38 protein-coding genes, 5 tRNA genes and 1 CRISPR repeat array are annotated in these 53,800 nt (G+C 51.6%); of the genes, 17 read left to right on the plus strand and 26 right to left on the minus strand.

The features are described 5' to 3' along the window. Nucleotides 1–11: 11 nt before the first annotated feature. Nucleotides 12–97 (plus strand) — tRNA-Tyr (locus tag HA050_RS17040). 201 nt (nt 98–298) lie between these two features. On the opposite strand, the gene HA050_RS17045 is transcribed toward HA050_RS17040, so the two are convergent. Further along, nucleotides 299–1,099 (minus strand): energy transducer TonB, encoded by an 801-nt coding sequence (locus HA050_RS17045; RefSeq protein WP_166828795.1) that lies wholly within the window; start codon nt 1,097–1,099, stop codon nt 299–301. Between the two features lie 169 nt (nt 1,100–1,268). On the opposite strand from HA050_RS17045, the gene HA050_RS17050 reads away from it, so the two are divergent. Beyond that, nucleotides 1,269–2,543: a ferredoxin reductase family protein gene (locus HA050_RS17050; RefSeq protein WP_166828798.1), complete on the plus strand. Its 1,275-nt coding sequence runs from the start codon at nt 1,269–1,271 to the stop codon at nt 2,541–2,543. Between the two features lie 253 nt (nt 2,544–2,796). On the opposite strand, the gene HA050_RS17055 is transcribed toward HA050_RS17050, so the two are convergent. From HA050_RS17055 to HA050_RS17095, 9 genes are all read right to left on the minus strand, one after another. After that, nucleotides 2,797–3,117 carry a DUF1294 domain-containing protein gene (locus HA050_RS17055; protein ID WP_166828801.1) on the minus strand — a complete coding sequence of 107 codons (321 nt, stop codon included), beginning with the start codon at nt 3,115–3,117 and terminating at the stop codon, nt 2,797–2,799. A 144-nt stretch (nt 3,118–3,261) separates the two neighbouring features. Then, nucleotides 3,262–6,169: direct repeats of the CRISPR family, unit length 28 nt; unit sequence TTTCTGAGCTGCCTGTGCGGCAGTGAAC. A 129-nt stretch (nt 6,170–6,298) separates the two neighbouring features. Continuing rightward, nucleotides 6,299–6,853: a type I-F CRISPR-associated endoribonuclease Cas6/Csy4 gene (gene cas6f / locus HA050_RS17060; RefSeq protein WP_166828804.1), complete on the minus strand. Its 555-nt coding sequence runs from the start codon at nt 6,851–6,853 to the stop codon at nt 6,299–6,301. 9 nt (nt 6,854–6,862) lie between these two features. Next, complete coding sequence (csy3, locus tag HA050_RS17065) at nt 6,863–7,876, minus strand: type I-F CRISPR-associated protein Csy3 (RefSeq protein WP_166828807.1); 1,014 nt, start codon at nt 7,874–7,876, stop codon at nt 6,863–6,865. A 12-nt stretch (nt 7,877–7,888) separates the two neighbouring features. After that, complete coding sequence (csy2, locus tag HA050_RS17070) at nt 7,889–8,854, minus strand: type I-F CRISPR-associated protein Csy2 (RefSeq protein ID WP_166828810.1); 966 nt, start codon at nt 8,852–8,854, stop codon at nt 7,889–7,891. Next, a complete protein-coding gene (csy1, locus tag HA050_RS17075) occupies nt 8,854–10,164 on the minus strand; it encodes a type I-F CRISPR-associated protein Csy1 (protein ID WP_205836483.1) in 1,311 nt (436 codons plus the stop codon). Before csy1 ends, csy2 begins: the two co-directional genes overlap by 1 nt. Before the next feature lie 94 nt (nt 10,165–10,258). Then, nucleotides 10,259–13,531 carry a type I-F CRISPR-associated helicase Cas3f gene (cas3f, locus tag HA050_RS17080; protein WP_166828818.1) on the minus strand — a complete coding sequence of 1,091 codons (3,273 nt, stop codon included), beginning with the start codon at nt 13,529–13,531 and terminating at the stop codon, nt 10,259–10,261. Then, the gene (gene cas1f / locus HA050_RS17085) at nt 13,528–14,505 is read right to left on the minus strand and encodes a type I-F CRISPR-associated endonuclease Cas1f (RefSeq protein WP_166828821.1); all 978 of its coding nucleotides are present in this window, start codon (nt 14,503–14,505) and stop codon (nt 13,528–13,530) included. The genes cas3f and cas1f overlap by 4 nt, the downstream gene beginning before the upstream one ends. Nucleotides 14,506–14,698: 193 nt before the next feature. After that, nucleotides 14,699–18,664 carry a Pls/PosA family non-ribosomal peptide synthetase gene (locus HA050_RS17090; RefSeq protein WP_166828824.1) on the minus strand — a complete coding sequence of 1,322 codons (3,966 nt, stop codon included), beginning with the start codon at nt 18,662–18,664 and terminating at the stop codon, nt 14,699–14,701. A gap of 145 nt (nt 18,665–18,809) precedes the next feature. Beyond that, nucleotides 18,810–19,475: a DNA alkylation repair protein gene (locus tag HA050_RS17095; RefSeq protein WP_166828827.1), complete on the minus strand. Its 666-nt coding sequence runs from the start codon at nt 19,473–19,475 to the stop codon at nt 18,810–18,812. A 326-nt stretch (nt 19,476–19,801) separates the two neighbouring features. Between HA050_RS17095 and recB the strand changes: the two genes are divergently transcribed. The 3 genes from recB (at nt 19,802) to recD (ending at nt 26,395) form a co-directional block, all read left to right on the plus strand. Continuing rightward, nucleotides 19,802–23,446 carry an exodeoxyribonuclease V subunit beta gene (gene recB / locus HA050_RS17100; RefSeq protein ID WP_166828830.1) on the plus strand — a complete coding sequence of 1,215 codons (3,645 nt, stop codon included), beginning with the start codon at nt 19,802–19,804 and terminating at the stop codon, nt 23,444–23,446. 420 nt (nt 23,447–23,866) lie between these two features. After that, nucleotides 23,867–24,568, plus strand: a complete 702-nt coding sequence (locus HA050_RS17105; protein ID WP_240929128.1) for a 3'-5' exonuclease — start codon at nt 23,867–23,869, stop codon at nt 24,566–24,568. Nucleotides 24,569–24,712: 144 nt separating this feature from the next. Further along, on the plus strand, nt 24,713–26,395 hold the full coding sequence (recD, locus tag HA050_RS17110) for an exodeoxyribonuclease V subunit alpha (RefSeq protein ID WP_166828832.1): 1,683 nt from the start codon (nt 24,713–24,715) through the stop codon (nt 26,393–26,395). Between the two features lie 133 nt (nt 26,396–26,528). On the opposite strand, the gene HA050_RS17115 is transcribed toward recD, so the two are convergent. From HA050_RS17115 to HA050_RS17130, 4 genes are all read right to left on the minus strand, one after another. Further along, a complete protein-coding gene (locus HA050_RS17115) occupies nt 26,529–27,290 on the minus strand; it encodes a class II glutamine amidotransferase (RefSeq protein ID WP_166828835.1) in 762 nt (253 codons plus the stop codon). A gap of 72 nt (nt 27,291–27,362) precedes the next feature. Then, nucleotides 27,363–28,148: an enoyl-ACP reductase FabI gene (locus HA050_RS17120; protein ID WP_115226124.1), complete on the minus strand. Its 786-nt coding sequence runs from the start codon at nt 28,146–28,148 to the stop codon at nt 27,363–27,365. Between the two features lie 150 nt (nt 28,149–28,298). Then, complete coding sequence (ygfZ, locus tag HA050_RS17125) at nt 28,299–29,282, minus strand: CAF17-like 4Fe-4S cluster assembly/insertion protein YgfZ (protein ID WP_166828838.1); 984 nt, start codon at nt 29,280–29,282, stop codon at nt 28,299–28,301. A gap of 206 nt (nt 29,283–29,488) precedes the next feature. Beyond that, the gene (locus HA050_RS17130; RefSeq protein ID WP_166828841.1) at nt 29,489–30,748 is read right to left on the minus strand and encodes an AsmA family protein; all 1,260 of its coding nucleotides are present in this window, start codon (nt 30,746–30,748) and stop codon (nt 29,489–29,491) included. Nucleotides 30,749–30,820: 72 nt separating this feature from the next. On the opposite strand from HA050_RS17130, the gene HA050_RS17135 reads away from it, so the two are divergent. From HA050_RS17135 to HA050_RS17155, 5 genes are all read left to right on the plus strand, one after another. Continuing rightward, nucleotides 30,821–30,896, plus strand: a tRNA-Asn gene (locus tag HA050_RS17135). Nucleotides 30,897–30,947: 51 nt separating this feature from the next. Then, nucleotides 30,948–31,023: transfer RNA gene (locus HA050_RS17140), tRNA-Asn, on the plus strand. A gap of 82 nt (nt 31,024–31,105) precedes the next feature. After that, nucleotides 31,106–31,181 (plus strand) — tRNA-Asn (locus HA050_RS17145). 82 nt (nt 31,182–31,263) lie between these two features. Next, nucleotides 31,264–31,339, plus strand: a tRNA-Asn gene (locus tag HA050_RS17150). A 93-nt stretch (nt 31,340–31,432) separates the two neighbouring features. Continuing rightward, a complete protein-coding gene (locus HA050_RS17155; RefSeq protein ID WP_166828844.1) occupies nt 31,433–31,963 on the plus strand; it encodes a PaaI family thioesterase in 531 nt (176 codons plus the stop codon). Between the two features lie 164 nt (nt 31,964–32,127). On the opposite strand, the gene HA050_RS17160 is transcribed toward HA050_RS17155, so the two are convergent. Then, nucleotides 32,128–32,922: a class I SAM-dependent methyltransferase gene (locus tag HA050_RS17160; protein WP_205836484.1), complete on the minus strand. Its 795-nt coding sequence runs from the start codon at nt 32,920–32,922 to the stop codon at nt 32,128–32,130. Next, a complete protein-coding gene (locus tag HA050_RS17165; RefSeq protein ID WP_166828847.1) occupies nt 32,919–33,725 on the minus strand; it encodes a M90 family metallopeptidase in 807 nt (268 codons plus the stop codon). Before HA050_RS17165 ends, HA050_RS17160 begins: the two co-directional genes overlap by 4 nt. Before the next feature lie 132 nt (nt 33,726–33,857). On the opposite strand from HA050_RS17165, the gene HA050_RS17170 reads away from it, so the two are divergent. Together HA050_RS17170 and HA050_RS17175 are read left to right on the plus strand one after the other, a co-directional pair. Then, entirely contained in the window at nt 33,858–34,973 is a 1,116-nt protein-coding gene (locus HA050_RS17170; protein ID WP_166828850.1) for a sialidase family protein, read from the plus strand. Then, the gene (locus HA050_RS17175; RefSeq protein ID WP_166828853.1) at nt 34,970–35,482 is read left to right on the plus strand and encodes a hypothetical protein; all 513 of its coding nucleotides are present in this window, start codon (nt 34,970–34,972) and stop codon (nt 35,480–35,482) included. Before HA050_RS17170 ends, HA050_RS17175 begins: the two co-directional genes overlap by 4 nt. A gap of 82 nt (nt 35,483–35,564) precedes the next feature. Here the strand turns inward: HA050_RS17175 and HA050_RS17180 are convergent, their stop codons facing one another. The 4 genes from HA050_RS17180 to prmB all read right to left on the minus strand — a co-directional run bounded on the left by HA050_RS17180 (nt 35,565) and on the right by prmB (nt 39,657). After that, nucleotides 35,565–36,689 carry an ABC transporter permease gene (locus tag HA050_RS17180; protein WP_166828856.1) on the minus strand — a complete coding sequence of 375 codons (1,125 nt, stop codon included), beginning with the start codon at nt 36,687–36,689 and terminating at the stop codon, nt 35,565–35,567. Then, on the minus strand, nt 36,686–37,609 hold the full coding sequence (locus HA050_RS17185; protein WP_166828859.1) for an ABC transporter ATP-binding protein: 924 nt from the start codon (nt 37,607–37,609) through the stop codon (nt 36,686–36,688). Before HA050_RS17185 ends, HA050_RS17180 begins: the two co-directional genes overlap by 4 nt. Nucleotides 37,610–37,654: 45 nt before the next feature. Further along, the gene (locus HA050_RS17190) at nt 37,655–38,590 is read right to left on the minus strand and encodes an HlyD family secretion protein (protein ID WP_166828862.1); all 936 of its coding nucleotides are present in this window, start codon (nt 38,588–38,590) and stop codon (nt 37,655–37,657) included. 158 nt (nt 38,591–38,748) lie between these two features. Beyond that, the gene (gene prmB, locus HA050_RS17195) at nt 38,749–39,657 is read right to left on the minus strand and encodes a 50S ribosomal protein L3 N(5)-glutamine methyltransferase (RefSeq protein ID WP_166828864.1); all 909 of its coding nucleotides are present in this window, start codon (nt 39,655–39,657) and stop codon (nt 38,749–38,751) included. Between the two features lie 156 nt (nt 39,658–39,813). On the opposite strand from prmB, the gene HA050_RS17200 reads away from it, so the two are divergent. The 3 genes from HA050_RS17200 (at nt 39,814) to dapA (ending at nt 42,819) form a co-directional block, all read left to right on the plus strand. After that, nucleotides 39,814–41,190, plus strand: a complete 1,377-nt coding sequence (locus tag HA050_RS17200; RefSeq protein ID WP_166828867.1) for a DEAD/DEAH box helicase — start codon at nt 39,814–39,816, stop codon at nt 41,188–41,190. Nucleotides 41,191–41,197: 7 nt separating this feature from the next. After that, entirely contained in the window at nt 41,198–41,632 is a 435-nt protein-coding gene (locus tag HA050_RS17205; protein ID WP_166828869.1) for a YiiD C-terminal domain-containing protein, read from the plus strand. 311 nt (nt 41,633–41,943) lie between these two features. Then, on the plus strand, nt 41,944–42,819 hold the full coding sequence (dapA, locus tag HA050_RS17210; RefSeq protein WP_166828871.1) for a 4-hydroxy-tetrahydrodipicolinate synthase: 876 nt from the start codon (nt 41,944–41,946) through the stop codon (nt 42,817–42,819). A 49-nt stretch (nt 42,820–42,868) separates the two neighbouring features. Here dapA and HA050_RS17215 read toward each other — a convergent pair whose 3' ends face one another. Further along, on the minus strand, nt 42,869–43,618 hold the full coding sequence (locus tag HA050_RS17215; RefSeq protein WP_166828874.1) for a substrate-binding periplasmic protein: 750 nt from the start codon (nt 43,616–43,618) through the stop codon (nt 42,869–42,871). Nucleotides 43,619–43,862: 244 nt separating this feature from the next. On the opposite strand from HA050_RS17215, the gene HA050_RS17220 reads away from it, so the two are divergent. After that, nucleotides 43,863–44,942, plus strand: coding sequence for a choice-of-anchor A family protein (locus HA050_RS17220; protein ID WP_166828876.1), 1,080 nt, complete (start codon nt 43,863–43,865; stop codon nt 44,940–44,942). Here the strand turns inward: HA050_RS17220 and fdhD are convergent. Then, nucleotides 44,912–45,700 (minus strand): formate dehydrogenase accessory sulfurtransferase FdhD, encoded by a 789-nt coding sequence (gene fdhD / locus HA050_RS17225; protein ID WP_166828879.1) that lies wholly within the window; start codon nt 45,698–45,700, stop codon nt 44,912–44,914. The genes HA050_RS17220 and fdhD overlap by 31 nt on opposite strands. Further along, nucleotides 45,697–47,919, minus strand: coding sequence for an FdhF/YdeP family oxidoreductase (locus HA050_RS17230; RefSeq protein WP_166828881.1), 2,223 nt, complete (start codon nt 47,917–47,919; stop codon nt 45,697–45,699). The genes fdhD and HA050_RS17230 overlap by 4 nt, the downstream gene beginning before the upstream one ends. 305 nt (nt 47,920–48,224) lie before the next feature. On the opposite strand from HA050_RS17230, the gene HA050_RS17235 reads away from it, so the two are divergent. Next, on the plus strand, nt 48,225–48,959 hold the full coding sequence (locus HA050_RS17235) for a PepSY domain-containing protein (protein WP_166828884.1): 735 nt from the start codon (nt 48,225–48,227) through the stop codon (nt 48,957–48,959). Nucleotides 48,960–49,096: 137 nt separating this feature from the next. Here the strand turns inward: HA050_RS17235 and chrA are convergent, their stop codons facing one another. From chrA to HA050_RS17250, 3 genes are all read right to left on the minus strand, one after another. Further along, nucleotides 49,097–50,452 (minus strand): chromate efflux transporter, encoded by a 1,356-nt coding sequence (gene chrA, locus HA050_RS17240; protein ID WP_166828886.1) that lies wholly within the window; start codon nt 50,450–50,452, stop codon nt 49,097–49,099. A gap of 39 nt (nt 50,453–50,491) precedes the next feature. Further along, a complete protein-coding gene (locus HA050_RS17245) occupies nt 50,492–52,663 on the minus strand; it encodes a TonB-dependent receptor plug domain-containing protein (RefSeq protein WP_166828889.1) in 2,172 nt (723 codons plus the stop codon). A 127-nt stretch (nt 52,664–52,790) separates the two neighbouring features. Beyond that, on the minus strand, nt 52,791–53,489 hold the full coding sequence (locus tag HA050_RS17250) for an SIR2 family NAD-dependent protein deacylase (protein ID WP_166828890.1): 699 nt from the start codon (nt 53,487–53,489) through the stop codon (nt 52,791–52,793). Nucleotides 53,490–53,800: the final 311 nt, after the last annotated feature.

Here is a 53,800-nt window from a genome sequence, read left to right on the forward strand (position 1 = left end):
CGGGCCTCTGTGGGGGGGTTACCCCAGCGGTCAACGGGTCCGGACTGTAAATCCGGCGGCTAAGCCTTCGAAGGTTCGAATCCTTCCCCCCCCACCAGAAACCAAAATCAACAGGCGCTCAGCCTGTTTTTTTTCGTCTGTACATTTCAGAATGTGACCATTGCATACAGGCACAGCGCCACTCCTAGCGCGGATGCTTACCCCATAGGCGAAGCAAATTAATTTTGCATTAGCAAACAACGAAAAACGTGATTACCTAAAAAGATCTTTTTGAATTTAGTTGGCATCAAGCTCCCCCTCAAGACCTTCCCCACACCGCCCTTTCATTAACAAACTGATAGTAGCGCAGCAGCATAATCTGGCCGCGCTTATCCAGGAGTGGCACAGGCACGGGGCCGAAAGTGGCGGAGCGTCTTACGATTTGCAGGGCGGCTGCATCCAGAGCAGGGTTACCCGATGATTGCTCTAAAGTCAGCGATGCAATATTGCCATCACCATTGAGCACCAGCCTGAACTGCAAAGTGCCGAACATTGAGCGCCCATATTCATCTTTAGGGAAGTTCATTTGCCCGATTCGCTCTACCTTCTTGCGAATTTGCGGCTCCCAGATATTAAACAACGCCTGGGTATCCACACTTTGCTGGGCGCGGGTTGCGCCGTTTTCCTGCTGATCTTCTTCTCTTGGCTTTAAATCGGCATAACGAGTAATCAGCTCCGCAGGCTTACTACCCGGCTTGCCACTGAGCGCGTCCCCCAAATCAATCTCCACTTCCTTACCTGGCACAGCTTTGGCAGCCACCTGGCTGGCCGGGCGTGCAGGCACGGAGTAATCTTTTTTCACCACAACTTTAGGCTTCGCTTTCGTCATAACCGGCGGCGGAGTAGGAACAGGCGTGGGTTCGGGCGTGGGCTTTGGGGCCGGAGCAGGTTTAGGCTGCAATTGCAGCTGAATTTCCTGGCTGCCCGCTTGCTGCGGCAATGCCTTTGGCCCGGCGGCAGGCAGCAGCAAAAATAAGAGATGCACAAGGATAGAAGCCGCTAAGCCGTACCACAGCCAGGACGAATGTCTTTGATAATCGTGTGATACGGCAATATTCATAGCGCTCGGATAGAAAACTGTGCGAGGCATTCTACATAAGGCACAGCATGTATGGCAGTAAACTTATTTCATTCTTCAGCCCGCGCGCCATTAATACCCAAGCGCCTTAAGTTTCAATTCATATTCATAGCGCCCAATAGGGTCATTCATTCAAAGACGAATACGCCCAATGAAACCCTTACCGATACTCTTACTGATCAGCACCCTGCTCTACAGCCTGTGCAGCTATTTGCAAAACGGTATTCCTGCCAGCTATTGGGATTGGCGACATGAATTAGTGTTGCTCAGCGGCGTGCAGCTAATGACGGTGATGTCTGCCGCCATGCTGCTGGCCACCCGCCCCGCCTGGCTGGAAAAACCCCTGCGCGGGCTGGATAAAATGTATGGCCTGCATAAGCAGCTGGGCATCGCGGCTGGTATTTTGCTGGCATCGCACTGGCTGATTAAATTATCCCCCAAGCTGGTTATGGCGATGGAATGGGCTGCCCCGCGCATCAAACGCAGTGGCAGCATTAAAGACCCGCTGGTTTCTTTTGCCAAAGATATGGGCGAATGGGCCGCATGGGCCGTGCTGGCGATGGTGATTTTGGCGCTGCTGCGCGCCGTGCCTTACCGCTTTTGGCGCAAAGTGCATAAGCTATTTGCACCGCTGTTTTTAATGGGCGCGTTTCACGGCCTGATCCTTATGCCACGCAGCATGTGGCTGACGCCTGTGGGCGCACTGATGGCGGCGCTGCTGATAAGCGGATCAATCTGCGCGGTGTATTCACTGCTCGGCAAAATCGGCAAAAGCCGCCAGGTAAATGGCCACATCAGCCAGATCACCCCACTACCCGCCAATCAGCTGGAAGTAATTTGCCAGATGAACAGCAACTGGCCCGGCCACCAGGCAGGCCAGTTTGCCCTGGTCAGCTTTAATCCAGGCGAAGGCGCACACCCCTACACCATCGCCTCGGCCCCGCGCCAAAATGGCGAGCTGCGCTTTATTATTAAAGCGCTGGGCGATTACACCCGCACCCTGGCCCAGGATTTAAAAGTGGGCGGCGCAGTAACAACAGAAGGCCCTTACGGCTGCTTTGATGGCGGGGCCAACAGCCCCCGCCAGGCATGGATAGCAGGCGGCATCGGCGTAACGCCCTTTTTAGCATGGCTGGAAAGCCCGGATTTTAAAGGCCAGCAAATCGACTTTTACTACTGCGTAAAAAGCGCCAAAGATGCCGCCCGCCTGGCAGAAATCCAGGCCGCCTGCCAGGCCAAAAACCTGCACCTGCACCTGATAGAAAGCGACGCCGGCCAGCGCCTGAATATCGCCGAAATCCAGGCAGAAACACTCGGCGATATCTGGTACTGCGGCCCGCAAAGCCTGGGCAAAGCCATCGCCCAGCACCTGGCCCAAATGAGCAAACCACCGCGCTTTCACCACGAAGCATTTGCCATGCGCTAAAGATACGGCTTGAAACACCCAGGCTTTTGCCCCTGGCCTATCCCTTAGTAAAAGGAGATTAAGGCCATTGCCATTCACTTTAGTGATTTTGACTTTAGCCTCCCCCTTAGTAAAAGGGGGATTGAGGGAGATTTGCTTTTGAATCAGCTTTCGCCCTTTTATCAAAAGAGGCAGCGCCAAATCCCCGAGTGCATTTGTCGGCGATCCGGCTATACCGGCGGGCATACAAACCGCTCCTCTTACGCACCGCCGCTCAACGCCAGCGCAGCAAAACCCACACCAAAGCCGCGCAATTCACCAGCACCGTGGCCCAAAAAACCCGCAAAAACGCAGTCTTTTTAGATTTATGCCTGAGCACCCGCTGCGCCAGCAAAGCCCCAGGCCAGCCCCCCAACAGCGCCAGCAAATGCAAAGTGCGCTCCTCTGTACGCCAGCGATCATTCCTGGCGGCGGATTTATCCAGCGCGTAAGCAATAAAAGCCACAATGCTCACAGCCAAATAGCCGCCTGCAATCCACCACGGCCAATTGCCCCCATCAAAAAACACCATCCCAACTCCCTGCTTACGAGGCATATATAACTGCTGAATGAAAGGCGCAAGGGTAACTACATTTTGTAAGCCGAGCAAAAATCATTCCTTTCCAAACATGCTGTATATCAATCCCAATACCAAAACCCGTTTCTCTAAACAACGAATGCAAGCCAATTCCACGACATATTTCTGATCTGCCTGTGCGGCAGTGAACGACATCCCCGTTTAAATCGGGTGACAGATCGCTTTCTGAGCTGCCTGTGCGGCAGTGAACGTTGATAATTGGTTGCGAACTCGGCAAAGTGTTTTCTGAGCTGCCTGTGCGGCAGTGAACTTGTGGGCGTGGGATCAAAGACTTCGGGTGTATTTCTGAGCTGCCTGTGCGGCAGTGAACCCGGGGGCGTCGGGCGGATTACCTGTGTTTTCTTTCTGAGCTGCCTGTGCGGCAGTGAACGGCGCAAGCCAAGTGCAGGCTGATTGGGACAATTTCTGAGCTGCCTGTGCGGCAGTGAACTAGCTGTAACGCTCGATACTGTAATCGATATATTTCTGAGCTGCCTGTGCGGCAGTGAACAGCCGCCAATGGCAGCGCTTTGTAAGTCGGCCTTTCTGAGCTGCCTGTGCGGCAGTGAACCACAAGAGGAGCTGGAAGCTTTGCCTTGTGTTTTTCTGAGCTGCCTGTGCGGCAGTGAACCTTGATTTCGTCGATGCTGCGCTGATTTATTTTTTCTGAGCTGCCTGTGCGGCAGTGAACGAGTACAAAATGCACCATTTCAACCCGCTCAGTTTCTGAGCTGCCTGTGCGGCAGTGAACCGCATGGCCGGCAATTCTGTCTGCCCGCCACTTTTCTGAGCTGCCTGTGCGGCAGTGAACAAGGAGGGGGTAATCAGATGGCACTAGGCTGTTTTCTGAGCTGCCTGTGCGGCAGTGAACGTCAATGCGGGGTAGCATGCTACCCGTTGATTTTTCTGAGCTGCCTGTGCGGCAGTGAACCCCATATGCGTAAGTCTTCGGGCGAAATTTCGTTTCTGAGCTGCCTGTGCGGCAGTGAACATGACGACGACGAAGGCAGCAGCGGCGGGGCTTTTCTGAGCTGCCTGTGCGGCAGTGAACCTGACTTACGACCGGCTAGGCCGCCCCTTGGCTTTCTGAGCTGCCTGTGCGGCAGTGAACCATTAGCTTTGGGGTGGTTCGCATAGCGCCTATTTCTGAGCTGCCTGTGCGGCAGTGAACTATATTGGATCAGATGGTTTGCACTTGAATACTTTCTGAGCTGCCTGTGCGGCAGTGAACGGTACGCCGATGGGTGACTTTATGGCTGCCGTTTTCTGAGCTGCCTGTGCGGCAGTGAACGCGCTGCGCTGTCGTAAAGCCACGGGCCTGCATTTCTGAGCTGCCTGTGCGGCAGTGAACCTTAAGCGCTTCGGCTTATGGATTCGCCTTTATTTCTGAGCTGCCTGTGCGGCAGTGAACGCGGAGGGTGCTGGTGCGGCGCAGGTAGCTCATTTCTGAGCTGCCTGTGCGGCAGTGAACAAATCAGAGTAGTTTTTCTGGAAAACAGCATCTTTCTGAGCTGCCTGTGCGGCAGTGAACGAAATTGGCCGGGGCATGAGCGTATTGGTATCTTTCTGAGCTGCCTGTGCGGCAGTGAACGCCCCGGCCATTACCTAAGCTTCGGCCATTGTTTTCTGAGCTGCCTGTGCGGCAGTGAACCCTTCAGTGAGCATACGGGCGGCTTCCGTGCTTTTCTGAGCTGCCTGTGCGGCAGTGAACGATGCGATCAACAATAAGAGTTATTACTTGGCTTTCTGAGCTGCCTGTGCGGCAGTGAACAATGCTGAAAAAACCATTTCAAGGGCGGGCATTTTCTGAGCTGCCTGTGCGGCAGTGAACCTGTTATCGATACGCTAAAATCCTCAGTTGCTTTTCTGAGCTGCCTGTGCGGCAGTGAACGTTAATTGGGCGAGTGTGGCTGATGATGTTGTTTTCTGAGCTGCCTGTGCGGCAGTGAACGATTGCGGAGAAGTAAATGTAACAGGCAGTCCTTTCTGAGCTGCCTGTGCGGCAGTGAACTTGGATGACAGACCTGCTGCAGTCAAGCTCAGTTTCTGAGCTGCCTGTGCGGCAGTGAACCCTAAAAGCGATACCTCCGCGCAGCTTTAAAGTTTCTGAGCTGCCTGTGCGGCAGTGAACTGGTATTGATATCGCCGCTGGAACCAGTGCCTTTTCTGAGCTGCCTGTGCGGCAGTGAACTTCAGCATACAGGTGAAAACAATATCCCATTATTTCTGAGCTGCCTGTGCGGCAGTGAACTGGATTTACGCCGGATCACCACTTCCCCGCTTTTTCTGAGCTGCCTGTGCGGCAGTGAACAAACAATTCTCAAATCTAAAAGATGAATTTGCTTTCTGAGCTGCCTGTGCGGCAGTGAACCTAGCAGGGCTATTTTGACGCATCCAGCTTTCTTTCTGAGCTGCCTGTGCGGCAGTGAACTCGCATTTCCAGGCGACTGGCCGGGCGTTCATTTTCTGAGCTGCCTGTGCGGCAGTGAACTTATCCAAGGCAGCCGCTGAGCTGCGCCGCTTTTTCTGAGCTGCCTGTGCGGCAGTGAACGTAAGCGGCTGGCCAGCTGCAAATTGCGCTTTTTTCTGAGCTGCCTGTGCGGCAGTGAACTGCGACCATGAGTCAGGACGAATTTTCATGCATTTCTGAGCTGCCTGTGCGGCAGTGAACGCCACCTACCACGGGCGCAGTGCGGTGAAATGTTTCTGAGCTGCCTGTGCGGCAGTGAACTCCTAAACAAGCCAAGTGTCTGGGCTGCCATTTTTCTGAGCTGCCTGTGCGGCAGTGAACCATGATATCCAACATGTGCAAGAGCATCCTCATTTCTGAGCTGCCTGTGCGGCAGTGAACGGCGCTTTCGCGCAATGCAAAAAGCCCGTCTCTTTCTGAGCTGCCTGTGCGGCAGTGAACGCCGATTTGGTAGACCTGTACGGCCTGCCCAATTTCTGAGCTGCCTGTGCGGCAGTGAACGAGCGGGGGGAACTCAATTACTGGCGCGGTGATTTCTGAGCTGCCTGTGCGGCAGTGAACAGTTGTTATTTAAACACATGTCTTTCATTGTTAAAGAACTTCCCTGCTTTCTCCCAAAAAACCCTTAATTTCACCCGCCCTTACAACCCATTTAAAATCAAAGAGTTACAAAAGCAGGTAAAAAGAGGGTTAAAAAACGGGAATGGTCGCTACAGGGCTTAGACCATAATCGCTGAATGTGCCTGCTACCGCTTCAGCTTGCAAAGGGCCTTGCTGGATAAAGAGGCAAAACGATTGGGCAGTAGAATTACTTTTCATTTGAATAAAGGGCAACTTCAGCCTTGCTTCATTCGCAAATGAAATACGTTCTAGCGCCTCTTGCTCACTTAGCCTGCCATTACGGACTGATCTGCGGCGCAGGCGTTCGGCACTGCTTTTTGCTTGCACTCTTTTAACCACCCTATGCTTTGCACTGGCAGGCACAGATAAAATGGCACTGGCTGTGGTGTAATCCCTCAGGCCTTTTAACCAGCTTTCTGCCATCAACTGCTCCAGCGCAGCGTGCTTGCCATGCAGCCGCAAGATGGGGCCCAAGGTTTTATCTGCCAGCGGAAAGCTCACCCCAATCTGCCCCTGCCCTACATCGGCCAAGGCGCGGTGCAGCTTGGCAAACAGGGCATTAAACAAGGTGGCCACCTCAAACTCGGGGTCGGGCAGCACCTTAATTTCCAGGTAGTGATCCATGCCAGCCCCTTAACCCGCTTCACCAAAGACACCACCGCGTACCAAGGTGGCGATCACATAATGCTGCTGCTCTGCAGCAGGCACTTCGCCTTTGATAATCCACGCATCTAATAGATTGTAAAAATCCTTTTTAACTCTTGGCTGGCGATAGGCTTTGCCACGACTAGTCACCGAGCCGTAGGGCTCTACCGCAATTGGGCCTAATTCTTCTGAATCAGGGTACCAGGTATCAATAGTGCGTAAGGCATTGCCAATTTTCTGCGAATGCATGGCCGCCACTTCATTCACTTTATAAAGATATTTGCTTTTAGTGCTATCGCGCCCTCCATCTAAAACCAGCTCTTGTGATGGAAATACTTCTTGGCCCGCGCCAAGGCGTACAAAGCCTTCTACTTGTAAAAATGCAAATGACTGGCCCATTAGCCCAAGGCGAATCACTTCAGCCAATTCGGCTAAATCGCCAGTTGGCTGAGTAAACTCACGTAAATTAAAATCCTGGCTATTAAATACCCAAGTGGTTTTTTTATTGTCAGCTTGATGCGTTACCCGCACTTCAACCGATTCTGCACCCACCCGATTGCGCCACAAGAAACGGCCATTGGCGATATTTTCTGCATAGCGCGCGGCCAGCTCGGTAAATTGGTGCTCGGCAATATAGGCATTAATCTTTTTAGCCAGCTCGGCTTGATATTCCTGATCATTACACGCCGATGGCAAAACCAAATTACCCAATACACGCAGGGTAAAGCTCACTTTTAAGGTGTCTGCATCAAAAGGCAATGCAGCCATATCAACGCGCTGTAAATTAGCTTTTTGAATCTCGGCATCTAATTTAGCAGGATCGCTGGCCACAGCATTTTTAAGCCGGTTAGATATCGTGCCACGCACATCTTTGCTTAGAATTGCCAATGCAGGCCACTGCCCACTTATTGCCCGCTCTTCCCATTTGCCCGCGTGCATTACCGCATCAGAATTAGATAACTTGCGCTCAAATGCCAATACAGAAGCTGTTTTAATTGCCATGGTCTATTTTCCTTATTGAGTTGATTTCGCAGGTTGATATAGGTTTTTGCATAGATAGGCTTCATCGGTACATTGATAACGCCAAATCAGTGATTCAATTTCATGAATACGGTGCGGGCTAATCCATTGCCCTATCGAATAGGCTGATTCAACAAAACGAAATGGCGTATTGGCATCCCTTGCACTTGCCACTTCGCCTTGAGCATAGAGCGGTGAAATTGCGTGATAGCCCATGCTAATTGGCACTAAATACCCAGAAGCAGGCTTAGGTATGCGTTGCCAGGAGGCTTTGCTTTCCTCATTTGGATTATCTTCTGTGCTAATGGCTTGGTATTTCAGTGCAGAAAAATCCAACCATGCATCAATTAAATCGGCATCTGGATTGCTCGCTTGCAAAGCCTGATGGTGGGCTTGCAATACATCAGGCCGATTAACCAAAGCAAAGCCAGGCAATAATCTTAATAATTGTTTGCGATTAAATTGGTCGCGCTTTTCAATATCTTGAGGAATTTCAGCAAACTGTACTTGTTTAATGCTTTGAATTGTTCCTCCAGCCAATCTTTGCATCAGCACTTTTTGAGTAAGATATTGCTCTAGCCAGGCAATATCGCCCTTCGTGCTGCCCGTATCAAAATCAAAATCGTAGCTGGTGAAATCGCATTCAATCAGTAAAGAAACATCCATACTCATGCGGGCTTCTTCGTTAAAAGCGGCCGTTTTAGCTTCTTTGGTCAATGGATTACGCGTCAATGCAAATACATAATCACCCCAGCCTGCGGGTTGATAAGCCTGCACCGCATGCTGATGGCAAATCACTGCGCAGCCACCCAAAACTAAGCCATGATCTTTTTGCAAAGTTCTGGATAGCGCATGGGTAAAACCCAAAAAATTGCTAATCGCGGGGAAACCATAAGTAAGGCCTGCAATGGCATTGGCATTTTTTACGGATAAATGGTGCAATATAATGAGTGATTTCATTAGGCTATTTCCTCCTGACCAACACCCAAATCAAAACGCAAACGAACCAGTTTTTCTTCTAAGGTTTTAGACCAAACCTTATGCTCTACATCTTTCATCAATAATTTGTCATCCATCAGCTTAAAATTAAGCCAGCTGGCAAATTGATTGGCGACATCGCTTTGCCAATCCTTAGCTGCGTAATCGGCCTTAAAAGCCGCATCCCACTGCCCGCGCCAAGGGTCCAGCCATAATTGCTCGGCTTTACTTAATTGAGATAAAGCGCTCCAGCAGCGGAATTCTTCCTGCTCACCCAATTGCTGAATTTCTGCGGCAAATTGCAATAGTGATTCAATCAAATCATCCACAAACGCGGCCCGCCGATCACGGCGAGGCTTGGTGCTATCCAGCTCTTTAATACTTAATAAATATTCTTTGAATACTCTTGAAATACGGCGAGTGCGCCAACTATATTCACGCCAAAATGCATCTTTTTTATCTGCAGGCGGCTTCGCTTTTTTATCCCAAACAGGCGGGCGGCAAGAAAGTAAAAATGCTTGTCCACGGCGGCCACTGTTAAGCAAACTAATATTTTGAGGCTTAGTTCCTCCGTAAGTTTGCACAGCCACATTGAGATAATCGACTGTAATTTGCTCGCTAAATTTCTCTTCCCGTTTAAGCTTACGTACCGCCTTAGCATCTTCCGAATAACGGCTGGCAACGATCCGCTCATGTAATGCTTGAGCAAGGGCAGACGAAAATAGCGGGCTAATCAGGTGATAGCTATCGCTGGCTACAGGAAAATAAAGCTGCTTAGCCAGTGCATGCGATCGCAATTCTTTTACCGATAAAGCCAACTTAAAACCTTGTAACCACTCGGCCAGTTGGGCTTCGTCAGAGGTAAAAGGCTGTAAGGAAGACACATCATCTTGTGCAAGCTGATTGGCTAAAGTAACACCACCCACGGCCAGCTGCAGTAAGCCTGCTACATCTAAAGCCGCCGCATTCCCCACCACATCAATGGCTGGGGCTTGCAGGGTAGCAGTGCAAAGATAGGGCCATGCTTGCTTGGAGTCTGCAATATAAACGCTACTGCCCTTGGCATCGCTATGGGTAAATTTGGGTGGGTGAGTCGCAAAACTTATTTGCTTTGCACGAATAGCTGCATCCGAAAGCCATGCATTCACGCCGTATTTAGCTGCCTCATCCAAGCGCTGCTTGGCCAGATTCTCCACCTGCTCTGGCGACTCTTTTTTCTGAGCATCTTTATCAAGCTTCTCCAGGCGAGTATCAGCTCGCCCCTGGATGTAGTTTTTTATGAGGTCAGACATGGTGTTATTCATACTCCCTCCCAATATTTTTAATTCTTACATTATGCTTGTTATTTAATTCAATTAATACAAAGATTTACTAAGATATTTCTGACTACCTCAGTTCACCATGCACCCCAAACCACTCTTGATACAGCCACTTTTCTTCCGTCACCCGCAGGCGGATTTCAGCAAATTTTTGGCTGGTTTCCGCTAAACCCAAATTCAGCTGCTCTGCTAATTCTTCAATTAAAGCGCTGGCGTTATGACTCATCCACGGTTGCACGCCTGCCCCAAGTGACACTTCATAGCGATGAAAGCGGCTGCTATCGACCAAGCCTTGCTCGCCTGATTCAACCACTAAATAAAACTGCGCCGCCTCTCCTTCTTCTTCCAGATAAAGTAAAAAAACGTCATCTTTAGCAGATAGGCGAAATGGCGTTTGCCTTTGCAGCTCAAAACACCAACTTGCAGAATGTCCCCACCAAAGTGCGGCATGAATGGCGACTTTTGCAGAGCCAAACAGCTTTGCTGCCAAATGCGCATGCTCTAAATCGACCAAATTATGCTGCTCATCCAAGGGGCTGCGCGCCTGAATACGTGGCGTGGCGCTGAGGTACTGGTATTGCTCAGTGGTTAAAATTTCTGCCAAATCTTTGCTTTGCAGCTCAAAACCCTTTGCTTCAAACCCCGGCTGGCTATAGGCAATCCCCTCGCCTTTTAATGCTCGGTAGTTCTTATTCAAAATCAGTAAATTGGCCGCCTTGGGAATTTGCTGGCGGTGGCGTTGAATACGGCCAGCCAGTTGAATTAAAGATCGCATCGAGCTGGGTTCGGCAATCGCCCAGTCGTAATCGTGATCCCGACCCACTTCGGCAACGGCGGTGGCAAAGACAATAAAAAGTTGATTGGGCTCTGGGCAATCAGCAATAGCCGCTTGCACGGCAGGCACTTGCCAAACGGCATTGGGATCATGGCGGCTAAGCGCAGCATCAAGCTGCCGCTCAATACCGGATCGCACCAATAAAGGGTGCTGGCTGTGATAAATACAAAAATGAATGCGATATTGATCTGGAGCTGCCTGGCTCAATAACTGACGGGCAAGGGCAACCATCGGTTTGATATTGGCCATGCGTACCAAACCAATCGACAGGCGCTTGCCACTGACATGCACCTGATGATGAGCTGTATGTAAACGCTGTATGCCGTTATAAATAGCATCGCTCATGGCCTGTAAAACATCCGGCGTCGATTTAGAAGCGGCCAGCACCGGCAAAAGTTCGGCATGGCGCAGAGTAGATTGCCTGGCTAAAGCTTTAATCCGCTGAGCTACAAAAGCTTGATGGGTAGTAGTAAATTCGGCCAAATCGGCGTGATCGCTTTGCATGGATTTATGTTCATCAAACCATGCACAGCACACGGGCAATGGCCTTGCATCACCACACGCCGCATTAAACTGGCTGCGTCCAGCTTTGTAAGCATCAAACAAAGCCTGAATCAAGGCGGGTGGCAAGGTTGCGGAAGAGAGTAATACTCTGGAGCCCAGCATTCCTGCCCAATTGACTAAGCGGCATAAAGCGGGCAAATCGGCCAAATCAAAATCATCTGGCTCATCCAGTACTAAATCAGACGTAAGCAGGCGCAGCATTGGCGCAATTTGCTTACCACCGCGCTCACCTTCCGTAGCTGGAATCAGGTGATCTATGGTGCTGACCAAGACCGGCGCACTGAGTAATTGCAAGAGCGCAGGCGATACTTTTAGCCATTGGCTTAAACGCCCATCATCCAGGCTGCCGTCGTAGCTGACATATTGATGCTCGGCAAACAAGGCCTCGGCCGATTCACTGCCAGATTGCTCGGCGGTGAGCGCTTTACCCTCCTCAAGCGCTTGCTCCTTATTCAACTCGTGCAATTGCCGCACAGCTTGCGAGCCAATCAACACCGCCAAATCATCATTTTCCAGATGCAAACGCGCTTGCAGGGCATCACCCGTTTGTAAAGTCAGTGTACGCAAGCCAAGAGCCACGCTAAAACGGCAGCCCAATTTTTCATCTGCCAAGCCATACATAATGCGGGCATTGGCAAAGGTTTTTCCGCAGCCCGTCGATGCCATATTGACGCCAAAAAAACCCTGCGTCTTACTTCGCTCACTCAAGCCTTTAGCCAGCTCGTAGGCCTTATCTTGCCAACGATATTTTTCATCGGTACTGCGCTGCTTAAAGCCTTTATGGCGAGTAATAGCAGGCAAGCTTTGCCGTAATTTAGGCAGGCTTTTTGCCAGTAAAAACGCATTATGACCTACGCCAATATTGTGCTCGTCCAGCTTTTGTTTTAATTCACGGGTTTTACAATCTGTATTGGCAAAAGCTTTATATTTTTTATCCTGCCAAACTAATTTTGGCTCACCTGCCGAATAACAATGATCCGCCAGCATCAAAGATAAGCGTGCCAAATGACTTGAAAAATTATCCTGCAACCAATCCATTTCTTGTAATTGGCGATGCTTAAGCGCCCGCTTGGCAATACTTTTTGCCTTATTACACCAAGTTTGGCTTCGCATAGGCGTTCCAAAATCAAACTGCCAAACTTTTTGCCAATCAGCCGCTTGCCAATCATCAAATTCACACTGCGGCGAATTCCATGCTGCAGACAAAAACTTACCCGTCATCCATTGATTAATATAATCAACGCGAGGCTCGTTTTCTTTCTGATTAAATTTTGGTAAACGGTGATGCGAAACAATCAGCCAGGTAACACTGCGGGCCAAGGGGGATAAAGATTTAAAAGGGTTATCAAATCTTTGTTCTGGACGATCTTTTATCAGCCGCTCAAACATCACAGCTTCATCATGAGGACTAATTACAGCTAATTTAGCCAGCCATTCTGCATCGCTTTGCTCAGTAACAAAGGCTTGAAATAAACGCAGTGACACCCATTCATGCCGGTAAGGCTCAGAGCCCTTTGATTTTTTATTAGGATTTAATTTGTCCTGAAACAGACGATTCGCTTTACCAAAATCATGAAATAAACCAGCTATTGCAGCCAACAAAGATATTGATTCAGCGGTGTGCCATTGGTTTTCATCGGTGCTACGCAATATATCTTGGCTGGTGGTATTAGTGGGCACCGTGCCCTGCTCATTAAACTGGCGCAAATTACCAACAATCCATAGCAATTCTGTTTGATTCGCACCTTTAATCCAATGGCAAGCCACTGCAGTATTACGCTTAGCTGTTTTTTTCAGAAGTTTGCGTAAAGTATCTAAGCCCTGCAGGGTAATAGCTGTTTGCCAAGTACGATCGCCTTTTCGCTCAGCAAATTGATCTAAAATTCGCCTTGTTTCAGTTAAAGCCCGTTTATTGCATTGTGAAACCAGTAAAATATTCATTTACCCACCTGACTGCATGCCAGCGCGGTGTCTTTAATGCCATCAATCATCACATCCAGTGCTTCTGCCCTGGAAAAGCCTTCCATGCAGCGGCGTCTAAAGTCTTGCTCCTCCTCCCCCGCCATAGCCGCAATAAATGCCTGCGGTAAAATAAGCGCATCTTTAATTAAATCTGCAACATCAAATACCAAACCACCCCGCCGTGTTTTACCATGCAATACTGCCAAGCCATGCGGCAAACCAATCACCCAAACGGCTGTGGCCGCTAATCCATACGCCAAATAATTACCATGATCTAAATAACGATTTGCAATATCTAAACCAGAGCCACGTTTAGCACGGGTAAATTCGCCATATTGAGCGGCATTGGCTGCTAATTTATAAAGCGCTTTTGTTAAGCTGGCTTCTTGGGCAAGAATATCGTTGCTGCTTTGGCAGTTATTCAAGCTATTTTGGAATTTATCTAATAAGGGAACCAGCTGTGATTCAGTCACAGCAAAGCCATCTTCACGCTGCATACGACTAGATAACCAGTGCTTACGAATCTGTGCGATTCGTAATAATTGAAATGCTTTAGCTGCAGCTAATCGCTTGCTATCATCAAACCAAAAACTAACCCAATGTTGCAGATATTCGGTTGGACGGTATTCGCTTTGCGGAGTAAGCCAGGAAACATCAACCTCTGCCTCATTAGCGGCAAATAAAGGTGAGCCACCTCCTCCACAAAAACCGACTAAGACACCCGCCTTAGCAAGCTCCCGCATTGCTGCCTGAGTAATTGATGTACCTGTACCTAATAAAATAGAAGTGGTATTGGCAATAGGGATATTCCAATAAAGCGATTGCTTACCTTCATCAGTCACATATTCAACCCGGCCATCATTAACTAATACACGGCAGTGCTGCAAATAATAGAGATTAGCTCTTTTTGAATGAAGAATCGTTTTTAAATCTGAAGGCGAGAATGAATCCATACACGAGCTCCTGAGCCATTTAAATTTGCAAATCAGAAATGACGAAACAAGAAGATAAAACTGAGATTTAAAAAGCGCTGCAAATAATGCTTTCTAGGAAAGAAAGGTACACCAGATAGTACATCATCGCAAAATTAGATAAAAAAAATGGCGCTGCTTTTAGCAGCGCCATTTCAATTCAATTGCGGGTAAATCAGCTGCGGCATGTGCGCCAAGGCACAGCGGGGCTGCCGGTCCAGGCCTGGCCATCGGGGATGGTTTCGCCTTTGACGACCAGGGTCAGCGGGCCGAGGCGTGCGCCGTTGCCTACGATGGCGTCGTACAGGATGGTGCTGCGCGGGCCGACGTTTACGCCAGCGCCGATTTCTACCCGGCCGATTTTCATGATGCGGTCTTCAAACAAATGGGTTTGCGGGCCAGACCATGCGTGCAGCACGGTATCGTCGCCGATACTGACGCAATCGAATTCTGTGATGTCGGTGGTATCCATAAATACACCGCTGCCAATCTTACAACCCATACAGCGAAACGCCATAGGCAGCCACGGGGTGCCGCGTAAAAAGTTAAAGAAGTTGGGCACGGCGATGGATTCGTAAAGGCTGGTCAGTGCTTCGCTGCGCCATACAAAGGATGTCCACATGGGCGCTTCTTTGCGGCGGTAGCGGCCTATCATCAGCCATTTGAGCGCCACAATAAAGATAAAGGAGCCCACGCCGTATAAAACACCGGCAATCATCAGCGCCCAGAATACGCCGTGAAAATCTTCCTGCTCGGCAAAGGGCATGACTTTTAATACGGTGAGATAGCCCACGGTGATGATCACCGCCAGCGGCATGACGGTGCGCAGCGCTTCAACAAAGCCGCGGGCCAGGCGGCGTGCAGGGCTGGGGCGGAAGGTCAGGCTGTCGGCAAAGCCGCTGACTTGCTCGCGGGCTGGCAGTGATAATGCCGGGCTGCCCAGCCATGTCTGGCCGGATTGCATACGATCATTGGCCGGGGCGCGGGATTGCACGCCGATCAATACATCGTCGGGGATGATGCTGCCATCGGGCACGTAAGCGCCATTGCCCACAAAGCTGCGATTACCTACCACTGTGGGGCGCAGCGTCATCCAGCCGCGATCAATTTCCTCATCCCCCAGCATCACCGCATCGGCAATAAAGCTGTCTTCTCCCAGGGTGAGCAGATCGGGCACCACGCCAATGGCGTTGGATATCTCGGTGCCGCGCCCTACTTTTGCCCCCAGAAGGCGATACCACCAGCCTGCGTAAACCGATGCATACAGGCCGTGCAAGATATTAAGGCTGGATTCCTGAATCTGATTTGTCAGCCAGCGGCGGTAATACATGGGGCCAAACACGGGCCAGCTGCCTAGCGGATTACGCGGCAGCAGCAGCCAGCGCACAGCGGCAGAGCCGATCAGTGTCAGCACAATCAGCACCGCACTGGCGGGCAGCGCCAGCATCAGATAAAACATAAAGGCTTCGGGCAGCGCTACGCCTTGCTCGGTCAGATCAAACCAATGTGCGTCCAGCCAGTCAATCAGCAAAAAGCTGGGGAAAACCGGCACAAAAAACAAGATGGCCACAAGCGCTGATCCGCCCGCATAAGCCAGGCCATGCAAGCCACGCAAGGATGAATTACGCACAGGCCGTGCGGGGGCTTCTGGCACGGCATCGGCGCTGCGCCTTGCGGGCGAGCCGCTCCACACCTCGGATGCGGCAATTTTTTGCCCTCGGGATAAAGCCGATAAGCCTTCCAGGCGGCCTAAATCTGCGATATGGGTGTCTGATTGCAAAACGGCATAAGAGCCAATATAAGCATCCTTGCCTATCGTAATTGGCCCAACTTCCCAATGATCGCCATCGACTCTGAAGTTTTCAAAATTAACCGAGGCGCCAATGCTGGCCCCTTCACCAATGCTCAGCAGATCGTAAGCACGCACGCTGATTGCAGCAAGGGCAACATTGCTGCCGATTTTGGCGCCCAGGGCGCGTAAGTAAAGCGATTGCAAAGGCGAGCCGGTTAAAAAATACAGCGGGCAGTTATCCAGCAGGCGATCGACCAGCCACCAGCGGAAATAAGTCAGCCCATAGAGGCGATAACGCCCCGCTTTCAGCCGCCCCAAAATCAGCCATTTGCCCGCAATGGCAATGGCAAAGCTGAATAAAAGGCTGCCTAAATAAACCAGAATGGATACGCCTACGGCCAGCCCAAGGCTGTCGCCCTCTTCCCCGGTCATAAAGTGATAGCTAAAAAACGGCGCCAGCCATAACAACATGCGCAGGCCAATTAAAAATGGCAGGCTGGCCAGCTGTGCGCTGCCGCAAATCAGCCTGCGTAAGAAAGGCACTTTGCGAATCGGTTCTATGGTGATTTGCTCTGGCTGCTGCAGTGCCAGGGTATCCAGGCGGGTAGCAATCACTTGTAAGGTGCGGCTTTGGTAAATCTCTTGTACTGTCATACCGGCATAAGCCGGATTGCGCCGCAATATAGAGACTAATCGCGCGGCCAGTAAGGAATGCCCGCCAAGCTCACCAAAGAAATCATCCACAAGGCGCAACGGCTGGCCGGGGAATAAGGTGGTAAGCGCCGCAAACAGGGCTTTTTCTGCATCGCTGACGGGCTCATCGCTTTCCAGATTTTTGCCGGTTGGCAGAATCAGCTCGCGCGCTTTCAGGGTTTTTCTGTCGATTTTTCCTGAGGTCAGCCTGGGTAATTCGCTCATAAATTCAAAGCGGGCGGGAATCATATAGGCTGGCAAGCTGCGTTTCAGCTCGTTTTTTAAAGCCGCCGCATCGCTGCTTTCTGCCACCACAAAAGCCACCAGCTGATCGATGCCTGCCAGCTCGCGCAGTAAAACAGCAGCCGTGCCCACGCCTGCTATCTGGCAAAGCGAGGCTTCAATCTCGCCCAGCTCTACCCGAAAGCCGCGCACTTTTACCTGATCATCGGTGCGGCCCAGGCATTGAACCTGGCCTGCTTCATCGATGCGCGCCAAATCGCCAGTGCGGTACAAACGCCGCTCATGCGGGAATTCTTCGAGATTTGAAAAGGGATTATCAAAGAATTTTTCAGCGGTTAAATCAGGGCGGCCCAAATAGCCATCGGCCACGCCGGGGCCAATAATGCACAGCTCGCCAGTTTCACCCTGCGGCAATAAGCGGCCATCTTCACTGCGCACCAAAAGACCATAATTAGGCAAGGGCTTACCAATGGTCACCGGCTCGCCACGGCGTAATTGGGCCAGGCTGGCCGATACCGTGCATTCGGTTGGGCCGTAAGTATTAAACACTTGCCGCTCTGGCGTAGCCCAGCGCTCAACCAGCGATTCCGGGCACATCTCGCCGCCCAGATTAATAATTCGTAAGCTGGGGACTTCCTGGCTGAACAGCGCCAGCAGAGTTGGCACAGCGTGCAGTACGGTCACTTTTTCCTGGTTTAATACCGCAGGCAAAGCATCCGGATCGCCCGTTAGTATTTTAGGGGCCAGCCACAGGGATGCACCCACCAGATAGCTGATCCAGATTTCTTCAAACGACATATCAAAGGCAACAGAGAAGCCCTGATACACCTTGTCATCCTGACGCACACCCAACACAGAGTTTTCGCTGCGCAAGAAATGGCAAATACTGCCCTGACTAATCGGCACGCCCTTGGGCTTGCCGGTTGATCCCGAGGTGTAAATCACATAGGCCGGATGGCTGGGCAACAGGCCCTGGCGGCGAAGTAAATCGCCCGCAACGGGTGCAGACAATTGCGCGCTGCCCAATACCGGCACACCCGCACCAGCCAGATCGCCATCGCCTACCAGCAACACGGCCGCCGCATCTTCCAGGCAAACCTGCATGCGATCAACCGGCGTATCGGCCTCAAACGGCAGCCAGGCCGCGCCCGCCTTGGCAATTGCTGCCTGCATAATCAGCAGCGCAGCACCACGCGGCAGGCACAGGCCAACAATCTGCCCCGCTTTCACGCCAAACTGAATTAAATGATGCGCGGCCAGATCGGCACGGCGGTTCAGCTCGCTATAGCTCAGCACTTCATCCTGCCAATAAATGGCCGGATGATCTGGAATACGCTGTACCGTGCTTTCCAGCAAATCAGCCAGCGTTTCTGCACGCAAAAGTTCAGGAAGATATGGGCCGCGAAGAATCATAAAAGTAGCTAGTGAGCGTCAAAAGAAGACTGAATTCTAACCAGGTATTGCCTGAATCATATTTTTATATTTCAGGCAATGACATTGGAATCAAAACATGATGAAAGCTTATTGATCCGCCTGCGCCGTGGCCTTACAGCACTGATCACAAATGCTTAGCCGCCTCTCTGCGGCTGAGTGGCGATAATTGATCGCCCATTTCCAGTAAAAACGCGCGAATAGCCGCAGGATCGTGCCAGGCGTACTCTCTGAGCGCCCAGCCTATGGCTTTCCTGATAAAAAACTCACCTTCGGGGGCTAGCTGCCTGGCGTAGTGTTGCAAGCGGATCAAATCAGTCCCGCCCTTCCAGCCCAGCTGATGCAGCATGGCAATGCGCCTGATCCAAAAATCCGGGTGAAGCAGCGCGGCGTCCATCTGGCTTTGCTGGGTTTTATCTGCTTTTGCAATCGCGCCAATCACTTTCACCAAGCCATCTACCGTATCCCACCAGGATTTCTGCTGAGCCAGGCGAAGTAAAGCCGGGATATCTGCACCAGTTAAAGCTTTGACATGCCTTGCCAGCAAATCCACGGCGATGTATTGGTATTCGCGCTGCGGAAAATCCCAAAGGCCCTGCGCTTCAGCAAGTAAAGATTCGGCACTGGCTGGCTTGAACGATTTGATCAAGGGCATGGTTGCGGCACGCCGCGCGGGTGCAGCCACGCCCAGAAATTCAAACTGATCACGCTGATAGGCACGCATGGCGATGGCGGCTGCATCATTTGCAATAGCTTGCATGGCGCTGTGGATATGGTTTTGAAAGGAAGTCATGGAGCCTCTTAAATTGTTTTTCAGGTCTGGTTTATTTACTTATAAATCCCCATGCCCCCCTTTTTTAAAGAGGGGAAATAAACATCATTCTGAACTTTTGAAGTAGATACGCCAATTGAATCAATCTTTATCCCTTCTTAAAAAAAGAAAAACTTGAGCCGTTGCTTGCCTTGGCTTTTACCCCCCTTTGAAAAAGAGGGGTAAGGGGGGATTCGCCTTTCAACTGCCGGTATATGGCCCAAAGATATTACGCAGCGTCATCACCAAGTCAGGCTGAGCCTTTATAATCCCCATACCGCTCATCCTCCGCCCCGCCTGGAATACCCATGAACCTTCGCCCCTTAAATCTGTTTGAGATGCCATTAGCCGGGCCGCATATGATCGAGGCCAGCGCGGGCACGGGTAAGACTTGGACAATTACGGGTTTATATACAAGGCTGGTGATTGAACACGGTTTAAAAGTACCGGAGATTTTGGTCGTCACCTTTACCGAAGCCGCCACCGCCGAGCTGCGCGATCGTATCCGTGGGCGGCTTGCCGAGGTGCTGGAATCTTTCGAGGGGGAAGAAGCGCTTGATCCGTTTTGTGAGCAGCTATTAATTCAGCATGCAGATCGGCGAACTGAGGTGATGCGCCGCTTGCAGCGTGCCATTGCCAGCCTGGATGAGGCGGCGATTCATACCATTCACGCTTTTTGCCAGCGGGTGCTGATCCAGTCTGCCTTTGAAAGCGGCGCTGATTTTGGTATGGAAATCCTCAGCGATACCGGCCCGGTGCTGGATGAAATTGCCGCAGATTTCTGGCGCGAGCAGGTTTACCCTGCTGATGCGATTTACACCGAATACCTGCTTAAAAGCAAAGCCAGCCCGGAAGAATGGCTGCGGGTGGTTTACGGCCATTTAGGCCAGCCACTGCTGCATACCGTGGAGCTGGGTGTGGCGGCCGATACCGCAGAATTAAGCGCCGCCCTGCCCGCAGCTTTTGAGAGCTACCGCCAGCTTTGGAGTGAGCATTCAGCGGTTATTAAGGACATGTTGCAGGGGCTGTCTGCCAGCAAGGCCTTAAAGCAAACCAGCTATAAGCCAGAGCAATTAGAAAAAGTCTTTTTGCTGATTGATGACCATATCGCGGGCAATGGCGGCTGGCAGGATATCGACAGCAAGGAGCTGGTGAAGCTCAGCAGCAGTAAGCTCATCAGCGGCACAGCCAAAGGCAAAACACCGCCTGAGCATGCTTTTTTTGATGCGGTGGAGTTACTGGCCAGCTTAATTAATGATCTCAGCACAGCTTGTGAATTGCGGCAAAAGCAAGGCCTGGCCGAGCTGCGCCGCCGCTGCGATATCGAGCTGCCAGAGCGCCTGGCCCGCCGTCAGCAATTGTCTTTTAACGATCTGTTGCTGCGCGTGTGGCAAGGCCTTACCGCAGAAGGCGGCGAGCGCTTAGCCATGGCCATGCGCCGCCGCTACAAGGCTGCGCTGATTGATGAGTTTCAGGATACCGACGGTATTCAGTACGATATTTTCTCGCGCGTATTTGCAGATGGCAGCACGCCGCTGTTTTTGGTGGGGGACCCTAAGCAGGCGATTTATAGCTTTCGCGGCGCGGATATTCACGCCTATCACCAAGCCGAAGCCCTGGTGGATGCCAAGGAAAGCCTGGACACCAATCAGCGCTCGGTGCCCGCTTTAGTCACGGCGGTAAATACCCTGTTCGAGCGGCCTGGCGAGGCTTTTGTTGATCCGCATGTCAGTTTTAGCGCGGTAAAAGCGGCGAGTAAACCCCGGCCGGAATTGATTGTTGATGGCGAGAATGACACACCCAATATAAAGAGCGCCCCTTTTCGCTTTCAGTTTTTACCCGAGCCTGAAGGCGTCTCAGAAAAAGGCGTGCAAATCAGCTGGCCCAAGGAAACGGCCAATCATCTGGCCGCCCAAATCACCGCACAAGAAATCGAAAGACTGCTGCGTTTGGCCGGGGAAGGCAAAGCCAGGCTGGCAGATAGTCCGCTCTCTGGCGGCGATATGGCCGTGCTGGTTCCTGATCGTTTTCGGGCTAAAGCCATGCAGGATGCGCTTACCCAGCTGGGCGTGCCCAGCGTGCTGCGGGTAAGAGACAGCGTTTGGGAATCACAAGAGGCCGTTGAGCTTTACTCTGTGCTGGCCGCGATCAGCGAGCCAGCCAATCAGGGCCTGGTACGCGCCGCGCTGATCAGCACCCTGCTGGGCAACAATGCCGCCACCCTGCTGCGCCTGGAAATCAACGGCTGGGATCAGATTGCCGACGCTTTTGCCCATTGGAAAAAACTCTGGCAAACGCAGGGCTTTATCCCAATGTTCAGAGAATGGCTGGAATACCAGGGTTTGGATGGGCGCAATGTGGCGCAACGCTTACTTTCTTTAACAGATGGCGAGCGGCGGCTGACTAATCTGCTACAGCTGGCCGAGCTATTGCAAGCGCACAAAGCCACCGGCCTGGAGCAGCACCTGGCGTGGTTTAGCCGCCAGAATAAAAACGCAGGCGATGAAGCCCTGTTGCGCCTGGAGAGCGATGAAGACCGTGTACGCATTGTTACCCTGCACGCCAGCAAGGGCCTTGAATATCCCATCGTGTTCTGCCCGTTTTTATGGGATGGCCGCCTGCTGGGCAAGCACACAGAGGCGGTGCGCTATCACCAAAACGACAAAGCCTGGCTGGATTTAGGCAGCGAAGATTTTGATGAGCATAAAGACAGCGCCAAGCGGGAAGCCTTTGAAGAAAAACTGCGCCTGCTTTACGTGGGTCTGACCCGGGCAAGGAATCGCTGCTATATCGTCTGGGGCAATATCGGCCTGAAAGATGGCCGTGGCTATGCAATCAGCGACGGCCTGTCGCAATCGGCCATGGCCTGGCTGCTGCATCCCCTTGCCGGGGAGCATGGCGATGTATTAGAAGCACAAAAAGAGCATCTAAAAGCTTACGATCATGAAACCCTGCTGGGCGAAATTACGGCAATGTGCGCACAAAGCCCCGAAGTGTTTGCCCTGCACGATGCGCCCAGCGGTGCGCGCACCGGCCTTAAAACCGCCCCGGCCGAGCCACTGGTGTTTAAGCCCTACCTCGGCAAAAAACTCTACCCCACATGGCGGGTGGCCAGCTTTTCAGGTATGACCGCGCACAATCATTCCGAAGGGCCAGACAGAGACAGCACCAGCAATACGCCGGAAGCCGATTCATCCGCAGCGCCAGAGGGCCGATCCGTATTTAGCTTTCCAGAGCGGGAAGCCGCCGCCACCGTGGCCGGTACTTGCCTGCACGCCATTTTAGAAGAATGGGATTGGCAGGATGCGGACACGCTGCTCACCACCACCGCCAAAGAGCTGGAGCGCCATGGTATCCCTGAGCACTGGCTAGAAATCGTCAGCCAAATGGTACAAGACACCGTTTCTGCGCGGCTGGATAGCAAGGCACTCACCCTCGCCAGCATCCCGCCGAAAAACCGCGTAGCAGAAATGGAATTCACCTATAGCGTAAGCCACTGCCAGCCCGAACGCTTAATTGCAGCGCTGCAACATCCATCGCTGCCACCTGAGTTTAGAGCCGCCGCCAGCACGCTGGATTTCTTCCATATCAACGGCTTTTTAAGAGGTTTTATCGATCTGGTGTTTGAATACGAAAACGCATTTTACGTGCTCGATTACAAAAGCAACTGGCTGGGCAATAGCGTGGCCGATTACGCCCCCGGCAAACTCATCCCCGCCATGGCCCAGCACCACTATTATCTGCAATACCTGATCTATTCTGCGGCAGTGCGCCGCTTCCTGCGCCAGCGCCTGCCCAATTTTAGCAACGATCAATTCGGCGGCGTTTACTACTTATTTATGCGCGGGCTGGGTAAACAAGACGGGCAAAACGGCGTGTACTTCAGCAAGCCAAGCATGGAGTTACTGGATGATATTGAAGTGGCGCTGATGGGAGTGTCTGCAAAAACCTAAGATCGTTGCCACAGAGAACACAAAGTTTTAAAGCAGCACGCGGGGCAGCCAACACCATTATTTGAAAGTATTGTTATATGGAAAAATGTAAATGAAACTACAGCAATTAAATATTGCTGCCTGAAAGATATTTCACTTAATAAATTCGCAGTCCAAAGTGCTGGCTTTTTTCAATTACCCGTTGAGGAAAACCAGCTAAAAAAATCTGAAAAACAGTTTATTGAGCTTTTGATAGAAACAAGCCCCTTAAATCGTTGCGATTGGTTTTTCACTCTAAATGAAGCAGTAAACCAATTTGATCATGACTTTTCTTCATACTCGTAAAGGATCTGGAGCGAGCAACTTGCAACCCCGTCCCCCCCGTGTGATTTTATCGTGGGGCCAGCAGCGCGACTGGATTCCCGATAAAATCATTCGGGAATGACGCTGCTCTTAGAGACCAATGTGGGTATAGATCCACCCTATAATTCATTTAAAGACCCCATGATTTCATTCAACCGTCCTATCGTGATGCTGGATTTTGAAACCACCGGCATCAGCCATTCCGACCGCATCACCGAAGTGGCTGCACTGCGGATTGTTGACGGGCAGATTACTGATCGCTTTGTATCCCTGGTCAATTGCGGTGTGCGTATTCCCTACTTTATTACCCAGCTCACCGGCATCAGCCAGGCCATGGTCAACAAGGCACCACCTGCCAGCGAAGTGGTTCCGGCGCTGATCGAATTTATCGGCAGCGATGCGCTGTCGGCGCACAACGCCAGCTTTGATGCGAAGTTTCTATTGGCCGAAAGCCAGCGCGTTAATCTGTTGCCGCAATACCAAGGCCTGCACTGCACGCTTAAACTATCGCGCCGCTTATTCCCCGGCATGAGCAACTACAAACTCGCCACCCTGGCGGCAAGCTTGGGCATTCGCTTTCAAGGCACCGCCCACAGGGCCGAAGCCGATGCAGAAGTCTCGGCGCACTTGCTGATCCATATCGCCAGGCATCTGGCCAAAACCTGCAAAATGCAGCAGATTGATTTGGACCTGCTGGACAAAATCAGCAAAACAGCCGCCGCCAAAGTGCCTGATTTACTCAACAAACAACTCGATATGCAAAATGAGCTAAATCTTTAACCACGGAGGAAAAAGAGAACACAAAGGGCCATGGACAAAAACATGAGAAATAAAGGTTTTCTCAGTGAAACTCCGTGCTCTCTGTGGTTCAAGATTTAGGTTATCCATTAGGCTTTTTTACCCGTTTCGCTTTAAGAGCACCCCATGCCAGATTTTGCCTTTGAACTAAGCCGTAGTTTTGAACGCCTTTGCGGGCCGCAATCGGATGAGCTGAACGCCACCCTCGCTAAGCTGTGTGCGGCGCTGGCGGCGGGGCATAGTTGCATTAAAACTGCGCCGCTCAGCAGCCCCTTAATCGGCAGGCCGGGCGAGTTTAAGCCCTTAACTCAGGACAAAGACCGGCTCTATCTCACCCGCTATTGGTGGTATGAATCGCAGCTCGCGAAACGCCTGAGGCAATTGGCCGGGGAAAAATGTGATGTGGATCTGGCCAGGCTGGCCACACTGCTGGATGAGCTGTTTCCTGCATCCGGCATTCAGCCAGACTTACAAAAAGTAGCGGCTGCGGCTGCGGTGATGCAAAAGCTGACGGTGATTTCCGGCGGGCCGGGCACGGGTAAAACCACCACCGTACTGCGCATTCTGGCCGCTTTGCAAATTATGGAAGGCAACACCCTGAGCATTAAAATGGCCGCGCCCACTGGTAAGGCTGCGGCCAGAATGAGCGAATCGGTGCGGGAGAGAAAATCCAGCCTGGCTGTATCGCCTGCCACACTGGCCGTTATCCCGGAAACCGCTTCCACCCTGCACCGCTTACTGGGGCCGCGGCCCGATGGCAGTTTCAAACATCACGCGGCTAATCCGCTGGCGCTGGATGTACTGGTGGTGGATGAAGCATCGATGATCGACTTGGCCTTGATGGCACAGCTGGTAGAGGCCCTGCCCGCGCACGCCCGGCTGATTTTACTCGGGGACAAAGATCAGCTGGATGCGGTGGATGCCGGTGCGGTATTTGCCGAGCTGTGCAGTTTAAAATCCCCCGGCGCCGATTTTATTCAGGCGCTCAAAACCGCTACTGGGGTGGAGATTGCCCGCAGTAAAGCCCTGGCCAGCAGCGTGGGCAATGCAGTGATGAATTTAGAACACAGCCACCGCTTTGCCGCAGGCGGTGGCATTGGCAAGCTGGCGAGCCTGGTGAATTCGGGCGACGCCAGGGGCGCATTGGCACTCTTGCAGCCGGATGATTTATTTGCCGAGGCAGAAACAGAATTAGGCTGGCAGCCCAATAGCAAAACGCTGCTCAGCCGCTGCGATCAGGGCTACGCGGCTTACTGGCAGGCCGTGCTGGCTGGCGATGTGGGCGCGGCGTTTGCCGCCTTTGATACTTTCCGCGTGCTGACTGCCCTGCGCGAAGGCCATGCGGGTGTGATGGGGGTGAATCAGCAGTTAGAAGCGCACTGGCAGGCCAGAAACTTCATCCCCGAAAACAGCCTCTGGTACGCAGGCCGCCCGGTGTTAATCACGCAAAATGATTACGGCGTGCAGCTCTATAACGGCGATATCGGCCTGACCTTTATCCTGGAAGGCGCGCCCCGCGTGGCCTTTAAAGGCGAAGGCAACACCCTGCGCTGGTTCAGCCCCGCCCGCCTGCCCGCCCACGAAACCGCACTGGCCCTCACGGTGCACAAAAGCCAGGGCTCAGAATTTAACGAGGTGATTTTATTACTGCCAGACCAGCCGCACGAGCTGCTCAGCCGCAGCCTGATCTACACCGGCCTTACCCGCGCCAAAAAGAAAGTAGAGATTTGGGGAAGCAATGACGTACTGAGCAAAGCCATTGCCAAGCAATCGATTAGGCAGAGCGGGCTGGCAGCGGCGTTGAGGTAGTACAAAATCCCCCCTGGCCCTCCTTTTTCAAATGGGGGAATAAATACATCAAACTTATCTAGAAGTTGATTCTCTTCCCCTATTCAGCATTGCAGCCTTCCCCTTAGTAAAAGGGGGATTGAAGGGGATTTGCCTACCCCGGCATCCCATCCACAAAGCACAGCAACTCACCCGGCTGCATTTTGATCCAGGTTTCATTGTCAGTCAGCGGCTGGGTGGCGATGACGGCAACCCGGTCGTTTTGCGTGGTCACTTCGGAAAAATCGACGCTGACATCCGTGTCATTCAGATGCGCCAGCGTAAAGGGGGCTTTGCGCACGATGTAATGCAGATCGGTACTGCAATGGGCAAATAAGGCGCGGCCATCAGAGAGCAAAAAGTTAAATGTGCCCACTGCCATTAAGGGGCTGGCCAGCTCGGCCAATGCCTGCTTCAAAACCGGCAAGGGCGGGCAGCTTACAAAACGCTGGGCAAGCTCAGATAAAATCCAGCAAAAAGCGTGTTCGCTGTCGGTATTTCCAACCGGCATAAAACGGCTGCTGCTTAAATCCGGCCGCTCCGGCAAATTGCCGTTATGGGCAAAAATCCAGTAACGCCCCCACAGCTCGCGGCGAAACGGGTGAGTATTGGCGAGGCTGATCTGCCCCTGGGTAGCCTTGCGGATATGGGCAATCACATTGGTCGATTTAATCGGGTAGGCGCGCACCAGATCGGCAATTGGCGAGCTGGCCGATGGCAGATAATCCAGAAACATGCGGCAGCCGTCGCCTTCAAAAAAAGCGATTCCCCAGCCATCAGAATGATGATCTGTCTGCCCGCCGCGACGCCGGAACCCTTCAAAAGAGAACACGATGTCGGTAGGCACATTGCAATTCATACCGAGTAGCTGGCACATGGCCTTATTCCTTGTACATATAAATGCAAAAAACGCCCGGTAGCGGGCGTTTTCAATGGAGTAAAAGCTTGATCAGCTTTCCATCGCGCCCGCGCCGTGGCTAAAGCCACAGTCCACCATCACCACTTCGCCAGTCATACCAGATGATAGGGATGACAACAGGAAAGCAGTTACATTACCCACTTCTTCTTGCGTTACATTGCGCTTCAGTGGCGTGCCATCGGCAGCGCGTTTTAACAGCGTGCTGAAGTTAGCAATACCTGCCGCAGCCAGTGTTTTGATCGGGCCTGCTGAAACAGCATTCACGCGAATAGCGCGATCGCCGCCTAAAGCCGCAGCCATATAACGTACATTGGCTTCTAATGAAGCTTTAGCCAAGCCCATTACGTTGTAATTAGGGATAGCACGCTCTGCGCCCAGATAAGTCATGGTCACTAAAGAAGCGCCTTCGCTCAGCATTGGGCGGGCAGCCTTGGCCAGTGCCGCAAAGCTGTAAGAGCTGATATCGTGCGCGATGTGGAAAGCTTCGCGGCTAAGGGCATCAAGATAATCGCCTTTCAGCGCTTCGCGCGGAGCAAAGCCAATGGAATGAACCAGACCATCCAGCTTGTCCCAGTGCTTGCCAAGCTCAACAAATACTTCGGCAATCTGCTCATCACTGGCCACATCACAGGGCAGAACCAAATCAGTATCGAAGTCTTTTGCCAGATCAACTACGCGCTGGCGCAAGTTTTCACTTACATAAGTGAAAGCCAGTGTTGCGCCTTCACGTTTAGCTGCCTGAGCAATGCCGTAGGCAATAGAGCGGTCTGATAACAAACCGGTAATCAGGATTTTTTTGCCGGCGAGAAAGCCCATACAAACACCTTTAATATATGTAATTAAGATACAGAGGGCGGATTATAGACGAAACCGCGCCCATTGACGCCAATGATCATCGTGAACACTACTTTAAGCTTTGATTACACGCTGTAAATCAAAGCTTAAAGCGATGCTCATCGGTTGATCTTATAAAGAATAAGGTAGATCAAGCATTTCCAGCTGCGGGCCATCTGCTGCAGCTAAATGTAAACCATGCTCCAGGCTGGCAATCTGAGCCACCAGCAAGACTTCCCACACGCCTTTTGCTGCCTGTGCAGCCAACACCAGCTTACCACTGGCTTGACCATTCATTTCACTACTAAATACATCCTGCCCTGCTTCGGCCAGCTCTGTTGCAATACGGGCACGATACATACGGCGTTTCAGCTTACCCAAATATTGCGTTCTGGCCACAATTTCCTGCCCCGGGTAGCAGCCCTTGGTAAAACTCACACCGCCAATTAAATCCATATTGGCCATCTGAGCCACAAAAGCCTCCTGTGTGGCAGCAGTAATCCAGGGTGCACCAGCACGAATATCACTCAAACGCCAAAGTGATTCTGCTGCAGCCACAATACCTGCAGCGGCTAATTGCTGCCAGAGTGCAGGTGCCGCATCTGCACTGATCACCAGCTGATAACGCTGGCCTGGCAAGGCAATCACGGTGCAGTTTTCTTTATGTACGCTGCTAAAATCAGCATCGGGCAAAGCGCCTAATACTGAAGACAATTTTTCAGCGGCCAAAGGGCCCGCAACGCCCAATAAGCAAAGCTCGCTGCTTGCATCTCTGGCCTTGGTTTTTGAGCGCATCACAAACATAGACAGACGCTTTTGGATGGCCTCCTGCAACTCTGCCGCAATCTGCAGGCAGTAATCATCCCCACGGCGAAACACCAGAAAACTAGCCAGCATACGCCCCTTTGGTGTGGAGTAGCTTGAGTATTGCGCCGAATTTTCGCCCAAAGCCCGCACATCACTGGAAAGCTGGCCCTGCAGGAAAGGCTCTGTTTCTGCCCCGGTAAAAGCAATCACCGCAAAATTTGACAGCGGGCTCATCACAGCATTTTCTGCTAAGGCCTGCAGCTCATCTGCGCCATGTTGCAATTCGCCCTGTAGATCTGTCCAAGCCATGGAGTGCCCTGCTGTTTGCTAGAAAAACGCCATTATAAAGATTTTCATGATGAGCAAGCGAATTGCCCGGAGATTAGCGGTGTAAATTTTAATGCAGAGTGTAAACAGCCCTAAGTAAGCGAAGCCCTGCAGAGAGCATCAATCACTGATGCACTCCGCAGGACATTTATATCCGCTTAAAAATAAGGTGTTTTATCCAGGGAAAGCTACTGAAGCAACTCATCAACTGATGTTGCAGGAGGCTGCTCACCTGTTCTGGCCGCATTACCAGAATTTAATGCAGGCTTGCTAAGATCACCAGACAGGCGAATTTGATTTGCAATGGCTAACACACCCGCTTGCAAGCGCCCCGAAACCGAGCCATTAATCCGGCCTGCGGCAATTTGCACCGCGCCCTGAGCATTAAATTTACCCGCCCCCAGTGCCATGCCTTGCAACTGCACGCTGCGATCACGGATCAACATTTTTCCTTTTAGGGTATCAAAGCGTGTTTGCCCGCCCCGGCCAGCGGGTGTTTCACCCGCACGCAGCTGGGCTACTAAATCCATATTATGAACGGCCCCATCACGCAGCAAGAAACTGGCATCAACCTGCGGATGCGCAAAAAGCTTTAAATAATCTGCCGCGCTATATACAAATTGCACATCTGCATCCATGCGGCCGGAAACAAACGTAGCCGGGCTGAATATTTTGCTCAGCGGCTCGGTATGAATCCCTTTTGCCAGCAGCTGCCCTTGTAAGTTCCAGTCTGTTTGCCGGGTTAGCTGTGCCTTACCACTTAAAACGCCACCATAAGTTTCACCACGGATATCGTCAATCAGCAGGCCTTCCGGTGAGCCTTCGCCGCTTAAATATAATCTTTCAAATACCACCGGATAGCCAAGAGGAAGCTCCCAGTTACTGGCTTGTACCGTTACGCCAATATTGTCGCCCTTAGGTTTGATATGCACATCAAGATGGCCTTGCTTATCAGCCAGCTGCAAATCGTCCATGGCACCATTTTTGGCAAACCGGATCACGCCATCAATCGGCCCCAGCTCACCCTGATCTAATAAAACGCTGGCCTTCGTCAGCTCCACATCACCTAAAGTAATGCGATCTTGCTCGAGTGCGGCAAAGCGTTTTGGCAAAGTAAATGCAAGCGCAGGCTTTAATTTCACCCCTGCCACTGTTACATTTTTCAAACTTTTACCATGCTGAAGCACATTAAACAGGCTGAGCGGCACACTTATTTGTTCAATTTTCCCTGCTTCACCATCAATTTTTACGTTATTCAGCGTGAAAACGGGCCAGGGCTGATAGGAAAACTCGACCGTTTCGAGAGAAACTTGCGCTTGTAACAGCGAAGAAAGACGTTTTTCCAGCTGAGGTTTATAGTTATTCAAAGGCAAAATCAGCGGCAGGCATACAATTACTACAAAGAATAAAAGTAAACAAAACAACAGTGTTCTTGTTTTTTTCATCATAACGTCTCGAATAATTCATACTTTATGTTGACAGAAAGGAGTTCGGATTCTACCATACGGGCCTTCATCGATTCCCTGATAGCTCAGTCGGTAGAGCGACGGACTGTTAATCCGCAGGTCCCTGGTTCGAGTCCAGGTCGGGGAGCCAAAGAATCTTACGATACCAGGCTGCGATGATAAAGTAGGTAAAAGCTGTTATTCCCTGATAGCTCAGTTGGTAGAGCGACGGACTGTTAATCCGCAGGTCCCTGGTTCGAGTCCAGGTCGGGGAGCCAAATATTTAAAGGTGCTGCTGAAAAGCAGCTTCTTTTTTCTGAGGTATAGCATTTAGCGCTCAGAAATAAAAAACAGTTTTATTCCCTGATAGCTCAGTTGGTAGAGCGACGGACTGTTAATCCGCAGGTCCCTGGTTCGAGTCCAGGTCGGGGAGCCAATATTTAGAGGTGCTGCTGAAAAGCCGCTTCTTGTTTCTGAAGACAAGTATTTAAGTCCTCCGAAATAAAAAACCGTTTTATTCCCTGATAGCTCAGTTGGTAGAGCGACGGACTGTTAATCCGCAGGTCCCTGGTTCGAGTCCAGGTCGGGGAGCCAGTTAAAAAACCACAGTGCAAACTGTGGTTTTTTTTCGTCTGCTGTTTGCCCGCCATGCTGCCTTAAACACCTCCCAAATTGAGCATTTACGCTATGAATCCAAACGAATTCACGGGCCTGCAATTACTGCAAGCCATGGCCGATGGCAAACTGCCTGCGCCTTCCATTGCCCAAACCATGCCGATGAGCATGGTGCATATCAGCGAAGGCCTGGTGCGCTTTACCGCACAGGCCGATGAGCGACATCTGAACCCTATGGGGGGTGTACACGGCGGTTTTGCCGCCACCGTGCTTGATTCAGTCACCGCCTGTGCTGTACACAGCATGCTGGAGGCAGGGGCCAGCTACGCCACGGTCGATTTAAATGTAAAAAGGGTGAAAGCCATTCCTAAAAACACTGAGCTGCTGGCCGAAGGCAAGATTTTGCATATTTCGAAGAGCATCGGTGTTTCAGAAGGAAACATCAAATCAGCCGATGGCACCCTGCTGGCCCATGCCACCGCCAACTGCGTGATTCGGCGCCAGGGTCTGTTGACGTTTCATTCACCATTGCGCCGGGCCGGAAAACGGCCAGGCACAAGGCATGCGACGAAGGCAATAACGGGTTATTTCCGAGGAGCATAACGCAGTGAATGGCCATTTTCCGGCTCAGCCCTTCGGGTTTAGCCCATTTTTGGGGCTGTACTTAGTTAAAAATCGCTCATGGTACTCGTACCATGTCGCAATTTTCTCCTTGTTCAGCCCCCAAACGGGGCCAAACGCAGCCGTGAATGAAACGTCAACAGACCCTAGCCCCGGCTCAATGGCAAATAGCCATCGAAGCGCGTGCTTTCCCCGCCAAAAACAAAATCAGGCTTCACACCAGCCATAACCGGAGCAATGCGCGGGCGCTTTACAATCACGCGTTTTTTGGCCATTTGCCTTGCAGGAAATAACAAATCATTCGCATCCGGATCATCGCCAATCACGGTTTGAAACGCGGCCATTTCTTTTTTAGATTTGGCGCGTTTTGTAGGGTCTGGAAACATCGGGTCTAGAAAAACCACATCAAATTCGGGCGAGGCAAGCGGGGGGTTAAATAAATAAATAACCCCCTGCCCGGCCAGGAATTTAGCCAGCTCCTGATGGCCATCGCCAAAAACCAAACGCATTCTGCCGACGATCTTGCCGATAGCTGCATCGGCCTGTGCGCGGCGTAAGCCATCTAATAGCAGCGCAACCGCCACGGGAGAGCGCTCGATCAGCGTGACTTCACAGCCTAAAGACGCCAGGACAAAAGCATCCCGGCCAAGGCCTGCCGTGGCATCCAGCACTCTGGGCACGTATTCACCTTTAATCCCTACCGCTTTGGCCACCGGCTGACCACGCCCTCCGCCAAATTGCCGGCGGTGCGCGGCGGCTCCGCCGACAAAATCGACTGCTACCGTGCCTTTTTCGCCAATAGTCACCAGCTCCAGCCGCTCATTTTGCCAGCAAAGATAATGGGCAGCGCCCTCGGGCAATTCATTCCAAAGCGGCAAGCCCAAAGCCACTATTTCTTCACATAGCTCAGGGCTGGCCCCTGCTTGCAACAGGCCCATCATACCCAGCCCCCCATCATAAACACGGGTCTGTACTGATACTGCGGCCTGCGCGCAGCGGGGTCCTGGCGATAAAATAAACTCAGTTGTTGATACACGTCGGGATAACTCTCAAGCAATAAATGGGGGGCAGCAAAGAACGTTTCGCTGCACACAGCCAGACATTCTGCCGGATTTTCTGCCGCATAGAGATCAATTGTGCCGGTTTCGCCCATCGCGGCCTGCCGGCTGATGGCCTGAAATGCCTTAGAAAACACTTTTTTCCAGCGTGCATAGCTCATGCCCTGATGCAGCGGCGGGCAGCCATTGGCGCTGCCGGAACGCATATCCAGCTTATGCGCCATCTCATGTATCACCACATTGCTGCTGGGGTGATAAGGCGCTTCAATCACATCCATCATCGATAGCAAAACGGCTCCCTGATGCCGCGCCTGCCCGGATAAAACACGTATTTCCTGATGCACAAGGCCGATTGAATCAGTGTAAAGATCACGGCTGATAAAGCGGCCCGGATACAGCACCACCTCCTGCCAATCGTCATACGCATCAAAGCCCAGATTAAGAATCGGCAGCGTGGCCTGCACGGCAATCAGCAAGCGCAGCTCATCGTCGATCTCTAAACCATGCACCGGCGTAATAGTTTTGGTATGTAAAAACCATGCGGCGTGATCTTTAAGCAGGGCCAGATCCGCCTCATTTAAACCACGCAATAAAGGCAGAAGCAGCATCTTTTGCCACAAATGATTTTGTACAGGCTGGCTGGCCAGATAACGCCGCCGGCTGCGCTGGCGCAAAAAATTAAACATAGGGCTCATCCAGCAAAGGGCATATCCAATGAGATGGGCATGGTTTTATGCAAATCAAGCGGGCAACGGCGGCCCGGAGGTTTTCTCCCTGGCAATATCAGGTAAACTCGCAGCCCTTACTGAATCGATCAGATGACAATGACGCTAAAAGGCCCCTCCCTGCTGTTTGGCTTAGTTGCAGCATGCTTACTGGCTATCAACTACCAAAAAAGCCCTGCAGACATGCGTTTTGCGCTTGCAAAGCAGCCACACATCTCCGCCAGCACGCCACAAATGGAAGTGCAACGTTTACGCGCACCTGTGCCTGCTGCGCATAGCGCCAGCATTATTTCGCTGCCCAACGGAGAGCGCATTGCTTTTTGGTTTGGCGGCAGCCGTGAGGGCGCTACCGACGTGAGCGTCTGGGCTTCGCGCTATCAGAATGGCCATTGGATTAAGCCATGGATCGTGGCCACGCCTGCTCAAAGCTCTAAAGATCAGTGGCGCTATATTAAAAAAGTAGGTAACCCCGTGCCGGTGCTCGATAGCCAGGGCCGCCTGCAATTATTTTATGTTTCGGTGTCAATGGGCGGCTGGGCCACCAGTACGCTCAACCGCATGATCTCGGCCGACAATGGCCACAGCTGGGGGCCCGCTAGTAAAATCATCACCAGCCCCTTCTTTAATTTATCTACCTTAGTGCGCACCCATGCTGCCCAGCTTGAAGATGGCGGATTCTTGCTGCCTGTATATCACGAGCTGGCGCGTAAATTTGGCGAAATCCTGCAGTTTGATAAAGACGGCAAACTGGTACGCAAAATCCGGATGAATGCCGAAGGTGAAAACCTGCAACCCGGCATCATTGCCTACAGCGCCACCGACGCCTTTGCTCTGTTCAGAAACAGCGGGCCTTCCCGCCAGCTTTTACTGCAGCAGACGCATGATGGCGGGGCCAGCTGGTCGCCGATTCAAAATCTAAATGTAAAAAATCCTGATTCGGCCATTGCCGTAGAACGCATGCCGGACGGCAGGCTGATCATGGCGCATAACCCGCGTACAGACGGGCGCAGCGAATTGGCACTCAGCGTATCGCCTGATGGTAAAAACTGGAAAAAAGTAAAAGTGATTGAAGACACCCGGGGCATGGAATTCTCCTACCCCACCCTGCTGGTTAACGACGAAATCATGGATCTGGTCTACACATGGGAGCGCTCTGAAATCCGCCATGTACGCTTTAACCGCGCCTGGCTGGATGGAGAAAAATCATGATTGCATCTCTTACAGGATTACTGCTCTGGGGTACTACCGGGGCGACGCTGGCCGCTGCGGGCTGGAAAAAAAATCGCTTATTAATCGCCGCTGGCGCACTCCTTATCCTTGGCTCGCCATGGTTACTGGGCCTCTTGAGTATGCCCAGCCTGGCTACGCTGGGCCTGGCCTGCGGCGTATTATTCAAACAAAAACTACGCCCTGTATTAGCGGGTTGGTTGCTGATCAGCGGCATTGCACTCTATTCGTCGGCGCTGGGATTTTGGGCTTTTGATGTGTATGCGCTGGGCTATGCGCCGCAAGTGCTGCTGATCTGGTGCGCCATCTCGCTGGCTCTTGCCTGGCAGCAGGGGCATAAAGCTTTAGCAGTTGCCTGGCTGCTTGCTTTGGCACTGTTTCCGCTTGGCGTGCTGGAAAGTGCCAATCTGTGGGATGCCCTGCTCGACCCGATGGCAATGATCACTGGGGCTGTGGCTTTATTGCTGAGATTAAAATCAAGGCCTGATTAACTGGCATTATGCAACAGCAAGCCAGATTTTGAGGCTGTGCCGAAGGCACTGCAAAGAAGATTGTGCTGAGTAGCATCCGTGATTAATCCAAAGTACGCCGGTAAAACTTCAGCGCAATCAGCATAATCAGCGAGGCAAAGGCAAAGAGTGGCCAGATGTCGGGCCATAAATCAGCCCAGCTGTTGCCTTTCAGCAAGATACCCCGAATCAGCCGGTTAAAGTGGGTTAAGGGCAATATTTCACCGATTGCTCTTGCCCATGCAGGCATGCCGTTGAAAGGGAACATAAAGCCCGACAAAAGCAAGTTGGGCATAAAGTAGAAGATCGTCAGCTGCATGGCTTGCAGCTGATTTTGCGCCAACGATGACAGGGTGATTCCAACCGTCAGGCTGGTGGCAACGTAAATAAGCGTCACGCAATAAACCGCAAATAAGCTGCCCTGAAACGGCACTGAAAAAGCCCAGTGTGCGGCCAGCAAAATAATGCTGCTTTGCACCAGGCCGATCAGCACATAGGGAATGATTTTGCCGCTCATGACTTCCAGCGGCGTAACGGGCGTGGCCAGCAGGTTTTCCATGGTGCCGCGCTCTCTTTCCCGCGTCATGGCCAGCCCCGTCATCATCACCATGGTCAGCGTTAAAATCACCCCCATCAGCCCCGGCACCACATTGTATTGTGTGATGCCTTCGGGATTGTAATGCCGGTGCACATTCACGCTAAAAGCCGGCCCAGCACTTTGCCACTCCTGCAAAGCGCGCTCCTGCCCGATCACCGCCTGAGCAATTTGCTGCACCGCGCCCAGCGCCATGCCGGTGGCAGCAGGATCAGTGGCATCGGCTTCGAGCAGCATTTCCGGCTGCCCGCCACGCAACAGCTCACGCGTAAAGCCGGCGGGGATATGCAGCACAAACTGCACCTTGCCCTGAGCCAAAGCCCGCTCTGCAGCAGCTTCATCGGGTATTGAGCCGACAATTTTAAAATAATCAGAATGCGCCATTGCGGCCACAAAGCTGCGGGTGATTTCGCTATGGTCGCTCAGCAAAACAGCGGTGGGCAGCTGGCGCGGATCGGCGTTGATGGCATAGCCAAAGAGAATCAGCTGCACAATGGGCAGGCCAATAATCATGCCGAAAGTGACCCGGTCCCGCTTAAGTTGCAAAAACTCTTTGCACACCATCCCCCACCAGCGCGTCCAGGACCAACTCATCGCTCACCCCCAAAATTATCCTGAGAGCGTTGCATCAAATAAATAAACACGTCTTCTAATGAAGTGGCAATTGGCGTGGCATGGTTAATCCCCAATGCAGCAAAGCATGCTTCAACCCCGGCCGCATCGTGGCCGCTGACATGCAGCATTTCGCCAAACAGTACCGTTTGGGCAATTTCAGCCCGGGCACGCAGCTGATTAGACAAGCCGGTTAAATCCTGACCTGCTACCTGCCAGGTCAGCAGGTTTTGCTCTGCAATAATTGCACTGGCACGCCCTTTTGTGAGCAGGCGGCCATAGGCGATATAGGCCAGCTGATGGCAGCGCTCGGCTTCATCCATATAGTGGGTGCTCACCAAAACCGATACGCCTTGAGCGGCCAGTCTGTGCAACTCTTCCCAGAAATCCCGCCTGGCGGTTGGATCAACGCCGGCGGTGGGCTCGTCCAGCAGCAGTAGTTTGGGCTGGTGCAGCATACAGGCGGCGAGCGCCAGCCTTTGCTTCCAGCCGCCTGATAATGAGCCGGTAAGTTGCTTAGCCCGGGATTGCAGCCCCAGGCTTTCAAGCGCCCTGTCCACCACTTCGCGACGATTGGGCATTTGATACATGCGGGCGACAAAATCTAAGTTTTCCCGGATAGAAAGATCATCCCAATAAGAAAACTTTTGCGTCATATAACCCACATTGCGTTTAATTTCGGCGGCCTGGCTGCGAATATCAAACCCTAAGCAGCTGCCACTGCCAGCATCCGGCGTCAGCAAGCCACACATCAAACGGATTGAAGTGGTTTTGCCGCTGCCATTAGGGCCTAAAAAACCATAAATCCCGCCCCGCCCCACCTGCAATGACAAATCATTCACCACATGTTTATCACCAAAGTGCTTGTGCAAGCCTTGCACATCGATGACCCAATCACTCATGGAAACACCAAAATGCTTGTGCACGCCTTTCGATCACCCGATCTCTCATGGAAACACCGTAACCGGCTGGCCGGGATGCAAAGCCTTGGGGTTTTCAAGTGCGGCCTCAAGGCGATAAACCAATTTGCTGCGTGTTTGCTCGCTGTAAATCACCGGTGGGGTGTATTCAGCAAGGGCAGAAATATAATCCACTTTGGCCAGGATTTGAGCGGCGCACTGATCGCAAGTGGCCTTGATTGGCTGGCCAAGTTTAAATTGGCTTAAGGCGCTTTCCGGCACAAAAAAACGCAGCTTAATCTGCTCTGGCGGCAACAGCTTAACCACGGGCGCACCGGCTTTAACCCATTCGCCCTCCCTGTAAAGCGTGTCCACCACCAGGGCGGATTTGGGCGAAGCCACGCTTTTTTGCTCTACCAGCCACCTGGCTTGCTGCAAGGCGGCCTCAGCAGCTGACCATTGCGCCCTGGCGGCTTTGAGCTGCTGATCGCGGGCTGGAAGCGCTGCAACCTGCTGTTGATTTTGTAATTCGCGCACACGGGCGGCGCTGCTTTCAGCGGCGGCAAGCGCCTCATCCGTCTGAGCTTGCGAAACGGCGTGCTCGGCATAGAGCTGGCTGATGCGATTTTTTTGCCGTAAAGCATCATGTGCGGTGGCTCGGGCCTGAATCAGCTGCTCGGCAATCACAGCGATTTCCGGGGCGCGTTTTCCAGACTGCAAATCCTGCCATTGCGAATGCGCGGCCTCAGCCTGCTGCTGTGCCTGATTTTGGGCGGCCATTTCTTTTTCGGCATCTAAGGCAAATAAGGGCGCTTTGGCAGGAACCTGCTGGCCCCGCTTCACCCAAAGCTGATCGAGTCGTCCTGCCTGAGAAGAAGCGATGTACACATAATCCCCTTCCGCATAGCCCTGATAGCTGGCCCGCTCTGGCGCGCTGCATCCGGCCAGCAGCAAAACCAAGCCGTAAACCCAAGATGGCCGCATACGTATCCCTGTGAAAACTTTCTTCAGACTAGACCTTACACCAAAGAAAGTCATAGCAACTGCGATGGCGTCAAGCTATCCTCTCAGGCCCATAAAAAAAGGTGCAAGAAAAATCATTTTCTTTGCACCTTTTTTAAAACAAATGGCAAATAAGCCGTTTACATCCCCGCCTCTGCCAGCATTTCACGCGTCAGCAAGAATACAAAACCATCACCGCTTTCGGTATCCAGCCACACAAAAGGCAGCTCTGGGAAGCTGGCTTCCAGCTCATCGCGGTTGTGGCCGATTTCTACCACCAGCACGCCCAGCGGATTCAGGAAGCGAGTCGCTTCTTCCAGAATACGGCGGGTAATATCCAAACCATCTTCACCGCTGCCTAAGGCCATTTCTGGCTCGTGCAGGTATTCTGGTGGCAGCTCTTCTACAGAATGCGCGTCTACATAAGGCGGATTAGAAATAATCAGATCGTAGAGCTCGCCCTCCACTGCGCTGAATAAATCAGAATCCATCAGATCAATGCGCTCACCCAGGCTGTATTCCAGCACATTGATTTCGGCCACATCCAGCGCATCCGGCGATAAATCCAGCGCATCAATCGCCGCATCCGGGAAGGCATCGGCCATCACAATCGCAAGGCAACCCGAGCCGGTACACAGATCCATCGCACGGTGAATCAGCTCAGGGTATTCAATCCACGGTGTTAAGCCGCCTTCACGGATAATCTCGGCAATAAACGAGCGCGGTACGATGGTGCGCTCATCCACATAAAATTTATACTCGCCCAGCCACGCTTCCTTGGTTAAGTAAGCAGCTGGTTTGCGGGTTTCTACGCGCTCTTTTAATACCGCCAGCACTTGCGTTAATTCTTCTGGCAGTAATTTTGCGTCGTACATGGGCTCTAAGCGATCAAGCGGCAATTTCAGCGTGGCTAAAATCAGATAAGCCGCTTCATCCCATGCGTTGTCAGTACCATGGCCATAAAACAATTCGGCCGCGTTGAAACGGCTGACCGCAAAGCGATGTAAGTCGCGCACGGTGGTTAAGTATTGCGAAGCGTGATCAAACATTGCGCTATTCCGTCAGGTTTAAATATGGGCGTTAGTTTAACCGATTGGCGGACTTAGAGCCTGTTTCACTGTTGTCCGATGGTCGGTCAGGGTATGCAGCGGGCCTCGCTTCGTGTAAATTGGAACGTTGTTCTTATTTTTCGGAAAGAAACACGCATGACATTCGCATCGCTCGGGCTGGCTCCGGAAGTGCTCAAGGCAGTCGCCGAGCAAGGTTATGAACATCCGACGCTGATTCAAGCGCAGGCCATCCCTGTCATTCTGTCCGGACGCGACGTTCTCGGTGCAGCACAAACAGGCACCGGTAAAACAGCTGCGTTTACTTTACCGATACTCACCAAACTTGCTAAACACGCGAACACCAGCGCGTCTCCTGCCCGCCACCCCATCCGTGTATTGATTCTTACACCGACCCGCGAGCTGGCCGATCAGGTTTCTGAAAGCGTCACCACCTACAGCAAGCACATGCCGCTGCGCAGCCATGTGGTGTTTGGTGGCATGGATATTAAAGCTCAAATCCCAAAACTGCGGGAAGGCGTTGAAATCCTTGTCGCTACTCCTGGGCGTTTACTCGATCATATCCAGCAAAAATCGGTTAATTTATCGCAGGTTGAAATTCTGATCCTCGATGAAGCCGATCGTATGCTCGATATGGGTTTTATTCTGGATATCCGCAAGATTTTTGAGCTGTGCACTACGCGCAAGCAAACGCTGCTGTTTTCAGCAACCTTTGCGCCAGAAATCAAAAAGCTGGCTGAAGACTTTATGCACGACCCTGAAGTCATCGAAGTTGCGCGCCAGAATTCAGCCAATGAATCGGTGAAGCAAGAGCTGCACCCGGTAGAAAACAGCCGCAAAAAAGCCCTCGTTGCCCATCTGATCCGCACCCACAATATGGGGCAGGTTATTGTATTTTGCCGCACCAAAATTGGCGCAGAGCAATTGGGCCGCGAGCTGAAACGCGCAGGTTTTTCCGCCGAAGCCATTCATGGTGACCGCACACAGCAATCTCGCTTAGAAACGCTGGCTGCATTTAAAGACGGCACGCTTAAAGTATTGGTGGCCACCGATGTGGCCGCACGCGGGCTGGATATTAGCGAGCTGCCCTTTGTGATTAACTTTGAGCTGCCAACCAATCCGGAAGACTATGTTCACCGCATTGGCCGTACCGGCCGCGCAGGTGCCTCAGGGATTGCCATTTCTCTGGTGGCCCCGGAAGAAGAGAAAGCTTACCTTGGCATTCAAAAAATGCTCAAACGTGATCTGCCTCTGATTCCGGTTCCGGGCTTCTCGCCAGGCACTGTACCGCTCGAAACCGCTCCTCAGCCAGGCCGCGGACGCGACCGTATTCCTGCTGCACGCTCTGCTGCTGCACCTGTTGCAGCACTAACCCGCAATATGAATACGCCGCCAAACAGCCGTGCCCGCGCACAAAGCTACGACGAAATGCCGGATGCTCCACTGTCTAAGCTTAAGCGTGCACCGCAAATTGCCGCGCTCTTTTTGCCGCCAAAGTATCAGGTCACTAACTAAGCAAGCCATGAATGATTTTTCCCAACGCTGGACCACAAGACTGCATGAGGGCTTTCCTCTCTTAAAAGCCATGCAGGTTCAGCTATTGGGAGATCAATCCGGCTGGCAGCTTACTGCGCCCTACGGCCCCAATCAAAACGATCATCACAGCGCATTTGGCGGCAGCATCAGCACGCTGGCCACTATCGCTGGCTGGTTGTGGGTTTCAGAATTAGCAGGGCCCGGTGTGAATGTAGTCATTCAAACTGGCAACACCCATTTTTTAAGCCCCTTGCAGGCTGACCTGATCGCACACGTATGCCCGCCAGAAGCCAGCCAGACCGCACGTTTTTTGCATACACTGCAACGTAAAGGGCGCGCCAGAATGGCACTGGAAATCACCGTGGGCGATGCAGCGGGTCTGATTGCGGCGCGATTTAATGCTCAGTATGTAGCAGGCTGATGTTTCAGGCGCCTTGCGGGCAGAAAAAAATTAAAGTACATTGAGCCTTCCCCCATTCTTATTGCCAAAGTAATGATGATGCAAACTACCCCACTCATCCAGACAACAGCCCCGCTGCTGTGCCGGCACGTGGTATGCATCAATCTGCCTGGCAATAATAAACCGAAGAAACAGCTGTCCCTCTGACGGAGCAGCCTTCCCGTCAGACGACAGCCGACGGGAATCAGTAAATCAATCCACCTCATTTATTCCCTGAGCGCTTCAAGTCTGAAGGTTTGGCCTCCCATGGTTTCGCGCACAGGAGCAAGAATATGACCGGGTTTTCTGGTATTTGGGTCCCCATGGTGACCCCCTTTTTCAATGGGCAAGTTGATCTGGCCGCCGCCAGCCGCCTCGCAAAGCATTTAGAAGAGCAAGGCGCAGATGGGCTTATCGTCTGCGGCACCACGGGTGAATCCGCCACGCTTTCCCAAACTGAACAGCATCAGCTGCTCGCTGCTGTTATCCAGGCAGTCAGCAAGAATTACCCTGTAGCCTTTGGCATCAGCGGCAACAATACCGCAGAGGTGATTGAAGCTGCAGCAGCACTGAATGATATCCCTATTGCCGCACTGTTAGTTTCTGCCCCCTATTATGTAAGGCCATCCCAGTCAGGGATTTTGCAGCATTTTGAAGCCATTGCTGCCGCCAGCCGGCACCCTGTAATTATTTATAATATTCCCTACCGCACCGGCGTAGCCATAGAGCTGGCCACCATTAAAGCACTTAGTCTTAATCCACAATTTGCAGCCATTAAAGAAAGTGGCGGCGGACAAATAGAAGCTATTTATCAAATTATTAATGAAACCCCGCTTAAATTTCTAAGTGGTGAAGATCATCTTATTTTTATTACCAGCTGTATGGGTGGCCACGGTGCAATTGCTGCGGCCGCGCATATCCGGCCTGATTTGTATAAAAAGATGCTGCGCTATATCCAGGAAGGTAATTTAGCCGCAGCCAGAATAATTGATCTGCAATTACGCCCGCTGATTAAGCTGTTATTTTCCGAACCCAACCCTGCAGTAATTAAAGCAGCACTGGCCATGCAGGGCTTAATACATGACGAGCTCCGCTTACCGATGACGCCTGCGTCAGCAGAAACGAAATCAAAATTAAGCACGCTGCTCGCTGAAATCAGTGCCATTTAGCATCTGCATAAAAAAAGCACTTATTGTGTATAAGTGCTTTTTTCAACAGTTATTTCTGAGCGCCCCATTTTGCTTTAATTTGTTTTAACTTACCGTTATCAGCAACTATTTTATAGCCCTGCTCAAACTGGCTAAGCGCCCATAAGCCTTTGGGATGCTTAATACTAAAGCCAATAAATACATCTTGTTTGGTGCTTGGAAATATCGTTTCTACCTGGCCTGCCACGCCCGCGTTTTCTGCCCAATAACCAGGAATCTGTATTTCATTTGCCATGACCAGAGCAGCATCCAGGCTTTTGCCTGCCAATTGTTTTAAATTAATTTGCTCACTATTGCCCATCACAAAAATAATTCCTTTTTTAGGCAGCTGGCTGGCGCTTGGCGGATATTCATAGCCATTGACCACACCTATTTTTAAGCCAGGTTTGAGCTCTGCCTCGCTCTTTGCCGCAATAGGATTCGCTTTATTCTGAAAATAAACCGGTGTAACCGTATAAAGCGGCACGCTGGGGAATTTGACTTTTCCATTCAATGCCGGCTCCCATGCCATATTAAAACAAGCAATAGCGCGAGCCTCTAAAACCATATTTTTACAGCGCGCATAAGGCACAACTTTAAGCTTTGCTTCTATGCCAACTGCAGCATAAACAGCCACAATCAACTCATTGCTATAGCCTGTGCCATCTGCTTTAGAAAAAGGCTCTGCCGCATTTTCTACCATCAGCTCTACCACCGGCCCGGCAGAATAAGCGGATCCCATCAGCAGGCTGGCCAACGCCCCACAACACATTAAACGCATCACGCCACCCCGCGTATTATTCCAAATCTAAATTTAGTTACATTCTGAGGCTTAGCTTTATATCTGCAGGGATTGCCAGACAAGCGAAGCTGCAGTTTCCACCTTGCTTTCAGCAGTGAATGCCCTTTTTTAAAGTATATTTAGTTCTTAAATACTGAATTAAATAAAGAAAAATGCGCAATCTCATTGACATGCCATTTTATGGCATTAAGATACGCCCATTAGTAAATCAGGATTTAATGATATGCAATTAACCCGTATAGCACTGCTTCTGAATTTCGCTATCGCAGGCTATACGCAAGCCTCGGTGCTTGATTTGGGTGCAGCTCATGCATACAGCGGTTTTTTCTTTGCAGATGTCAATATGGCGGCTTACGCAGAAGGGCGTCTGGCAGTGGGCGGCAATTTAAATGCCGGATTTGACGTGGGCTATCGCAATGCTCACGACTCCTCTGCCCCCACTCTTGTGGTGGCAGGCAATGTATTGCTGAGCACGGCATGGGGCAAGGCAGGCATTATCTCGAATGGCCCGGTCAAAAACACAGATACAAACACGAGTATTGGCCTTAGCCCCGCCAGCTGGGTGAGCAGAGGGCCTAATCGCCCCAACGGGTTGCAAATGGGCGATGTGGTCTATGGTGGCCAGCTCAACGCAGCAAGCTGGCAATATTCAGCAGCGGTTCAGAATCCCTCATTCATTGATTTTTCTGAAGCAAAAACTCAGCTCACTGCCTTGTCAAAAAAATTAGCCCAGCTGCCCTCAATCGGGCAATGGCGTGCAATTGCCGAAGGCGTGGTGCTCAGTGGAAATGGCCAATCCGATTTACAAGTTTTTAACCTTGGCGATGCTGCTCTCACCAATGTTTACCTCAATAATATCAAGCCTGGCGCACATATCATCATCAACAGCACGCTGAGCAAAGTTGACTTTTCTGGCCATTATGGCGGAGAGCACGCAGATTCTGCTGACGCAATGGCAAAGCACCGCGATCGTATTATCTGGAATCTCAGCCATGCGCGGCAGATAAATATCAGTCGTTTTGTAAACGGCAGCGTGCTGGCCGTAAACGCCGATGTTATTGGCTCCGGCCATATAGAAGGCACACTGATTGCCAATTCGCTGAGCAATGGCAATTTAGAATTAGGCTACGAGCCATTTCAAGCAATGATCATGCCCTCGCCAATCCCAGAGCCAGAATGCTACGCACTGATAAGCTTTGGGCTGGCAAGCATCGTCATGGGGCTTCGCCGTAAAAAACAGAGCAAATACCTGGCTGAATTAACTTACAGAGCTCAAGTCAACACCCTTTCCGGATGCGTATAGACAGTAAAACGCTGCCCGCGCACAAAGCCCAGCAGGGTGATATCAGCCAGCCTTGCCTGTTCAACAGCCAGATGGCTGGGGGCCGATATCGCAGCGATAACAGGCATTTGGGCACGGGCTGCTTTTTGGATAAGATCGTAAGAGAGGCGTGAAGTCATCAGCAATACACCATCCGGCCTGTACCGCTTGCTGGCTAAATGGCCGATCAATTTATCTAAAGCATTATGGCGGCCCAGGTCTTCAAACACGGTTAACTGCCCTGCCGCCCACCAACCAGCGGCATGCACGCCGCCTGTTTGCTGGTTCATGGTTTGCAACTGACTCAAAGCCTGCATCCCGGCCAGAATAGCCTGCGGCTCAATTTGAAAATCGGATTCTATCGGTTGCGGTGCACGCATCACCTCAGCCAGCTGCTCACTGCCGCACAAGCCACAAGCAGTACGGCTTTGCAGATTACGGCGACGGCTGCGCAGCTTGGCGGCAAATTGATTGGGAATTTGCAAATGCGCCTCATAGCCATCGTGGCTGGCTCTGATTTCCACAGCCAGTATCTGGTAATAGGCATCCACAATGCCCTCGCTCAGGCTAAAGCCAATGGCCAGTTGCTCCAGATGAAGCGGGCTGCACAGCATCACCAGATAGGCCACGCCGTTGTAAACCAGAAGCAGCGGCACTTCTTCAGCCACCTGCTGCTCCAGCACTTGTAAGCCATCATCAGAATAAAAATGTGCTGTTACGGTTTGAATGCCCTCGCTCATGCTTGCAGATACACCACTAAGGCTTTGCTGGCCGGTGTCATCGCGTCAACAGCGTAATAATCCAGGGGCACCAGCGGATTGGTTTCCGGAAAATACGCCGCCAGACAGCCGCGCGGCGTATCAAAAGGCTGCAGGCGAAAATCATTCACCTGCCGCTCGCGGTCAAACCACACTGAAACGATATTCACATACTGATCGGCCTGTAAGCCCAGCTCAGCCATATCCTCAGCATTAATAAATAAAACTTTTCGCTCATTCTGAATGCCGCGATAGCGGTCATTTCTGCGGTACACCGTGGTGTTGTACTGATCATGGCTGCGGATGGTTGAAAGGAGCAGCAGCGGATGCGTGGTTAAGCCCTGCAGCTGATCACGAACAGGCGCTTGCAAGGCATGCACTTTAAAACGCGCCTTGCCCACCGCCCAGCGCCGCTCTCTTGCGGTATTGCCCAGATAAAAACCGCCAGGCACGCGTACCCGCTGATTAAAATCGGTAAAACCCGGAATCGCGATGGCGATTAAATCGCGGATCAAATCGTAATCCTGAATCAAGGCCATAAAATCTACCGGGCTATTATTCAGCGTGGCGGCCGCCATACGCGCCACGATTTCTGGCTCGGACAATAAATGCGGGGACGCTGGCGTTTTAACGCCCTGCGTCAGGTGCACCATACTCATCGAATCTTCAACCGTAATGCTTTGTGGCTGCTCATTTTGCAGATCGATTTCGGTGCGGCCAAGGCAGGGCAAAATCAGCGCATCCAGCCCCGGTAAAAGGTGCGATCGATTCAGCGTGGTGGTGATATGCACGGTCAGGTTTTGCTTACGCAATGCGGCATGCGTGCGCTCGGTATCCGGCGTGGCAGCGGCAAAGTTCCCCCCCATGGCGATAAACACCTTGCCCTTGCCTGACTCCATTGCAGCAATGCTTTCCACCACATTGCGCCCTTGCTGGGATGGCGGCGTAAAGCCACAAGCCTTGCCAAGCTGCTGCAAAAAGGCCGCACTGGGGCGCTCATTAATCCCCATCGTGCGATCGCCCTGCACATTGGAGTGCCCGCGCACCGGGCAAACTCCCGCACCGGGCTTGCCGATATTGCCTTTCACCAGCAGCACATTGCAGAGCATCTGGATAGTCGCCACCGCATGCTGATGCTGGGTAATGCCCATACCCCAGGTCATAATCGTGGCTTTGCTCCGGATATACACATCACCCAGCTGCTTTAATTCTGCCAGTGTTAAGCCGCTATGGCTGACCAGATCTTCCCAAGAAGTGGCGGTAATATCGGCCACCAGCCCGGCATAGCCTTCGGTATGCTCCGCAATAAAAGCCTGATCTGCCGCGCCTGCCTCCAGCACCGATTTAAGCAGCGCCTTAGCAATCGCCAGATCGCCGCCCAGCTGCGGCTGCACATACAGCGAAGCAATAGGGGAAGCAGAGTTGCGCAACATTTGCAGCGGATTTTGCGGATCCTGAAACGAGACTAAGCCGCGCTCTTTCAGCGGGTTAATCACCACAATCTGACAGCCCCGTTCTGCCGCTTCATGCAAAGTGCCCAACATGCGCGGATGATTTGTGCCGGGGTTTTGCCCAAAAATAAAAATCGCTTCGGCGTGATCAAAGTCTTCCAGCGTCACCGTGCCCTTACCCACGCCAATGCTGGCATTGAGCGCAAAGCCGCTGGGTTCGTGGCACATATTCGAGCAATCAGGCATATTATTCGTGCCATAAAGGCGCACAAATAATTGATATAAAAACGCCGTTTCATTACCGGTACGCCCTGAGGTATAAAAATGCGCCTCATCGGGTTTTATCTCTTTCAAATGCCTTGCAATCAGTTGAAACGCATCATCCCAGCTAACCGGCACATAGCGATCACTTGCCGCATCAAAGCGCATTGGCGCGGTCAGCCTGCCCTGCTGCTCCAGCGAATAATCATCCCATAGCTGCAAATCGCTGACGGTATACTCTGCAAAAAAATCAGCCTCAAGCCGCTTTGATGTAATCTCGTGGCCAATCGCCTTAGCTCCGTTCTCACAAAATTGCACACGGGTATTGGGTTTGTCCGGCCAGGCACAGCCCGGGCAATCGAAACCATCGGGCTGATTGGCGTTAGCTAAGGCAATTACGGATTTGCCCGCATGACCTGGCTCGATGGTAGCAAGCGTTGCTTTTAGCGCGCCCCAGCCGCCCGCTGGCGATGGATTTTTCTGCGACATTCTGGCTTTCCTAAGCTCAATTGCATATTGAGAGCAAAACACGGCTCCGGTGTGGATAGCGTGATTTGCACCGGCCCATCTCTTGTGTAATCTTACGTAAGCAATACACTTCAATCCACCTATCTTTAAGCCAATATTCACGTAAGTATTTAAACAGCAGCAAACCGCCTTCTTTGATTGTAACAATATGCTCAGCCTGAAATCACAAATCCTCTGTACCCGCTTCATTCAAATAACGGTGCCCGCCCGCAAAAGATGGCATTAGAATAGCGCCCACAAAAATGATTCTTAATCAGGTTAACAATATGAGTTTGGCTGCAAACTTCTTTCGCTGGCATCGATGGATAGGCTATCTGGTGGCATTTCAAGTTTTGGCATGGATGCTGGGCGGGCTGCTGTTTGCATGGCTGCCTTTTCAGGATTGGATTAAATGTGGCGAAGTGATGGAAAAACCACGCCAGCCACTGCCTGCAAATTGGGCGGCCCAGATCGGCCCCATGCCCACTGATAAAGGCGCTTTGCTCGGCGTACAAAGCATCGCCACCGCCACCGGCCCGGCACTTAAACTGCGTTTTGAAAAAGAGGAGCTGCTTTTGAGCGCAGCAGGCGGAGCAGTCACCGCAGCCAACGCCAGCAATATCAGTCAGTTTGCCCGCAGTATCTATAAGGGCGAAGGCAAATTAGCTGAAGTTATCAAAATCAAAGAAGCCCCCCGCCGCCTTGGCATGGTGCATGAGTTTTCTGCCCGCCAGAATGTATGGGTAGCACGGTTTGATGATGCCCTGCAAAGCCGTTTTTACTTTGACGGCCAGAGCGGCGAGCTATTAGCAGCACGCAATGAAGCATGGGTGATTTACGACTTTTTCTGGCGTTTACATGTGATGGATTACAGTGAGGGCGAGGATTTTAACAACAGCCTGTTGCGCGGCACCTCCATCGCCGCCATGGGGCTGACCATCACCGGCTTTGTACTGAGCTTTTTTGCGATCAGGCGGAGCTGGCGAAGGAGGAAAACATCAAAGACTTCAGTCCGGGTGTAGGCCACATAGCACAAAGCTAAAATCCAAATCTTGAACCACGGAGGACACAGAGAACACAAGGTATCACAGAGAAAACCAAAAAGTTTTCTCCGTGTCTTTTGTGTTTTTCGTGGACACACGTTTTTATCATCACTGGCTTACCTCCAAAACGGCAGAGACTTTAAAACTAAGCCAAGCAAAGCACACACCGCAATCACATGAATCACCGATATTTTATATCTGAACAAAGCCACGGCCGCAGCCAAAGCAATCAGTGCTGATAGCCAGTCAAACGCGCCAGCAAAGCCTTTAGGCCACAGCACGTGATAGCCAAAAAACAGCGCCAGATTTAATATCACCCCAACAACCGCAGCCGTAATAGCGGTGAGCGGCGCGGTGAATTTCAAATCGTTATGCGTTGCTTCCACCATAGGGCCACCGGCCAGAATAAAAATAAAGGAAGGTAAAAAAGTAAACCATGTGACCAGGGTGGCCGCAGCAGCGCCTGCCCAAAACAGGCTGTCCGGCCCGAATAATCCCTTGCTGTAGCCGCCAATAAATCCCACAAAAGCCACCACCATAATCAAGGGGCCAGGGGTCGTTTCACCCAGCGCCAAACCATCGATCATTTGCACCGGCATCAGCCAGCCATAATGATCCACCGCGCCCTGATACACATAGGGCAGCACCGCGTACGCTCCACCAAACGTCAGCAAGGCTGCCTTGCTAAAAAACCAGGCCATTTGCGTAAAGGTGCGATCCCAACCGTAGCTTGTCAGCAGCAGCCCCATAGGAATCAGCCAGAGCAGCAAGCCCGCCATGGCGATTTTGATGAAGCCTGCCCAGCTAAAACGTGCGTGTTCTGGCCTTGGCGTATCGTCATCAATCAACGCGGGGCCAAAAGATACATCAACCTTGCCGTGGCCACCGCCCATGCTGAATTGCTCAGGCGCCATACGCCCGCCGACATAGCCAGCTAAAGCTGCCGCAGCAACAATCACGGGGAAAGGCAGTTTTAAAACGAAAATGGCGACAAAAGACGCAGCGGCAATCGTCCACAGCATATTGTTTTTAAGCGCCCGAGAGCCGATACGATGCGCGGCTTGCAGCACAATCGCCGTAACCGCAGGCTTAATCCCATAAAACAATCCCGCCACCAAAGGCTGATTGCCAAAAATGATATAGGCCCAGGAAAGCGCAATCAGAATAAATAAAGAGGGCAAAACAAACAGCACACCCGCAGCGATGCCGCCACGGGTTTTGTGCATCAGCCAGCCTATATAAGTCGCCAACTGCTGCGCTTCGGGGCCGGGCAGCAGCATGCAGTAGTTCAGCGCATGCAGAAATCGCCGCTCAGAAATCCAGCGCCGCCGCTCTACCAGCTCCTGATGCATGATAGAAATCTGCCCCGCAGGCCCGCCAAAGCTAATCAAACCTAATTTCAGCCAGAATAAAAAAGCCTGCCAAAAGCTCACTGCTTGCGGTGCGACTTGGGGCGTTTCAAGCTGGGGCATACGATTCTCTGGAAGCAGGGGATTGAATGGGCAGTATTCTTATAAACGCATTTCTAAAACCGCCCTCGCCGTCATCTCGCTTTGGCTGGCAGTCGTTTGCTGGCGAACTCCGTTTTGATCTGCATAAAGAGATTCGGCGATATGGTCCTCAGCAAGAATATTGGCAAATGAAATACGCAATTGCATCGCCGGGCTGATTTTCCATAAACCATATACATCAAGCGTTCGCTTAGCGGGGTTGATTGCAGTCTGCGTATTAGAAAGCCGGGTTGTCGCCGCACTCTGAAAATTATAATTGCCACCTAAAGTCAGAAACTCACCTGGCAATTTATAATCCACGCCAAAATTAGCACTCACAGGCGTTTGCTGATCCAGGCGATTATCCGGCCCTGCTATTGATTCAACTTCCGACCAGTTGGCCGCCACATTGGCGCGAATATCTAAAGCAGGCGCATCAGGCCAATGCTGTTGTAAATTAAATTTGGCTTCTAATTCCAAACCACGCAAATTGGCACGGCCCTGATTAAAAGGTTGAGAAACCCACTGACCATTTATTTGCATGAGTGATGGCAATATCACATCATCAATTTGACGGGCATAAATGCTGGCACTGAGCACGCCGCCTTTTTCCAGGTAATGCTCAATGGCCAGATCAGCGCCCCAGGCTAATTCTGGGCGTAAATCCGGATTACCCTTAGTGTCGGGCGTGGTAGCACTATTATCATTAGCCACATTACGCCGTGGAATTAAATCGCGGGTATTGGGCGCTTTATAGGTACGGCTCAGCGCAAATCTCAGCTGATCTTTTTCAGCGAATTTCCATAGCGTTTGCAAAATAGGGCTAAGCACCGTGGAGCGATTAACCACGTCATCCAGAGTATTGCCCTCGCTTTGCGTAGCAATCCCTTCCCAGCGCATGCCCATATAGAGCGACCATTGCGGCAAGATCTCCCATTCATCCTGAGCAAATACAGCAAGGCGCTCTACCCTGGCGGTATATGAATCATCACGATAAATACTTGGCCTGCCATAGGCTTTTTCCTGCCTGAGCCTATCCTCGGCGCGCCAGTTATATTCGCCTTCCCAGCCGGTAACAAAAGAATGGCCCTCTATATAGCCATTTAAATATTTGCCACTCAGGCTAACGCCGTAATCACTGGCCAGCGAGTTGATATTGCGGCTGAGCGCAGGCAAAGCTTTTGTATCAAAACCTTCAAGCTGGCTATCTGATTCCCGCCGGTTATATGTGGCACCCAGCTTGAGATCAAGCTTGGCTCCGCTTGCAAGCTGGTGCAATACAGTCAGTTTGCTTCTGAATTGGCGGCTGTCTGAAATGCTGCGGGTAAAATCCTGAACCAAAGGGGGCTGCTCACCCAAGCCAGTCAGCCTTAGCTCTTCACCACCGCCTTCAGAATGCTGCAGGCGTAATAAACTCTCAAGATTAATGCTGTCACCATGGCCTAAATCCCACATCAGTCTTGGCGCAAGATTAAGCCTTTCGCTTTGCCCAAAGTCTCTTTTACTGGTCACTCGTGCCAGCCGCAGCTGGCCAGCCGCATTCAGCTCCTCTTGATCGACTTGGGATAAATCTACATTTTTGCTGCGGCCAATTCCACCAGAAATCGTATAGGAAAACTCACCATCACGATCTGAAAAAAGACCATCGATGCCAAAGCCAGGTTCGCCACCATCGCTGGAAGCCGCCAGCTTGATATCGCGGCGGGCCATATCCACTTTTCTTTTTAAAATGATATTAATCGAGCCTGCAATCGCCTGCGTGCTGGCATCCGCGGTGGCAGCACGGGCCACTTCGATACGCTCGATTAATTCAGGGGAAATAGAATCTAAAGAAAACCCGGGAGGGGCGCGCTCGCCATTGAGCATCACCTGCGTGTAGCCACTGCCAAGGCCACGCATCCGCACCTCGCCGCCCTTGCCCTGCACCCCGCGCACGCTAATTCCTGGCACGCGCTTTAAAACATCAACAAGGCTGCTATCACCATAACGCACGATATCCGCCTCTAAAATAACGGTTTTTGTCGCCGTTGAGCTGCGTCTGTCATCCGCATTTTTATGCCCAAGCACTTCAATGCGCTGCACTTTATTAGTTGAACTAACGAAATCAGGGGAATCGCCCAAGCGCTCTTCAGCTTTGGCATTCAATGCAATAAAACAAAGAATCAGAAAATGAATTGGGGCGCGAAGAGTCATGACTAAACAAGGAAGATACAATATCCGTACTATGCCATGACAATCTAAGTGACATTCTATTTATATCGCATATAAATAGATTAAATAATGCAATACAACAGATCAATTACATTCAAAGATGAATGATTTATGACTGATTGATTGCATTGATCCATTTTAACAATCCCACTTCTGCAGTCTCTTCCATACAAACCACACCATGCGCTTTGGCAGCGGCAGGAATATTCTTATCAATAAATATAATTTGCGGGGACTTTCCTGCTGATCGGATCATCGCAATCGGATTCACCACATTCAGGCTGGTACCTACAATAACAAAAGTATCCGTACTTTTTAAATCTTCAATCAGCCAGTGTAAAGCTTCATATTCCGGTGCCATTTCACCAAAAAATACAATGCCGGGCTTTACCATTGCACTGCCACAGGCCACACATTCACCCGGCTCAAATACATGATTTGCGATATCCCAATAGTGATAACACTGGGCACAAGACATCTGATCCACTCTGCCATGCAAATGTAATACGCCAGCCGTACCCGCTGCTTCATGTAATAAATCGATATTGGTGGTAATCACTTTAACAGGCTGTTGTTGCTGTAATTCTGCAATCGCTAAATAGCCAGCATGAGGTTTTGCCACAGCATATTGCAATTTACGCTCGTTATAAAACTGAAAAGTTAAATCACGAATATTCTGCTCTTTAATAAACCGTGGGAAATTACATACCTGATTAATATCATAATTCTCCCAAAGCCCGCCGGTATCCCTAAAAGTAGGCAACCCCGAATCCGCCGCCATTCCCGCACCGGTAAAAATATAAATCATCGCATTCGCTCCTGTCTGGCCTTAAATATCATGATATTAATCATACGCTCATGCTGCTATTACGATCGGCGGGTGTCCATTTTGGGTAGGTTTGAGGTAGGTTTTGTTGGTTGGGTCAGCGGCTTTATCGCGTAACCCAACAAGCCCCCCCACTGCCAGTTGCTGCTCCATTTCTTAGCTTTATCGCGCAAAGCAAAACCCCCGCCTCTTTCGAGTACGGGGGTCTTGTTTACTGCTTTAGGGTGTCTGGCAATGACCTACTTTCACACAGGTAATCTGCACTATCATCGGCGCTAAGGTGTTTCACTGTC

This window comes from Iodobacter violaceini (assembly GCF_011601265.1).
Lineage (GTDB): Bacteria > Pseudomonadota > Gammaproteobacteria > Burkholderiales > Chitinibacteraceae > Iodobacter > Iodobacter violaceini.

What these genes read in the sequence shown, in the direction of transcription:
- csy3 (WP_166828807.1), bottom strand. Translation starts at nt 7,876, where the DNA reads ATGGCAATTAAAACAGCTTCTGTATTGGCATTTGAGCGCAAGTTATCT.
- HA050_RS17200 (WP_166828867.1), top strand. Translation starts at nt 39,814, where the DNA reads ATGACATTCGCATCGCTCGGGCTGGCTCCGGAAGTGCTCAAGGCAGTC.
- HA050_RS17090 (WP_166828824.1), bottom strand. Translation starts at nt 18,664, where the DNA reads ATGATTCTTCGCGGCCCATATCTTCCTGAACTTTTGCGTGCAGAAACG.
- HA050_RS17220 (WP_166828876.1), top strand. Translation starts at nt 43,863, where the DNA reads ATGCAATTAACCCGTATAGCACTGCTTCTGAATTTCGCTATCGCAGGC.
- HA050_RS17170 (WP_166828850.1), top strand. Translation starts at nt 33,858, where the DNA reads ATGACAATGACGCTAAAAGGCCCCTCCCTGCTGTTTGGCTTAGTTGCA.
- dapA (WP_166828871.1), top strand. Translation starts at nt 41,944, where the DNA reads ATGACCGGGTTTTCTGGTATTTGGGTCCCCATGGTGACCCCCTTTTTC.
- HA050_RS17250 (WP_166828890.1), bottom strand. Translation starts at nt 53,489, where the DNA reads ATGATTTATATTTTTACCGGTGCGGGAATGGCGGCGGATTCGGGGTTG.
- HA050_RS17160 (WP_205836484.1), bottom strand. Translation starts at nt 32,922, where the DNA reads ATGATGGGCCTGTTGCAAGCAGGGGCCAGCCCTGAGCTATGTGAAGAA.
- HA050_RS17120 (WP_115226124.1), bottom strand. Translation starts at nt 28,148, where the DNA reads ATGGGCTTTCTCGCCGGCAAAAAAATCCTGATTACCGGTTTGTTATCA.
- prmB (WP_166828864.1), bottom strand. Translation starts at nt 39,657, where the DNA reads ATGTTTGATCACGCTTCGCAATACTTAACCACCGTGCGCGACTTACAT.
- chrA (WP_166828886.1), bottom strand. Translation starts at nt 50,452, where the DNA reads ATGCCCCAGCTTGAAACGCCCCAAGTCGCACCGCAAGCAGTGAGCTTT.
- HA050_RS17180 (WP_166828856.1), bottom strand. Translation starts at nt 36,689, where the DNA reads ATGAGTTGGTCCTGGACGCGCTGGTGGGGGATGGTGTGCAAAGAGTTT.
- HA050_RS17185 (WP_166828859.1), bottom strand. Translation starts at nt 37,609, where the DNA reads ATGAGTGATTGGGTCATCGATGTGCAAGGCTTGCACAAGCACTTTGGT.
- HA050_RS17165 (WP_166828847.1), bottom strand. Translation starts at nt 33,725, where the DNA reads ATGTTTAATTTTTTGCGCCAGCGCAGCCGGCGGCGTTATCTGGCCAGC.
- HA050_RS17115 (WP_166828835.1), bottom strand. Translation starts at nt 27,290, where the DNA reads ATGTGCCAGCTACTCGGTATGAATTGCAATGTGCCTACCGACATCGTG.
- cas3f (WP_166828818.1), bottom strand. Translation starts at nt 13,531, where the DNA reads ATGAATATTTTACTGGTTTCACAATGCAATAAACGGGCTTTAACTGAA.
- recB (WP_166828830.1), top strand. Translation starts at nt 19,802, where the DNA reads ATGAACCTTCGCCCCTTAAATCTGTTTGAGATGCCATTAGCCGGGCCG.
- ygfZ (WP_166828838.1), bottom strand. Translation starts at nt 29,282, where the DNA reads ATGGCTTGGACAGATCTACAGGGCGAATTGCAACATGGCGCAGATGAG.
- HA050_RS17045 (WP_166828795.1), bottom strand. Translation starts at nt 1,099, where the DNA reads ATGAATATTGCCGTATCACACGATTATCAAAGACATTCGTCCTGGCTG.
- HA050_RS17175 (WP_166828853.1), top strand. Translation starts at nt 34,970, where the DNA reads ATGATTGCATCTCTTACAGGATTACTGCTCTGGGGTACTACCGGGGCG.
- cas6f (WP_166828804.1), bottom strand. Translation starts at nt 6,853, where the DNA reads ATGGATCACTACCTGGAAATTAAGGTGCTGCCCGACCCCGAGTTTGAG.
- HA050_RS17105 (WP_240929128.1), top strand. Translation starts at nt 23,867, where the DNA reads ATGACGCTGCTCTTAGAGACCAATGTGGGTATAGATCCACCCTATAAT.
- HA050_RS17155 (WP_166828844.1), top strand. Translation starts at nt 31,433, where the DNA reads ATGAATCCAAACGAATTCACGGGCCTGCAATTACTGCAAGCCATGGCC.
- csy1 (WP_205836483.1), bottom strand. Translation starts at nt 10,164, where the DNA reads ATGTCTGACCTCATAAAAAACTACATCCAGGGGCGAGCTGATACTCGC.
- HA050_RS17095 (WP_166828827.1), bottom strand. Translation starts at nt 19,475, where the DNA reads ATGACTTCCTTTCAAAACCATATCCACAGCGCCATGCAAGCTATTGCA.
- recD (WP_166828832.1), top strand. Translation starts at nt 24,713, where the DNA reads ATGCCAGATTTTGCCTTTGAACTAAGCCGTAGTTTTGAACGCCTTTGC.
- HA050_RS17055 (WP_166828801.1), bottom strand. Translation starts at nt 3,117, where the DNA reads ATGCCTCGTAAGCAGGGAGTTGGGATGGTGTTTTTTGATGGGGGCAAT.
- cas1f (WP_166828821.1), bottom strand. Translation starts at nt 14,505, where the DNA reads ATGGATTCATTCTCGCCTTCAGATTTAAAAACGATTCTTCATTCAAAA.
- HA050_RS17245 (WP_166828889.1), bottom strand. Translation starts at nt 52,663, where the DNA reads ATGACTCTTCGCGCCCCAATTCATTTTCTGATTCTTTGTTTTATTGCA.
- HA050_RS17215 (WP_166828874.1), bottom strand. Translation starts at nt 43,618, where the DNA reads ATGCGTTTAATGTGTTGTGGGGCGTTGGCCAGCCTGCTGATGGGATCC.
- HA050_RS17050 (WP_166828798.1), top strand. Translation starts at nt 1,269, where the DNA reads ATGAAACCCTTACCGATACTCTTACTGATCAGCACCCTGCTCTACAGC.
- HA050_RS17190 (WP_166828862.1), bottom strand. Translation starts at nt 38,590, where the DNA reads ATGCGGCCATCTTGGGTTTACGGCTTGGTTTTGCTGCTGGCCGGATGC.
- csy2 (WP_166828810.1), bottom strand. Translation starts at nt 8,854, where the DNA reads ATGAAATCACTCATTATATTGCACCATTTATCCGTAAAAAATGCCAAT.
- fdhD (WP_166828879.1), bottom strand. Translation starts at nt 45,700, where the DNA reads ATGAGCGAGGGCATTCAAACCGTAACAGCACATTTTTATTCTGATGAT.
- HA050_RS17130 (WP_166828841.1), bottom strand. Translation starts at nt 30,748, where the DNA reads ATGATGAAAAAAACAAGAACACTGTTGTTTTGTTTACTTTTATTCTTT.
- HA050_RS17235 (WP_166828884.1), top strand. Translation starts at nt 48,225, where the DNA reads ATGAGTTTGGCTGCAAACTTCTTTCGCTGGCATCGATGGATAGGCTAT.
- HA050_RS17205 (WP_166828869.1), top strand. Translation starts at nt 41,198, where the DNA reads ATGAATGATTTTTCCCAACGCTGGACCACAAGACTGCATGAGGGCTTT.
- HA050_RS17230 (WP_166828881.1), bottom strand. Translation starts at nt 47,919, where the DNA reads ATGTCGCAGAAAAATCCATCGCCAGCGGGCGGCTGGGGCGCGCTAAAA.